Origin of the sequence: Paraburkholderia solisilvae (assembly GCF_902859875.1) — a bacterium.
GTDB classification, from domain to species: Bacteria; Pseudomonadota; Gammaproteobacteria; order Burkholderiales; family Burkholderiaceae; genus Paraburkholderia; species Paraburkholderia solisilvae.
The window spans coordinates 1-42341 of sequence record NZ_CADIKF010000061.1; the positions used below are offsets into that span (position 1 = coordinate 1).

Consider the following 42341-nt stretch of genomic DNA (forward strand, 5'->3'; position numbering starts at 1 on the left):
GCCGCTGCCGCGCGGCGCGAGCACCGTGCGGCTGCCGTCGTCGCGCGATTGGGGCGCCGCGGCCGTATCGAACGACTGGACCGCGTCCGCGCCGCCGCCTCCGTTGCCGGGCATGACAAACACGAACCGCCCCACGGCTGCCGCCGGCGCCGCTGGCAGTTCAGACACGGCCGGCACCACCGGCACTTCGGGCGCCGCCAGCACTTCCAGCACGGCCAGCGCCCCCAGTCCGGCAAGCACTAGCGGCAACAGCGTGGATGCGCAGGAACGCGCGATTCTCGAGTCGGGGTGGAAGCACGCAGCACCGTCGGGAACCGCACATTAAACATTCGGATACCAAACGATGTAGACGTCCGCTGAAAATCGACACCAAAAATGGAGAGAGACCATGCTGAAAGCGATTCTGACGGGGCTCGCGGGACTGATCGCGCTGCTCTTCGTGACACTTGCCGCCGCGGCCAACGCGCACTACAAGATCGTGACCGGCCCGGAACGCGGCACCTACATCCAGATTGGCAACGACCTGTCGAAATGGGTCGCGCAGCCGGCTGGCATCGACCTCGACGTGATTCCGTCGAAAGGCTCGGCGGAGAACGTGCAGCGCATGCGCTTCGAGCCGGGCGTGAAACTCGCGCTGGTGCAGTCCGACGTGTATCAGGCGTATGTCGATATGGCCAATTCCGGCAACGAGGATGCCGGCACGACGATTCGTCCGCTGCGGCTCATCATGCCGCTCTACGACGAGGAGATCTACTTCGTGGTGCGCAACGACTCGCCGATGAAGACGATCAACGAAATCAAGGACAAGGTGATCAGCGTCGGCCTGATCGGCAGCGGCACCGCGCAATCGGCGACCACGCTCTACCGGTTGATGTTCGGTCAGCCGATTCCCGAGCAGAATGCGCAGCATCTGAGCAACGAGGATGCACTCGCCGCGCTGATCGTGAAGAAGATCGATGTCGCGATTATCGTGGCCGGCCAGCCCGCGAAGCTTTTCACCGAAATGAACCCGGATCTGCTGCAACAGATCCGCTTCCTGCGCGTCGATCCCAACGCCCCCGAAACCGCGCGCGCGAAACAGACCTATTTTCCCGCGACGATACGCGTCTCGAGCTACCCGAACTGGCTGAAGGAAGACGTGCCGACCTGGACCGTCAAGGCGTTTCTTGTCACCTATGACTACAACCTGCGCGACACGGTCGGCAACCTGAACCGCTTTGCCGATTCGCTATGCGACAACTTCGACAACCTGCAGGAGCATGGTCACCCGAAGTGGAAACAGGTGAAACTCGAATTGCCCGCGCTCGGCAAGGGCTGGCAATACTATCCGCCAGTGGAGAAGCACTTGAAGGCCTGTCTCGCGCACCGCGCCGCGACCCAGGCAGCCGGTGCAGCCGGCACGGAGCGCGCAGCGGCGGCCACGACGCAAAAAGTAAACCGGCGGCCCTGCTCGGAACAGGAGCGCTTGCTGCTGTTGTGCGGAAAGTAATCGGTTCGTCAGCTGAGCGCCGGAGAACGGTGGGCGCCGTGTATCGGCCGGCGCTCACTCAATCGCACGATTGATGCACTCGATATGCCGCATATAAACGTCACAAATACATCGATTTCCGGTCAGCATTAGTTCTTAACGCGCAATGCATTGTTGCGTTTGCGGATTCTTCGTTCCCTTCCGTCAATCGACTCCGTTCGAGCCGCACAACAGTCGAGAAGTGTTCTGTAAGTAACATTTCGGAACGCTGAAGCCGGATTACCTTACTTCCGGCGTTTTCACGACTTTTCGACCCATTCTGCCTCTGTTTTAGCGACGTTGTTTCGCATAACGCGTCGTGCAATTTTATAAAAGCGTGCAATAGAAAGCCTTTACAGCGTCGATTTTTTCATTAAGCTTTCTTGTCCAGTCCGCATGATGCCTGTTGTGCCGACTGTACGAAACACGCCGTAAACAAAACCTACCGTCATAAGTTCACTCATAGCGACTAGAATCGCCGGATGCATCATTGAGCGTTCGTTATCCGGGAAAGCTCAGCCTTCACTTTCCCGTTCGTCTTATTTCACTTGCCGATCGATTCCTTGACAGGAAGCTGCGTGAAAATTGTGTCGCTGTTCGTCCCGCCATTCACACCGTTCGCATCACCCGAGCCGTCCGCCCACGCGCGGCGCGGTCTACCGCCGTCGCGGCCACGGCGTCTGTTCCAGCATAGCGTCGCGCTTGCGGCCATGCTGTGCCTGACCGCCTGCGCGGTAGGCCCAGACTACCGCACGCCGTCAACCGAGGTTCCGCAGAACTTCAAGGAAGGCGCCAACTGGCAGCGTGCGCAGGCCAACCCGCAGGCATCGCTTGCCAGCGACTGGTGGCAGATGTATCACGACGACAAGCTCACCGAGCTGGTCGAGCAATCGCAGAAGGCAAACCAGTCGATTGCCGCGGCTGAGGCTGCGTACCGCACGGCGCTTGCGATCGTGCAGGCAAACCAGGCGCAGCTCTTCCCGATGATCTCCGCGGATCTGTCCGCGACGCGCAGCCGCACGCCAGCGGGCGGGGCGGCGTCGGGCTCGGCCACCGGCTCGCTCACGCCGGGCATCTCGAACAACTTCATCGCGGGCGTGTCGGCAAGCTGGGAGCTCGACCTGTGGGGTGCGATCCGGCGCCAGGTCGAATCCGCGAAAAGCACCGCACAGGCAACCGACGCGCAATTGGCCGGTCAGCGGCTGTCGATTGCGGCAAGCGTCGCAATCGACTATTTCGAACTGCGCCAGGCCGACATCGACATCCAGTTGCTCGAGCAACAGAAAGACATCAACAGCCGCATTCTCTATATGACGCAGGAGGCCTACCGGCAAGGCCAGGCGTCCAACGACCAGGTGCTCGTCGCGCAGGACAACCTCGAAAACTCGATCGCCGATCTGCAGACCACGCAGATCGCGCGCGAGCAGGACGAGCACGCGATCGCCGTGCTGCTCGGCGTGCCGCCGGCGAATTTCTCGATCGCGCCGGACCTGACCTACTCGTTCGCGATCCCGGAAGTGCCGCTCGGCGTGCCGTCGGAACTGCTCCAGCGCCGCTACGACGTGGTGGCCGCCGAACGCACGGCAGCGTCGGCCAACGCACTGATCGGTGTCGCCGAAGCGGCCTTCTTCCCGACCGTGACGCTGTCGGCAAGCGGCGGCTTCCAGCACAACACGTTCGCCAATCTGTTCTCGCTGCCCAACCGCTTCTGGACGCTCGGCCCCGATCTCGCGCAGACCATTTTCGACGGCGGCGCACGCACCGCCGCGGTGCGCGAAGCCCGCGCGACGTACGACCAGGACGTCGCGACCTATCGCAACACCGTGCTCACCGCGTTCCAGACCGTCGAAGACAGCCTGTCGTCGGTGAATCACCTGCGCCAGCAGACGCAGTCATTCGCGGATATCCTCCAACGCAACCAACAGCTGTTCGCCAGCTCGAACGCGCAGTTCGACGCCGGCGCGGCCAGCCAGCAGGACGTGCTCACGCAACAGCTGACGCTGCTGCTCGCCCAGCAGAACCTGAATGACACGCAAGGGCTGCTCGCGCAGAGCAGCGTCGCGCTGATCAGGAATCTCGGCGGGGGTTGGGACTATAAGGACATGCAGACCGCTTCGGACAACAGCGCGCCTTCCCGCGCGCCGGCCGGCGAGCCGACGTCGAACCAGCCGACGTCGACGCCGACGCCGCCGCCCCGCTGATCCGCGCCGGACCTGCATGGTTGAACCCCCGCTACTCGCCGCTGCGGTACGGCGCGCCTCGTTGAACAGGCGCCGCGCCGCATGCTGCGAAGTGTCGTCATCATTGCCGTCAAGCAAGAATGGAGTCTTCATGAAGTCATTCCCGCTACGCGGGCCTTTGCTGTGCCTTTTTCTCCTGGGCCTCGCCGCTTGCAGCAAGCACAAGCCAGCCGCACCGCCGCCGCCCAAGGTCGCGGTGGTGACGGTGCACAAGCAGGACGTGCCCCTCACGAGGCAACAGGTCGGCAGGCTTTCGCCCTACTACAGCGCCAACGTAACGGCACGCGTGTCCGGCCTGCTGCTCAAGCGCGTCTATAAGGAAGGCACACAGGTCCGCGAAGGACAGTTGCTGTTCCAGATCGACCCGACGTTCTACAAGGCGCAGCTCGACAACGATCTCGCGCTGCTCGCGCAGGATCAGGCGACCTACGTCAACGACCACATCACCGCGGTGCGCAACCGCAAGCTGCTGCCGGTCGGCTCGGTGTCGCAACAGACGGTCGACAACTCGGATGCCGCCGAACGCAGCGCCGCCGCGAAGGTGAAGGCGGACCAGGCGGTGGTCGAAAGCGCGCGCATCAATCTCGACTACACGCGCGTGACGTCGCCGATCTCCGGCATTGCCGGGCAGCAGCTCGTCACCGCGGGCGCGGTGGTCGGCAGCAGCAACAGCGACACCGGCGCGTCGGGCACGCTGCTCACGACGGTCCAGCAGATCGATCCGTCGTATGTGAACTTCACGATCAGCGCGGCCGATCTCGTCACGCTGCGCCAGGCGCAGACCAAGGGCTCGGTCGCGCTGTCTCAGCAGAACAGGATGACTGTCGAAGTCACCCTGCCCGATGGCAGCCAGTACGACCAGCTCGGCACGCTCGACTTCACCGACGTCACCGTCAACGCAACGACGGGCGCCGTGAATCTGCGCGCGCTCGTCGCCAATCCGCATCAGGTGCTGTTGCCCGGCATGTACGTGAATCTGACCATCAATCTCGGCCAGCAGAACGACGTGATCCTCGTGCCGCAGCAGGCGCTGCTGCGCGATACGGTCGGCTCGTACATGTACGTCGCCGGCGCCGACAACAAGGTCGTGCGCAAGGATGTCGAGACCGCGTACCAGTACAAGAACAGCTGGATCATCACCAACGGCCTCGCCGACGGCGACCGCGTGCTGATGACCGGCTTGCTGAGCGTCCATGAAGGGCAACCGGTGGAACCGGTCGCATGGCAGCCGCCAGCGGCCGCTCCGTCGGCCTCGGGCGCCGCGGCAGCAAACGCGCCGGCGGGGGCCTCGGGCGCCCCGGCGCAATCGGGAGCGGCGGCGTCCGCGCCCGCGGCAGTGGCGAGCGCGGCTAGCCGCGCGCAATAGGAGTTTCCGGCATGCCGAGTTTTTTTATCAAACGCCCGATCTTCGCGTGGGTCGTCGCCATTCTGATTTCGCTGTTCGGATATCTGTCGATGCGCTCGATGGGCATCGACTCGTATCCCGACATCGCGCCGCCGCAGGTGACGATCACGTCCACCTATCCGGGCGCGAGCGCGGAGACGATGGAAACGACCGTCACGCAGGTGATCGAGCAGCAGCTCACCGGCATCGATAACCTGCTGTACTTCAGCTCGAAATCGAGCTCGAACGGCCAGTCGGTGATCACCATGACGTTCGCCACCGGCACCAATCCGGATATCGCGCAGGTGCAGGTGCAGAACAAGGTGACGCTCGCGCAGCCGCTCTTGCCCACGCCGGTCGTGCAGCAAGGCGTGGTGGTCGCGAAGTCGAGCCCGGACATTCTGCTGTTCCTCGCGCTGCGCTCGACGAACCCGTCGATCGACGCCGGCCGCCTGTCCGATATTCTCGCGTCGGACATCCAGCCGACCATCGGCCGGATCAACGGCGTCGGCAATACGACGCTGCTCGGCTCCGAATACGCGATGCGCATCTGGATCGACCCGGACAAGCTGCAGTCGTACGGCCTGTCGACCACCCAGGTGGAGAGCGCGATCAGCGCACAGAACGCGCAGTTCGCCGCGGGCTCGCTCGGCGCGGATCCGGCCGTGCACGGCCAGACGTTTACCGCGACCATCTCCGGCGATTCGCTGTTCTCGACGCGCAGGCAGTTCGAGGACATCATCATCGCGTCGAACAGCAACGGCACCACGGTGAAGCTGAGCGACGTCGCGCGCATTTCGTTCGGCGCGCAGACCTACGGCACGTCGCCGGTCTGGGACGGCAAGCCGGCCGCCGGCCTCGCGGTGTATCTGCTGCCGGGTGCGAACGCGCTGCAGGTCGCGAATCTGGTGAAGTCGACCATGGGGTCGCTGTCGAAAGACTTGCCCAACGGCGTCACGTGGGCCATTCCGTACGACACGACGCCGTTCATTACCGCGTCGATCGCGGACGTCGTGCATACGCTCGCCGAGGCGATCATCCTCGTGTTCCTCGTGATGCTGCTGTTCCTGCAGAACTTCCGCGCGACGATCATTCCAACCCTCGTGATTCCGGTCGCGCTGCTCGGCACCTTTATCGGTCTGTCGGCGCTGCACTACACGCTCAATCAGCTGACGCTGTTCGGCATGGTGCTCGCCATCGGCATTGTGGTGGACGATGCGATCGTCGTGATCGAGAACGTCGAGCGCATCATGACGGAGGACAAGACCGACCCGCAGACCGCGACGATCAAGGCGATGAAGCAGATCACCGGCGCCATCGTCGCGATTACGGTGGTGCTGTCGGCGGTGTTCGTGCCGTCCGCGCTGCAGCCTGGCGCGACCGGCATCATCTATGCGCAGTTCGCGCTGACCATCGCGGTCTCGATGATCTTCTCGGCATTCCTTGCGATGTCGTTCACGCCGTCGCTGTGCGCGGCGATCCTCAAGCAGGAAAGCCATGTGACCAAGAACGCGTTCTTCCGCGCGTTCGACCGCGGCTTCATGTGGATGACGCGCCACTACGTGTCGCACGTCGGCCACTCCGCACGCCGCGCGCCGCGCTGGATGATCCTGTTCGTGCTGGTGACGGTGCTGGCCGGCTTCCTGTACACAAAGCTGCCGACCGGCTTCGTGCCGGATGAGGATCAGGGCTTTATCCTCGCGCTGATCAACCTGCCGTCGGGCGCGACGATCGAACGCACCAACCAGGTGATGACCGAGGTGCGCGAAACGCTGCTGAAGAGCCCGGTCAGCAAGGACATCTCGAGCATCTTCCAGCCGGAAGGCTTCAGCTTCGTCGGCACCAGCGAAAACGTCGGTATGGCGTTCATCAAGCTGACCGACTGGGACAAGCGCTCGAAGACCGCGATGCAGCTGATTCCGGAGGTGAACCAGATCCTGCACAGCGTGCCGGACGCGCAGATCTTCGCGACCAATCTGCCGACCATTCGGGGCTTGAGCCAGTTCGGCGGTATCGACATGTACCTGCAGGCCCGTGAAGGCCAGTCGCGGCCGGAACTCGATGCGGCCACCGGAACGTTGCTCGCGAATGCGACGAAGAGCCCGGTGCTGTTCGGCATCCGGCCGAACTCGCTGCCGACCGCACCGCAGCTGAACATCGCAGTGGATCGCGTGCAGGCCGAAGCGATGGGGCTGTCGCTCTCCGACGTCTACTCGACGATCCAGATGCAACTGGCGCCGTTCTTTATCAACCAGTTCACCTACGGCGGGCGCGTCAAGCGCGTGTACATCCAGGCCGATGCGCCATTCCGGATGAGCCTCGATGCATTCCAGCATCTGTACACGCCGACCAAGGTGACGGGCGCCAACAACGGCATCGTGACGGCAACGAGTTCGGGCACGAGCAGTAGTGCCTCCGCCGGCGTCGGCAGCACGACGTCGTCGAGCTCGACCCCGACCGCGACGAACAGCAGCGGCTATCTGACGCAAGTCGACCCGTCCGCGGGAAACAACACGATCGCGCCGTACAACATGGTGCCGCTGTCGAGCGTCGTGAAGGCGAACTGGGGTATCGGTCCGCTCGTGCTGCCGCGCTACAACGGCTATTCCGCGATCGAAATCGTCGGTAACTCGGCTGCCGGTTATTCGACGGGTCAGGCCATCAACACGCTGCAGAACATCGTCGATACCAAGCTGCCGAACGGCTTCGCGGCCGACTGGACCGGTCAGTCGTATCAGGAGCTGCTCGCCGGCAGTTCGGCGACCGTGCTGCTGGGTCTGTCGGTGCTCGTCGTGTTCCTGTGTCTCGCGGCGCTGTACGAAAGCTGGTCGATTCCGGTCGCGGTGCTGCTGGTGGTGCCGCTCGGCATGCTCGGGATGCTCGCGTTCTGCCTGTGGTTTGGCGTGCCGAACGACATCTACTTCAAGATCGGTCTCGTTACCGTGGTCGGTCTCGCCGCGAAGAACGCGATTCTGATCGTCGAATTTGCGGTCGAAGGGCAGGCACGCGGCATGACGCTGTATGACGCGGTGGTCGAGGCGGGCCGCTTGCGTCTGCGCCCCATTCTGATGACGTCGATGGCGTTCATTCTCGGGGTGGCGCCGCTGGTGCTGTCGACCGGCGCGGGCGCGGCCTCGCGTCACGAGATCGGCACGGGCGTGATTGGCGGGATGCTGTTCGCGACCTTCTTCGGGCTGATGCTGATTCCGGTGTTCTACGTGGTCGTGCGGCGGCTGCTCGGCGACAAGCTCGATGAACCGTCGAAGAAAATCCACCATCACGGCGGCAACGATCCGCAGGAAGCCAACGTATAACGGCGATGAGGCGCACCCGCGAAGACGCGCTGAAAACGCGCGATCAGATTCTCGATGCGGCGGAAGTAACGTTCTTCGAGCACGGCTTCTCGCATACGTCGCTTGCGCAGATCGCCGGGCACGCGGGACTCACGCGCGGCGCCATTTACGGACACTTCAAGAACAAGTGTGAAGTGTTCAACGCGATGGCCGAGCGCGTGAAGCTGCCGATGGAGATGCTGGTCACCGCGACCTTCGACCCGCGTGAAGCGGATCCGCTCGGGCGGATCCGCGACCTTTTCATGTTCTGTCTGGCCAAAGCGGCGATTGAGCCGCATAGCCGGCGCGTATTCGAAGTGCTGTTTACGAAGTGCGAGTACACGCAGGACATGGCGCCGGTGCTCGAGCGGCAGCGCATCGCCGCACGCGATGGCCGCTCGCGGATGGAGCTGGGCTTGCGCAATGCCATCGACAAGGGTCAGTTGCCGCGCGAACTGGACACTGCGCGTGCGGCAGGCGTGATGCAGATGTTCCTCGGCGGCGTGCTGCGCCACTGGCTGCTCGACTACGGCTCGGTCGACTTGCCGCGCGACGCGAAGCTGCTTGCCGATGCGTGTATCGGCATGCTGAAAAATTCGCCGGCCCTGAAACGTCAGGAAATGCCGGCGGAATGACGCCGCACCGGCAGCGTACTCGACGCGATAGCAGATAAGTGCCGGGTTGCGATACCGATATATCGGTGCGCCGAGATAGCAAACGAAACAAAATTATTTGTCAGCGTCGCAGCCCGTTCCTTAGGATGCCGTCATGTTCAACTCACATGACCCGCGCATCCCATGAAGCACAAAAAATTCACCGCTGTCGTTCTGGCTTCCCTGCTGCTCGGCTTCAGCGTCGCGACCCTGCAGTTCGCGCAGGCGGCTCAAAAGACACTGCACATCGGCATCATGTCCGGCGAAGACGAGGACGTCTGGCGAGTCGTCGCGGCCAATGCGGCCAAACACGGCCTCGCGATCAAGGTCACGACGTTCTCGGACTATACGCAGCCGAACGAGGCGCTGTCCGTGCACGATCTCGATGCGAACTCGTTCCAGCACAAGCCGTATCTCGATGCGCAGATCAAGGCGCGCGGCTACCGCATCGTGCCGGTCGGCTTCACGTATGTGCAGCCAATCGGTCTTTATTCGCGCAAGGTCAAATCGGTCGCCGCGCTGCGCGACGGCGCGACGATCGGCGTGCCGAACGATCCGAGCAATGAAGGCCGATCGCTGTTGCTATTGCAGGCGCAAGGGCTGATCGCGCTGCGCGCCGACGTCGGCCTGCTGCCGACCGCACGCGATATCGCGAAAAATCCGAAGCATATTCAGATCAAGGAACTGGACGCGGGCATCGTCGGGCGCGCGATCGACGATCTCGATGCGGCGGTCGTCAACACCGACTGGGCGATCAAGGCCGGCATCCGGATTCCCGATGAACGGATCGCCCAAGAAAAGGTGAACGGCAATCCGTATCGGAACTTCATTGCGGTCAACGAGAAGGATGTGAACGCGGGCTGGGTGCGCGACCTCGTGGAAAGCTATCAGCAACCGAATGTCGCGGCGGAGATTCTGAGCGTTTATCACGGGGCGACGCTGCCTGCGTGGAATGGGCCCGCGAATTGATCCGAGCAGCGATCCGCGCATTGATCCGCTGATATCCGCGTGTAAGAGCGCGACGTAAAAGCGTCGACATGAAAACGCGACGCCGAAGCGCCCCGTGGCAGCGCGGCGCCTCGCAGAGGGCGCCGCAACATACGGCCACGCCTGAGGCAGGCTATTTTGGCGCGCTTCAATTTGCGTGACCGATCGGGCATAGTGAGGGCTGCAAGCGCCCTGCCCTCAATGAATGCCGATGAATCAGCCTGCTTCCACTGCCTCTCCTGCTTCACCCGCGCCCACCATCCGCGACGTAACCGATGCGGATTTTCCCGCCATTCAGGCAATCTACGCGCACCATGTGCTGACAGGCGTCTCTTCGTTCGAAGAGACGCCTCCTTCCGTCGACGAACTGCTCAAACGCTACGCGACCGTTATCGCGCTCGGCTTGCCGTATCTGGTTGCGGAAATCGATGGCCATGTCGTCGGCTATTGCTATGCAAACCTGTACCGGCCGCGCGTCGCATACCGCCATACGCTCGAAGATTCGATCTATATCGACGATGCATTTCGCGGGCGCGGCATCGGCCGTGCGCTGCTGAATGCACTGATCGCACGCTGCGAACGCGGACCGTGGCGGCAAATGATCGCGGTGATCGCGGACGGCGGCACAGCCGGTTCACGGTCGCTGCACGAAAAAGCCGGCTTCGAACTTGTCGGGACACTGCGCGGGGTCGGCTTCAAACATGGCCGGTGGCTCGATACGACGCTGATGCAGCGCACGCTGGAAAAGCCGGCGTAGACAGCGCCGGCCGACCGGCCGAAAGCATGTTTCCTCCACGCCGTCGGCACGTCATCCATCGCACCGCACGACCCGCGTCATAACGAAATCTCTATTGCTTCGTTTGCCGCATGTATTCACCATGCGACGATCGTTTCATCTTGGCAATAGAGAGATGTCGAATGACCGCATGCATAGCAAGGCGACTTCTGCGCATGGTTCCCGTCCTTGCCCTTTCCGCTTGCGCCGTCGCCCTCGCCTCGGCGCCAGCGTCTGCGCAAGACAACGGCAAGGTACTACGCATCGGCTACCAGAAGTCCGGCCTGCTTGCGATTATCAAGGCCCAGCACACGCTCGACCAGAAGCTCGAGCCGCTCGGCTACACCGTCAAATGGTTTGAATTTCCCGCCGGCCCACAGCTCCTCGAAGCATTGAACGCGAACAGCATCGACATCGGCTCGACAGGCGCGCCGCCCGCGGTATTCGCGCAGGCAGCCGGCGTACGTTTCGTCTATGTCGGCACGGAGCCCGCGGGCGTCACCAACGAAGCTGTGATCGTCAAAGCCGATGCGCCGCTGCGTACGGTCGCCGATCTCAAAGGCAAGCGCGTCGCGCTGCAAAAAGGATCGAGCTCGAACTATCTGTTGCTCGCGTTGCTGCAAAAGGCGGGGCTGCGCTACACCGATATCCAGCCCGTCTATCTGCCGCCCGCCGACGCACGCGCCGCATTCGAAAACGGCACCGTCGACGCATGGGCGATCTGGGATCCGTACTACGCGGCCGCACAGCACGCGCTCCGCGCGCGTACGCTCGCCGATTACACATCGCTCGAAGCCGGACACAACTTCTACGAAGCGACACGCGACTTCGCGCAGCAACACCCGGACGTGGTCGGCATCGTGCTCGAGCAGCTGCAAAGCACGGGCAGATGGGTGAACACGCACCCTGCCGAGACGGTCGAACTGATCGCGCCACAAGTCGGACTCGATCGCGTGGTGGTCGATACATGGGTGCGCCGCGTGCCGTACGGCACGCAACCCGTCACCGACGATATCGTGCGCTCACAGCAAAGCATCGCCGATGCATTCTATGGCGCCCATCTGATTCCGCAGCGAATCACGGTAAAGAACAACGTTTGGCAAAACCCCGAGGCGGCCGCAAAGCTTGCGGCCGCCTCGAGCAAGTAAGCGCGCTACCCTCGCGTTCACACCACGGGCGGCAAACGCGAGAACAGCGTCGGATAGTCGATCACCAGGCCATCCTCATCGATCTTCATGCTCGCGGCGAAGTTGCGAAAGATGCCCTCGTAGCGGTATTCGACATCCGGCTCGATGCATGTGTACGCCTGGTCGACGCGCTTGACCTGCAAATCCGGTGTCGAGATATACGCGACCGCAATCGGCCGCCGCTCGCCGCGCGCGAGCTGCAGACGCCGGATCGGCAGCGTATTGGTGAACGGCGTCGCCGCGATGTCGATATCGATGCAGCCTTCGATTGCGGACAGACTCGACCCATGGCCGTCGTGCCAGCGGCCTTCGCCGTCGCCGCGCAATACGAGCTCACCGCCGCCCATCACTTTCAGGAACGCATGGGTCGTGCGCCATTGCGGATCGCACCGAACGCTGTAATAGAGCCCGTAATGCTTGCCGTAGCGCTGGCCGACCACAGCGCTTTCGACATGGAAGCCATCGGCGCGCGCATCGAACGCAAGATGCTCGATGCCGTCGCCCTCTTCTGAAGCCCATCGTATTTCACGCATGAATCATGTCTCCTGTGCGGCGCGTCGATGCGCGTTGGCGCGTTGACGCGTTAGCGCTTACCGGAGGTCCGCGGCGTGCGATCGCGGTTGCGACGCCGCCGCGCCGGCCTTCACGTGAACGCGATGCTAGCGCGAATCCTGCAATCCGCAATATCCGGCCGCGACCTGCGTCGCCGCCGGATTACCCGCTATCATCGTCGTGCTTATCCGCCCTGCATTTGCGCCTTCAAGGAGACCTTCATGTCGTTTGCCTATCGCCCTGTGAGCCGTATTGCCGGGTCCGGCCCGATATCCGATGCCGAACAGCGCACGCGTGTCGATCTGGCCGCCGCCTACCGGCTCGCCGCGCTCAACGGTTGGGATGACCTCGTCTACACCCATATCTCCGCGAGCGTCCCCGACGAGCCCGGCCATTTTCTGATCAATCCGTTCGGCTTCGGCTTCGACGAAGTCAGCGCGTCGAACCTCGTGAAAATCGATATTACCGGCAATATCGTCGGCACGAGCGAGCATCCGGTCAACATAACCGGGTTCGCGCTGCACGCGGCGGTGCATGCGGCGCGCGCGGACGCATTCTGCGTGATGCATCTGCACAATACCGCCGGCATTGCCGTGTCGATTCAACCCGCCGGTTTGCTGCCCGCTTCGCAACACGCGCTGCGTTTTCATGGCCATCTCGCGTATCACGACTATGAAGGCGTGACGTTCTCGCCGGCGGACGGCGAACGCCTCGTCGCCGATCTCGGCGACAAGCCCTCGATGCTGCTGCGCAATCACGGCACGCTGACGGCCGGCCGGACAGTCGCCGAAGCCTATGTGCTGATGGCCACGCTGATCAAGGCGTGCGAAATCCAGTTGCAGGCGCAAGCAGGCGGCACACGCCTCGTGCTGCCGCCGGAAGCAGTCGCCGAGCGCGCCGCCGAGCAGTTGTACGACGGCGGCGCAGTCGAAGGCGGCATCGAGTGGCCTGCGCTGCTGCGCAAGCTCGACCGTATCGCCCCTTCGTATCGCGACTGAACCCGGACTGACCGCTTCATGCGGCGCGCTCTAAGGCCTTTTCGACGGGCGCGCCGCATGTCCTTCCTCTTCCATTGTTTTCTCAACCAGGAGCCGTTGTCATGCCAACCTTCCGCATCGAGTTATTCGAAGGACGCACCGTCGAGCAGAAACGCGAATTTGTCGAAGCCATCACGAAAGCCACCTGCGAAACGCTGAACGTCGAGCCTTCGTCCGTGGACATCATCCTCGTCGACGTGGCGCGCGAGAACTGGGCGACCGGCGGTCGCCTGTGGTCCGACCCGCCGGCCTGAAACGGGCGCCGCACACCGCATTCCTTTGCCGATGCTGCGGCGCGGTGGATTGACGCATCGCGCATCGCCCGCCCGCGCCATCGAAGCATCCGGGCAAAACGCATTTTTTGATACCAATCAACTATTTACCTCGCTTGATGCGCGTGCGGCAATGCGTCCCGCCGCGTAATTTCGACGCACGTCGCAGCGCAGCACGATTCGCTACGTTCCCCTACGCTTGCGTTCATCTGCGAAGCGCAGTGGCACGTCGACATGAGTCGCCGTGCGTGGTTCGAATCCCCGGTATCGAAAAATGCACACCGCCCTTTCCGCGTTCGATCTGGCGCGACTTCAGTTCGCGTTCACCATTTCTTTCCATATCGTGTTTCCGGCGCTCTCCATCGGGCTCGCGAGTTTTATCGCGGTGCTCGAATGGCGCTGGTTGCAAACCGGCAAGGCGTACTACAAAGACCTGTGCCTGTTCTGGTCGAAAATCTTCGCGGTCGCGTTCGGCATGGGTGTCGTGTCCGGCGTCGTGATGAGCTACGAGTTCGGCACCAACTGGTCGGGCTTCTCCGCATTCGCAGGCCCCGTCACCGGCCCGCTGCTGATGTACGAGGTCATGACCGCGTTCTTTCTCGAAGCGGGCTTTCTCGGCATCATGCTGTTCGGCTGGCAGCGCGTAAGCGCACGCGCGCACTTCGGCGCGACGCTGATGGTCGCCGTCGGCACGCTGATCTCCACCTTCTGGATTCTCGCGTCGAATAGCTGGATGCAAACGCCGCAAGGCGTCGAGGTCGTCGATGGACACGTCGTGCCGGTCGACTGGTTCAAGATCATTTTCAATCCTTCGTTTCCGTACCGCCTCGTGCATATGGCGCTCGCCGCGTTTATCGTGACCGCGCTGGTCGTCTCGGCGGTCGGCGCATGGCATCTGCTGAAGGGCCGGCGTGACGCCGCCGTGAAAAAAATGTTCTCGATGGCGCTCTGGATGCTGCTGATCCTCGCGCCGATCCAGGCCTTCGTCGGCGACCAGCACGGTCTGAATACGCGCAAATATCAACCTGCGAAGATCGCGGCCATCGAAGGGTTGTGGAACACCGAAAAAGACGGCACCGCGCTGAACCTGTTCGGCATCCCGGACATGCAGGCCGAAACCACGCGCTACGCGGTATCGATTCCGCATCTGGGCAGCTTGATCCTCACGCATAGCTGGGACGGCCAGATTCGCGGCCTGAAAGACTTCCCGCCGCAGGATCGCCCGGATTCGACAGTCGTGTTCTGGAGCTTCCGCGTGATGGCGGGTCTCGGCACGCTGATGATCGTCTTCGCGCTGACGTCGTGGATCTTGCGCCGCGGCGGCCGGCTATATGACGCGAAGTGGTTCCAGCGCTGCGCGCTCGCGATGGGACCGACCGGCTTTATCTCGCTGCTCGCCGGCTGGATCACGACTGAAGTGGGCCGCCAGCCGTGGGTCGTCTACGGCATGAAGCGCACGGTCGACGCGGTGTCGCCGCTGACCGCGCAGCAGGTCGGCATCTCGCTGATGGCGTTTATCGTCATCTACTTCCTCGTGTTCGGCACCGGCGTCTACTACCTGTTCAAGCTGATGCACGGCGGCCCCGCGCTCCCGGGCGGCACGCCCGACGGTGTGCCGGGCGAGGTGCACGGCCGCCCCGCGAACCATGCGCTGCCTGCTGCGTGAGGGCTGCGTGAGTGGCGCATGAATGGCTGCATATGAGTAGCTGCATATGAGTGGCCGCATGAGCCGGCCCCAAGGCTCGGCCGCCTGAACGCGTTCGGCCCTGAATCTGATCGATATTTGCGAGGAACAAGATGGACGTCACTGTAGTGTGGGCTGCGATCATTGCGCTCGGCCTCTTCCTGTATGTCGTGCTCGACGGCTTCGATCTCGGCATCGGCATCGTGTTTCCATTCTTTCCCGACGAGCGTGAGCGCGACCTGATGATCAATACCGTCGCACCCGTGTGGGACGGCAACGAAACCTGGCTCGTGCTCGGCGGCGCGGGCCTGTTCGCGGCGTTTCCGGTTGTCTATGCAACGGTGCTGTCCGCACTGTATCTGCCGCTTGTCTTTATGCTCGGCTGCCTGATTTTCCGCGGCGTGTCGTTCGAGATCCGCGCGAAGGCGAACCGCACCAGGCACTTGTGGGATCTCGCCTTCATCGGCGGCTCGGCGGGCGCCACGTTCTTTCAGGGCATCGCGCTCGGCGCGTTCCTGCAAGGCATTCCGGTCAGGAACGACGCGTTTGCCGGCAGCGCGTTTGGCTGGCTTACGCCGTTCACGCTGCTGACCGGACTCGGGCTCGTCGCAACCTACGCGCTGCTCGGCTGCTGCTGGCTCGTCGCGAAGACCGACGGCGATCTGCAGCGCCGCCTGCATCGTGTGGTTTGGCCGCTCACCGTTGTGCTGCTCGTGTTTATCGCGCTCGTCAGCCTGTGGACGCCGCTGCAGGATCCGAACATCGCGCAGCGCTGGTTCGATTCCGGGCTGTTCGAGCGGCTGCTGCCGGTGCCGTTCCTCGTCGCGCTGTGCGCGTTCTTCATGTACCGCGCGGTGCGCGAGCGGCATCACAACACGCCGTTCGTGCTCGCGCTCGGGCTCGTGCTGCTCGGCTATATCGGGCTGCTGGTCAGTTTGTGGCCGTATGCGATTCCGTCGAGCATGACAATCTGGCAAGCGGCCGCGCCGCGCTCGAGCCAGATGTTTACGCTGGCCGGCGCCGCGGTGATTCTCCCCATCATCATCGCGTACACGACGTTGGGTTACTGGGTGTTTCGCGGCAAGGTGCGTCATGGCGAAGTCCACTACCATTGACGCGCGCCCGCGCCGCCTGTCCGGCTGGCTGTGGTTCGTCGCGCTGTGGTGCGCCGGTGTCGGCAGCGCAATGGCAGTAGGCTTTGCGTTCAAGCTGCTGATGAACGCGACGCTGTTTGCGGTCAGCCGCTAGGGGCTGTTCGTCATGTGCAGTGCAGCGTGGCGTGGCGTGGCGAACGCGTTCGCGAGTGTGCAGATGTGTGCCTATGCGGCTTTGCGGCTTTGCGGCTTTGCGGCTTTGCGGCTTTGCGGCTTTGCGGCTTTGCGGCTTTGCGGCTTTGCGGCTTTGCGGCTTTGCGGCTTTGCGGCTTTGCGCGGGCGCGGGCGCGGGCGCGCTAGCGCGCAACCAAACGCAAAACACGCCGTAGCGCGGCGTTGTCCTCTTTTCTCCCGCACACGCCGATCCGGATGATCGGCGTTCGCGCATCAACGGCCCGTCGGCGCCGCATGCGCCGCGCAAACCGCCTGCGGATAAGCCTTTCGTCTATCACTTCGCGAAGCGCCCCCGCCTTCAAAAACGTTTCAGCGCGCTCGTCTACGTAGCAGGCCGCGGTGCGCAGACATCGCGCCACACAATGCCGCAGCGCCCGCCGCTGCCGCGACGGTCCGGCAGCGGGCCGTGCGGCCGGCGAACGATGCGGTAGCGCGAGGGACCGCGTCCGGCACCGGCACGATTGCATTCGCCGCGGAGGACGCCAACAATAAGCAACCAGCGGGCAACTGTCGGGCAACCAGCCCGGCAACCAGAGCGCGCCACCGGAAGCGGACCCAGAGCCGCGCTGGCAGGCCGCCGGACGGCAGCCGCACCAGGGCCGGAAGTTGGGCCGTGGCGCGGGCGGCAACACAAGGTATGACAGGCGATATAACAAGCGGCAAGCAGTACGCATCGTGCAACACGCAGTCGCTGCTACGATCCGTCGATGGCGGATCGCGGGGAATGCAGCGAACCGCGGCGCGCCAGCCTTGCGACGGGCGCGCGCGCCGCGGCTCGGCGAACGGATGGCGCGGCACCGCGTGCGGCGGTGGGCGCCATTCGCTTCGGCCCCGGCAGATCACCGCGCCGCGGCAAGCGGCTTGACCGCGGCGCAGCGGCGGCATGAAGAACCGGCAGGGCCAACTCGCGGAGACATCATGAAGTTTCTTGTGGCCGACGACCATGAACTGATCCGCCAAGGCGTCAAAGGACTGTTGCGCGGACTCGATGCAGCAGCGCAGTTCGATGAAGCCGACAGCTGGGAAACCCTCGTCGCCCTTGCGCGGCCCGACGCGAATCACGATCTCGCGATCGTCGATCTGCACATGCCCGGCATGACCGGTGCGGCGTCGCTCGAAGGCCTGCTGAAGGCAAATCCGGCGTTGCCGGTGGTGGTGCTGTCCGCGGAAGAATCGCCCGACGAGATGCGCGCGGTGCTCGCCGCGGGCGCGCTCGGCTTCGTGCCGAAACGGCAGCCGGCCAGCGTGATGCTCAAGGCGATCGAGCTCGTGCTGTCGGGCGGCGCCTATGTGCCGATGGAGGCGCTCAGCCTGCTCGGCGCGCGCGAAGCGGTCGCGGCCGGCGCTGCCGTTGCAGCGCCCGTCACCTCGGGCTCGAGCCCGGAGCCCGAACCGGTCGCGCGCGTCGCAGCCTTGCAGCCGCATCAGCGGCATCTGCTCGAAAACCTGTCGCCGCGCCAGCAGGAAATCATGCGGCTCGTGCATCGCGGCTGGACCAACAAGATGATCGCGCGCGATCTCGGTGTCGCCGAAGGCACGGTCAAGGTGCATCTGTCGGTGATTTTTCGCGCGCTCGGCGTGCATAACCGCGCGACGGCGATCGCCGTGATCAACGGCTGGCTGGAGACCGGGAAAGTGCTCTAGCGGCGTGGGAGCGAGCGCGAGCGAGAACCGGTGCGCCTGCGCAGCGTCGTTGCAGCAGCAGCGGCGCGCGCTGACGCGTGCCGTCGTTGCATGAGCGCAAGCACGCGCCGCCGGACCCGGCAGCGCCGACACCTTCACACATCGTCGCGTGATACCGCGCGGCCCGTCGCCCGGTCGAACTCTCGACCTCGACCTCGACGTCGACAATGTTCGCGGCCTGCCGACGCGCGATGCGTTACCCCTGCGGTCCCAGCATCGCGTGCGGCGCCCCGCCTGGCGCTTCCTGTTCGGCCTGCGCGGACGCCGCCAGCACCAGCGGCAAGTCCGGCTGCTGCCACAACATCTCCAGCGTGCGGCGCAGGCGTGCCGCGGTCACCGGCTTGTGCAACACCGGAATGCCTGCCGACGCGAGCGCCTGCAGTTCGGCCGACGCCATATCGCCGGTAATCAGCAGCGTCACGACGTGGCTGCGGCCGCGCCGGCGCAGCGCGTCGCGGACCACGGCGAGCGCCTGCGCGCCGGTCCGGTGGTTGGCCAGCTGGTAGTCGCATAGCACCGCGTCGGGCATGAAGCCGTCGTCGAGTGCGAGCAGCGCCTCGTTCTCGTCGCGCACACCGCGCACGATGCAACCCCAACGCCCAAGCAGGCTGGAAAGTCCTTCGAGAATCGCGGGTTCGTCGTCGATGCATAGCACGCGGCGCCCGACCACGGCCGGCGCGCCGCTCGCAGCCGTGTCCAGCCCTGCGACGATGCGCGCGGGATCGCCGGCATCGACGGTAAAGCGGAACACCGAGCCGCGTCCCGGCACCGAGCGCAGGTGCAGCTCTGCGCCGAGCAGCTCGACGAGACGCTTGACGGTCGGCAGGCCGAGGCCGTGCCCCTGGCGCGCATCGCGCTGCGGGTTCGCGACCTGATAGAACTCTTCGAAAATCCGTTTGTGTTCGTCGGGTGGAATGCCGATACCGGAATCACGCACCTCGATATAGCCGCCCGCACGGCGGCCCGAGCGCCTGAAACCCATCCAGATCGCACCGCTTTCCGTATAGCGCACCGCATTCGATAGCAGGTTGCTCAGAATCCGTTCGAGCAGCACCGGATCGCCGTGCACGACGGCGGCCGTCGGCGCGATGCGCAGCGCGAGACCCTTTGCCGCGGCCTGCGGCCAGTACTGGTTGCCGACGCGATCGAACAGTTCGGACAGCAGAAAATGCAGCCTGATCACCTGGGTGACGCCGCTTTCGAGCCGCGCGAGATCCAGCACCTGATTGAACAGCTGGTTCAGCGCCTCGACGTTGTTGACGATGTGGTCGGCGGTCTTCGCGTGCTGCGTGGGCGCCGCGGCCGGATCGTTCAGCGACGCGGCCAACAGGCCGATGGCGTGCAGCGGCTGGCGCAGATCGTGGCTCGCCGCGGCGAAAAAGCGCGTTTTCGCGAGGCTCGCCTCCTCGGCGACGAGCTTCTGCGCGGCCAGCGACTCGGCAAGCGTCTGCTGATCGATGCGTGCCTGCACGACGCGCTGGAACAGCTTGCGGTAGCTCAGCGCATACACGTTGATGGCGCCGAAGAAGAACGCGAGAACGATCGCGAGAATGGTGCGGTCGAACGTGTGCACGCCGAAATGCAGCACGATCGCGGGCAGCAGCAGGAACGCGATCGACGTCGAGAAATTGACGACGTCAAAACCGTTCGACATGAATACGCCGGCAGCGAGCGTGACGATCAGCACCGTATGCAGCAGCGGCAGGTTCGTGTGGGCGCTCTGGAACGCGAACCAGATCGCGAGACCCGGCGCCGCATAGAGCAGCGCGTTGCGCAACGCGTGCAGGTAGATCCAGACGCGCGGCTGCAGCGCGCCGGGCCAGCGGCGATGGCACATCCACAGCACGAGGCCCGCGCAGTTCGCGAGCGAGTAGAAGATGAAGCACGCGGCGAAGCGCTGCGGGTACGGCATGTCGACCCAGTACAGCGCGACCAGCAGCGCGATCGAGAACCAGTGCGTGAAAAAGGCGATCGGGTCTTGCGCGTAAAGTACGCGCACGAGGTCTTCGTCGATGGCACGCTGGATCGGGTCAGCCCGCATCGTGCGGTCTCCTTGTCGAGTCGTCCTGGGTCGGCTTGCGCGGCGGTGCTCGCAGGGAAGGGGCTGCCAGGCTCGTTGTTTTCACTTGCGCAGAGTCTACCGCCGCAATATTCCACTTGCGCGTTACCTTGCGATTCTCATGATGCGTCGCACAAGCGCAAGCGTCTGTCCTCAAGCCCGCTAATCGATAAGCATAACGTCCGCGCCCCGTCCTGGTTTACCCATCGGTTTACCCTCCAGCTATCACTTAATCCATATAGGCGACGCCTCGCTAAAAAATCATACTGCATACCAATTCCAGCGCGGCATGCGGTCTTCCGAAGCACGCGAAGACCTTGATTCAACGCCTTGTCACAAGGCCCCGGCGGACCAACCGCCCTCACCGCGCTCCTTGCCCTTCACCCCGACGGAGGCTTCCATGGGCGCGGTATCGAGTCATGAATTCGCACGACCCCTCGACGAGGCGATCCTCCCCGATCTGTGGCGCCGCCGCACCCAGCTTTCGGATGACGAAATGGTGTCGATGTACGACCTCGTGAAGCGCGCGCTGCGCGGCTACCATCCGCTCGAATTGCACGCGCTCGGCGAAGACAAGGAAGAGCTCGTGCACCAGTTCATCTATGCGAAAGTGCTGCGCCTCGCGCCCGGCCATATGGAGTCGCATGCGTGCCCCGAAAGCGCGCCGTCCAACAGCTTTGCGATCTGCGCGTACTTCCGCCGCTATCTGATCGACTGCCTGCGCAGCGCCAGTCATCAGCGCAACGTATCGATGGAAAACGAAGGCGTCACGCAGGAAATCGATCTGCGCGCGCACGCGCTCGACGACCCCATCCAGAGCGTGCTGCTGCAATACGGACTCGACGAACAGCGCGTGCGCGCCGCCGCCCGTGAATTTATCGCGAGCCTCGACGAACCCGAGCGCGTCGTGCTCGCCGGCAGCCTCGGCTGGTGCTCCGAATGCAAGGGCGGCCTGTCGGCGGTGGCCGCGCAGCACCGCGTACCGTCGTATCACTATCGCGCCGTGAAGCTCGGCGTCACCATGAAGAAAACGGCCGACGCCGCGGATTTTTCCAACACGAAAATCGGCCGCTGGCTCACCGACGTGCTCGGCATCGAGATCGACCTCGGCAATCGCGCGGCGATGCTGGTCGCGCTGAACCTGCTCGCCGTCGAGTCGAGCCGCGAGGACGAAGTATTTGAAGCGGCCGCGTAACAGGTCCGCATAACAAGGTCTGAGCAACAGGTCCACATGAAAGGCCGTGTGTCGGGTCACGGAAGTTCACGCAGAGGGTCATAAAACGCGACCTGAAAGGCCGGCCAGAAAGCCGCCGTTCGCGGCCTGAGGCCAGCTGCGATCCATACCCGTGCGCGCTGCCCGTCGCCAACGCTTCACGTCACACGATTTTCATTGCTTTTTCCAGAACGCAGTCCAGGATGATTAGGCTGCGAACAGGCTGCGCGCGCCAGCCGTTTTCATCGTCAGGGTTCCCCCGCCCTGCATATTCGAATAAAGAGGTGGTCCATGAACCGCTTGTCCAGCGCCCTTGAGGCGATGAAACCGCATTACGAGGTCGTGGTGGTCGGCTCGGGTTACGGTGGTGCGATCGCGGCAAGCCGCATGGCGCGCGCGAAACGCGACGTCTGCCTGCTCGAGCGCGGCCGCGAATTTATGGCCGGCGAGTATCCGTCGACACCGCTCGAAGGCCTCACGCAGATGCAGTACAACACCGACACCGACATCGGCCAGCAAGGCTCGCCGCTCGCGCTGCTCGAGATGCACATGAACCCGGATGTGAACGTGGTGGTCGGCTGCGGTCTTGGCGGCACGTCGCTGATCAATGCGAACGTCGCGCTCCAGCCGGACGACCGGCTCTGGGACGATCCGCGCTGGCCCGCCGCGATTCGCGCCGACAAGGCCGGCCGCGACGCGGGCTACGCGCTCGCGAACGCGATGCTGCAGCCGTCGAAGCTGCCGGAAGACTTCAACCCGAATCCCAAAACGGAGCCCAAGCCGTTGCCGAAACTCGCCGCGCTCGAGTTGTCCGCGCAAAAGCTCGGCATGGCGGACCGTTTCTACCGGCCGCCGATCACCGTCACGTTCAAGGACGGCAAGAACGCCGCGGGCGTCGATCAGCAGGCGTGCGTCGGCTGCGGCGACTGCAATTCAGGCTGCAACTACGACGCGAAAAATTCGACGCATATGAACTATCTGCCCGATGCGGTTGCGCACGGCGCGCAGATTTTCACCGGCGTCGCCGTGCATTCGGTGATACGCGACGAAGCGCAGCAGAAATGGCTCGTACGCTATCAGCCGGTCGAACTCGACCGCGATCTGTACGGCGCGCCCGACATGTCGATTACCGCGGACATCGTGATTCTGTCGGCCGGCACGCTCGGCTCGACCGCGATCCTGTTGCGCTCGAACGAGGCGGGCCTGCCGGTGTCGGCGCAACTGGGCCATCACTTCACCAGCAACGGCGACGTGCTCGCCTTCGCGTTCAACACGGATCACGACATCAACGGCGTCGGCTGGGGCGCGCAGTGGCGCCGCGAACTGCCGCCGGTCGGCCCGACCATCACCGGCATCATCGATCATCGCAATACGCCCGATGTGCGGGACGGCTTCGTGATCGAGGAAGGCTCGATCGCGTCGCCGATCGGCGGCTTGATGGCCACGGTGCTTGGCGCCGCCGCGCCGGCCGAAGGCGTCGCGATGCCCGACCCCAAGCGCGAACCGCCGCTGGCGGACGAGGCACGCGTGATCGAAAGCATGCTGCGCGGCCCGCATTACGGCGCGATGCGCAATACGCAAACCTACCTCGTGATGTCGCACGACGACGAAAGCGGCCGCATCACGGTCGACCGCGCCGGCCGCCCGCGTGTCGCCTGGCCGAATGCAGGCAAACAGCCCATTTACGACGTCGTCGAGCACACGCTCGAAACGGCGACCCGTGCGATCGGCGGCGAGTATGTGCGCAACCCGATCTCCTCCGATATGTTTCGCAACCACACCGTCACCGTGCATCCGCTGGGCGGCTGCGCGATGGCCGAGGACGCGGACCATGGTGTGGTCGACGAGGCCGGGCGCGTGTTTTCCGGCGTGACCGGCAACGCCGTGCATGCGGGCCTCTACGTGATGGACGGCGCGGTGATGCCGATCTCGCTCGGCGTGAATCCGCTGCTGACCATTTCCGCGCTCGCCGAGCGCAATTGCGCGCGGCTCGCGCAGGCGCACGGCTGGCAGATCGACTACACGGAGGCCGGCACCACGGCCCCGCCGCCGCAGCCGAAAATCGGCTTGCGCTTCACCGAAACGATGAAAGGCACGTATGGGCCGGACGGCGCCGGCGCGGATCAACGCGTGCCGATGAGCTTCACGCTGACCGTCGAGTCGAACGATCTGGCGGACATGCTCGAGAACCCGCGGCACACGGCCAGCATGATCGGCACGTTGACCTGCGCGGCGTTGTCGCCGGAACCGTTGCAGATTTCGAACGGCCGCTTCAACCTGTTTATCGTCGATCCGGAGCATGTCGAGCGCCGCAATATGAACTATCGGATGACGCTCAATGCGACTGACGGAAAGACGTATTTCCTGTTCGGCCAGAAGATCATCACGCGCTCATCGCTGCTCGATCTGTGGGAGCAAACCAATACGCTCTACGCCGATGTGCGCGTCTCGGAAGCGCCCGATGCGGCGTTGCTCGGCAAGGCGACGCTCGTCATCACGCCGGAAAATTTTCTCAGGCAGCAGCGCACGATCGAAGTGACCAATGCGCCCGATCTGGAAACGCGGCTCAAATGGACGAAGAAATTCGGCGAGTTTTTCGCCGGCGTGCTGTTCACCGAATACGGCGGCGTGGCCGCACCGCTGCAGTTCGCCGGCGAGGACGTGACGCCGCGCGTGCGCCGCGCGTTGCGCGCGCCCGCACCGCAGGTCACGTACTTCAATACGCCCGAGCCGGACAACCGCACATTGCGTCTGACGCGCTATCACGGCGGCGCCAAGGGTCCGGTGCTGCTCGTGCACGGCTCCGGCGTATCGAGCCGCATTTTCTCGACCGATCTGATCGACACGAACCTCGTCGAATTCCTGTGCGCCGCGGGCTACGACGTGTGGCTGGTCGACCTGCGCGTGAGCATCGAGTTGCCGGGCGCCACCGACCCGACCACCGCCGATGCGATTGCGCGCTACGACATCCCCGCGGCGGTGGCGAAGGTGCGTGCGCTGACCGGCGCGCAAGACATCCAGCTGGTCGCGCACTGCCTGGGCGCAGTCGCGACGACGATGGCGCTGCTATCGGGCCTTACCGGCGTACGTTCGGTCCTGCTGTCGCAGGTCTCCGCGCATCTGGTGCCGGGCCTGTTGCAGCGGGTCAAGGCGGGCTTGCATACGCCACAGATTCTGCGCTTCCTCGGCGTCGACGATCTGACCGCCTACACGCGGCACGAAAAATGGCCGCATAACCTGCTCGACGACGCGCTGCGCTTTTTCCCGATCGAGCACGACGAGGAATGCAACAGCGCGATCTGCCACCGCGCGACGTTTTTGTATGGGCTCATCTACGAGCACGCGCAACTGAACGAACCATTGCACGCGAATTTGCAGGAGCTGTTCGGCGTACACGATGTCGAGCTGTTTATTCAACTTGCCGCGATCGTGCGTGAAGGGCACATCATCGATGCGCAAGGCAATGACGTGTATCTGCGCAATCTCAACGGGATGAACCTGCCGATCACGTTTATTCACGGCGCCGAAAACCGCTGCTATCTGCCGGTCAGCACCGAAATGACGTACGACATGCTGGTCGAACGGTTCGGCGCCGACAACTATGAGCGGCATCTGATTCCGGGTTACGGGCATATCGACTGCATCTTCGGCAGGAACGCGGCGCTCGACGTGTATCCGACGATCGCGCGGCATCTGAATGCGCATTGAACGCGCGGGTTCAATGACGTGAAACGCGTGCCGGCCATGCGGGCGGCACGCGTTGCGATCAAAGCACGCCGGCGAGATGAAAACGCGACGCCGGATGCCACAGCTGCACGGACGTCGCGATCGCGCTGCCGACCCACGTGCGGCGCCATAGCATCAGACACGGTTCGCCCATTTCCATGCGCAGATGACGGCGCACGTACGCATCGGGCTTTTGCGCGTGAATCTGGAACTCGGCGCGCTGGATCGGCGCGACGCGCACCATATAGCGGTTCGGCGTCTCGACGGTGAAGTCCTGTTCCAGATACTCGGGAAACACGCAGGGATTCACGAAGCGGTCTTCATACTGGATAGGCTCGCCCTCTTCGCAATGCACGACCCGCGAATGGAACACGGGACCGGCGGACAATCCCAGCGCGTCCAGCGCACCCGGTGCGTGGCTCTCCTCCAGCGTGAGCACTTGAGCCGAATGCCGATGGCCGCGCGCCGCAATCTCATCCGCGATATTGCGAACCTCCAGCACCGTCGATTCGTAACGCTGCGGCGCCACATACGTGCCCGCGCCTTGCACGCGGGTCAGCACGCCCTCGTTGGTCAGCTCGCGCAGCGCACGCGACACCGTCATGCGCGCGACACCGAATTCCTTCGCCAACCCGGTTTCCGAAGGAATCATCGCGCCGTGTTTCCAGACGCCTTCGGTAATCTGCGCGACCACGTAGCGCTTGATCTGCTCGTATGCGGGATGCGTCTTCGCCAGCAGCGGGTTGGCGTGCGCGGTGTGCGCGCCGATCGCTTCGGCCTGACTGTTCATGTTCATTGTCTCGTCGACCTCGTGGGTGATATGCGCCTCTCTCGTCTATCCGGCGGGTAAACCGGATGGCCGACAGTGCGGCCGCGACGTTCGACCGGATACCGCAGCCGGTCGGCCGCGGCATCCTGATCGCGCATGTGCGGCAGCATTATCCACGATTTCAGCGGGTGTCAATTTTCATGACGTACGATGCCGGCGGGTTCGCAATACGTGTACCGCCGCGGGCTACCAGACGTGCGGCACCAGCCGGTAGCGCACGCGTGCCGCATAGGCGGCATAGCCTTCGAGGCCCGCGTTCAGCGTGCGCTCCTCGAGCACCGCGCGGTAGCCGAGACCGGCGACCATCAACGGCACGCATACGAGTCCCCACCATGAGCCGAGCATGAGCGGCGTACCGACGAGGTACAGCATCGCGGCCGAATACATCGGATGACGCACGTACGCATAAGGCCCGCTATCGATGACCGTATGGCCGCGTTCAGCCTGGATCTTGACGACGGGCGCCGCATAGGAGTTCGCGCGGAAGACCGCACGTGTCGCGACGATGCTGATGAAAATGGCAAGCGCGCCGCAGACGTTCAGCCACCCGGGCATCGCGTGACTGTGCAGACGCCGTGCGTCGACGCCGATCAGCACAAACCAGCCGAGCCAGCTGATTGCGGCGCCCAGCATAAAGCGCTTGTCCCAACGGCTTTGCGCCGGCTGCACAAACATGCTCATGCGCTCGGCAAGCAAAGCCGGATCGTAGCGGGCGAGCCACAGGCCGACCCACAGTCCGAGCACGCCCACTTCGAGCAGATACAGCCAGACGGCCGGCCACGCAAGCGTGCCGGCCGCGCCGAACAGCACCGCGCCCATCGCGATGAGCCAGATGATGGTCTGGATGAATAGCCGCGCGATCATGGTGTGAGGCCGCTCGACACGCGTCCTTTGATGCGCTCGAACACCGCCGCGATGTCGATCTCGCCTGCATCGATGCCGAATGCATAGGCGCCGCGATGACGCGCGACGGACGTGTCCGCGAGTGCCGGCATCGCAAGCGACACGGGGCGGCCGATGACTGGATTCAGGTTTTCGAACGGAATCTGCGTCGTACCTCAAAACCCCTTGAGTGCGGAAGTTGCAATCGACGGCACGCTGATCCCATGGCTCGACGCGAACTGTACGGCCTGCGTGAGCGTCGACACCAGCGACTGCAGTTGCCCCGGCGCGGACTGCGCGATATACGACGCGGCCTGCGCGTTCTGCGGATTGACACCGGACTGCAGCAGCGAAGCCGGATTCATCTGGCCGACGCTGCCGAGGCTCGATTGCAGGCTCGAATACTGGCTCACGCCTTTGCCGAGCGATTCGAGTCCGCTGGAGAACGCCGCTTTGTCGAGCGGCCCCGACGATGCCGAGCCGCTGCGGCTCGCGAATGCCTGCGTCAGCGTCTGCGACAGCGACTGCTGCGTGCTGCCGACCTGGGTCAGCTGACTGACCGACGGCGTGCCGCCGCTCAGCAGGCCGGCGGCCTGCTGAGCCTGGCCGGCCGCGCCCGGGAGACCCATCGCCGATGCGAGGCCCGATTGGCCGGCCAGCACCTGCTGGTTCGCACCGACATAGTTCTGCAACAGTTGCGAAACGCCGCCCGCCGACGCCGCGCCGGTCGCCGCGTTACCGGACGAGTTATCCCCGCCGCCGAGACCGAGTTGCTTCAGGTTGAGCTGCGCGTACGATGCGTTGCTCGCAAGGACGGTTGCGCTTGCGAGCAGCGCAGCGGAAAGAATGCGTCGATTCATGCTGCACCTCCTGATCGGGTTGCTGCGCACTGGGACGTTATCGTGCGCTTCGACAGCGAGCCGGCATGCCCGTTCGGCCAGCGGCCGCTCGCGATCGCGACAGGCGGACGATCGGACGATCACCGGTCCGATGATCGATTGGATCGATCGGCGTCGCCTATCCGGATCGCATCGCATGGCATCACTCGTTGTGAACGGTTCATTCTGCGCGTAGAAACGGCGCTCAGGAAATCTTATTGGCCGTGCGCTTGCTGGCCGCGCTCATAGGCGGCGCGCTGAGCTCTCGATATGCGACGGACAGACGCGCCGAACGGCGCTTGGCCCCAGGGAAAGCAGATTCAAAACGCACACGAGGGCGGATGGTTCGTCACCATCCGCCCTCGCAGCAAGATATCGGCCTGCACAGTGCATCGCGCGCTCGCATCGAATCGCAACGCAGCGCGCCGCTTGAAGCAGCGCGAACCTCGACGCGAGTGTTACTGCGGCAGTGTTTTCCCTTTTGTCTCCGGCGCGAACGGAATGATGAACAGACCGAGCACGAACACCACGGCCGTCAACGCGACTGGAATGCCGAGCGTATGCATGTTGAGCACCGCCGCGCCGAGCAGAAAGTTCACGCCGGCGCCGACGAAGCGCCCAAACGACGTGCAGAACGCGAACGCCGTGGCCCGCACGCGCGTTTCAAACTGCTCGGGCAGCCACAAGCTGAAGAGCGCGAAGTTGCCGCCGAAAAAGCCGAGCACAAACAGAATCGCGATAAACGGCACAAGCCCGTTCGGCAGATAGAACGCCCAGCCGAAACTCAGCGCGATCGTCACCGCCATGCCTGCGAAGTACACCGCGAGCGTCATCTTGCGGCCGATGCGTTCAGCCATCGGCGGCAGCGCGAGGCAGCCGAGAATCGTGCCGATCGACAACAGACCGGTCGCCAGCGACGCGATCTTCGTCGCGTCCGCCTTGCCGAAGCCGGCGCGCGTCGCCAGCTGGATCACCGCCGACGGTTCATACACCGCGCCGGCCCACAAGCCGATGATCGCAATCGTCAGCAGCGCGCAAGCCACCCACGTGCGGCGCTGATACTTCGCCCCGAAAATCTCGCGCATCGGCCTCGCGCGCACCGCGTTCGTCTCGGCCTTTTGCCACTTCTCCGACTCCTTCACGCGCGTGAGGATCAGGATCGCGATCACGACCGGCACCGCACCCGTCAGGAACATCGCGCGCCAGCCGAAGTGCACGCCAATCGTGAAATTGAGTGCGGCCGCGAGGAAGAAGCCCGCGTAGTAGCCGGTCTGCAGATAGCCGGCGCCCATCTTGCGGCGGTCCTCCGGCCAGGCTTCGGCCACGTACGTGCCCGCCAGCGCCCATTCGCCGCCGATGCCGACGCCCGCGATAAACCGGTAGATCGCGAGCTCCCACACGTTGTGCGCGGTCGCCGACAGTCCGGTGAAAATCGCGAACGTGAAGATCGTGCAGGCCAGCACCTTGGTTCGGCCGAAGCGGTCCGCGAGCGGTCCCCAGATAAACGACAGCCCCCAACCGACCAGGAACAGCGCGAACAGGATCGAGCCGGCAAGGCCGACATTCGCGGGTGTCGCTTCGTAGCCCGAACGCGGCAGCAGCTCGGTCAGCGCCGGCGTCAGCACCAGCGCGTAAATGAACGAGTCCATGCCGTCGAGCGTCCAGCCGGCCCACGCGCCCCAGAAGCCCGCGATCTGCGAGCGATTGAGCGGCGTCTTCGCGGGACGCGCAGCGCGTGCCCGGCCGGTGTCGGTAACTGAATCCATCTTTGCTGCTCCTCCTGTACTACGGTTGTCATGCGCAAGCTGAAATTTCAATACAGCACGCGCGCCAGGCTCCCCGAGGTTTTCTCCGCCGGCCATTTTTTTCAAAATGCACGCCCGCCCTTTTGTCGGCGGGTGTTTGCGGGTTTTTCCGGCTGGAAAACTCGACATTTTTATATATAATATATTCCATCATGAATAGCGCAACAGATGGTTTTCCCCTGGAAGGCGCGCCCCGCGTGCCGTTCCTGCCCACCGCCGGCGCGCCTCGCTCGAGCGCATCGCGGATGATCGCGGACGCGCTGCGCAGCGCGATCGTCGATGGCACGCTCGCGCCCGGCGCCCCGCTGCGGCAGGACGCGATCGCGCGTCATTTTTCGGTGAGCGCGATCCCGGTGCGCGAGGCGCTGCGACAGCTCGAAAGCGAGGGCTGGGCGAAGGTCGAGGTGCACAAGGGGGCGACGGTCGCACCGCTGTCGGCTGACGAAGCGCGTGAAATATATGAAATCCGTTCGGCGCTCGAAAGCCTCGCGCTCGGCCTTGCCATTCCGAAGCACAGCGCGGCATCGCTGCGCGAAGTGACGAAGCTCTGCAAAGCCGCGGAACGCGAACCGGACCCGTCGCTCTATGTCGCGCGCAACGAGGCGTTTCATACGAGTCTGTACGCGCCTGCCGGACGGCCGCAGTTGTGCGAGATGATCACGAACCTGCATCGTCGCGGCGAACGCTACCTGCGGCTCAAGTTTGGCTTTCCCGAATACAAGGGCGAATCGGATCACGAACACGTGGCATTGCTCGACGCGGTGCGGCGTCGCGACATCGCCGCTGCACAAGCGCTTGTCGCGGCTCATCTGATAGGAACCGGGGAATTGATTTATCGTTTTCTGACTGAACGCGCGACAACCGAGGCCGAATCGGCGTCGGCGCGCAAGCCGCGCGCGAAACGCGGGCGCCTTTCAACCCGTATCCCCGGGAGTACCCCTGCTGATGAACCCGCGACTCGAACCCAACCGTCCGACATCGACGGCTAGCGTGAACGCCGCTGCCCCGCGCTCGTGGACCACGCGGCGCGACGAAAAAGCGCGTCGGCTTGCGCAGATCGCGCCATGGTTCAAGGACGGTGTGCTGCCCGCGGCGCGCATCGTCGATGCGTTGCAGACGCTGATCCGTCCGGGCGATCGCGTCGCGCTGGAAGGCGACAACCAGAAGCAGGCCGACTTCCTGTCGCGCTCGCTCGCGCAGGTCGATCCGGCCGAAGTGCACGACGTGCACCTGCTGATCTCCAGCATCAGCCGCCCCGAGCATCTGACGCTCTTCGAAAAGGGCATCGCGCACAGGGTCGATTTCGCGTTTGCCGGTCCGCAAAGCTTGCGCGTCGCGCAGTTGCTCGAAGACGGGCAACTCGAAATCGGCTCGATCCACACGTATGTCGAACTGTATGCGCGGATGTTCGTCGATCTGACGCCGCAGGTTGCGCTGCTGTGCGCCGAAAAGGCGGATCGGCACGGCAATCTGTACACCGGTCCGAACACCGAGGACACACCGACCATCGCGGAAGCGGCCGCCTTCCGGCACGGCATTGTGATCGTGCAGGTCAACGAGATCGTCGATACGCTGCCGCGCGTCGATATTCCCGCGTCGTGGGTCGACGTGGTCGTCGAAGCGGACCGGCCGTTCGCGGTCGAACCGCTCTTTACGCGCGACCCGCGCCATATCGGCGATCTGCAAGTGCTCACCGCGATGATGGTGATTCGCGGCATCTACGAAGCGTACGGCGTGACGTCGCTGAACCATGGGATCGGCTTCGATACCGCCGCGATCGAACTGCTGCTGCCGACTTACGGCGAATCGCTCGGCCTGCGCGGCAAGATCTGCCGCAACTGGACGCTCAACCCGCACCCGACGCTGATTCCGGCCATCGAGTCGGGCTGGGTCGACAGCGTGCACTGCTTCGGCAGCGAAGTCGGCATGGAAGCGTATATCGAAGCGCGGCCCGATGTGTTTTTCCTCGGCAGCGATGGCACGCTGCGCTCGAACCGTGTGTTGTGCCAGCTGGCGGGTCAGTATGGCGTCGATCTGTTTATCGGCTCGACGCTGCAGATCGACGCGGATGCGAATTCGTCGACAGTCACGCGTGGGCGGCTCGCCGGCTTTGGCGGCGCACCGAACATGGGACACGATCCGCGCGGCCGGCGTCATGCGAGCGAAGCCTGGCTGAAGCTGCTCAAGGGCGACGGGCCGGTCGCGCGCGGCCAGAAGCTCGTCGTGCAGATGGCTGAGACGTACAAGAAAGGCGGCGAGCCGACCTTCGTCGACGAACTCGACGCGGTCGCAGTCGGCCAGAAAAGCGGCATGCCGATCGCGCCGGTGATGATCTACGGCGACGACGTGAGCCACGTGGTCACCGAAGAAGGCATCGCGTATCTGCACAAGGCCGAAGGCGTCGACGAACGGCGCGCGGCGCTCGCCGCGGTCGCCGGCGTCACGCCGATCGGCTTGCGCGCGAAGCCCGAGAAAACCGCGGAGTTGCGGCGGCGCGGGATCGTCTCCTATCCGGAGGATCTCGGCATCCGGCGCGGCGATGCGAAGCGCTCGCTGCTCGCCGCGCGCAGCATCGACGATCTGGTGACGTGGTCCGGCGGGCTGTATGCGCCGCCGGCTCGCTTCAGAAGCTGGTGATGTGATGGCGGCGGCAGTGGCTTCCGGTCGGAGTGCGACACGCGGCGAAGCGGCGGTTGATGACGCTGCGGTGGAATGTGTCGGTGATGCGCGAGTGATGGCGGGCTGTGGGCGGTCTGCGACGAGGGTGGTGGGGTCTGCTGTGCTTGCTGTGCCTGCATCTGCAATGGCGGCTGAGGTTACGGCGACCGTCGTTCGGCGAGGTGCTGGCGTCGTCGGCGCAGCCGGCACGCGCTGCGTGGAACACGCGGCGCGGCATGCGCTGTCCGATGCGCAACTCGCGCGGCTCGCCGTCGAATCGCTAATCGAAGAAGCGGAGTTGACGCCGAAGCCCGCGCTCGTCGATGGGCGCGGCAGCGGCGCACACCGCGATCTCGATCTGCCGACCATGAGACGCTCCGCCCGCGCGCTGGAATCGACATTCGAAGCGCTCGCGCGCGCCTCGCGGCAGCGCACGCCATCGGCGACATTACGCTCGGAACTCGCGCTGATCGGTCGCGCCGGCGAGCAGGCGATGATGCGTGCAACCGACGGTAGCAACGCGCATCGCGGCGCGATCTGGATCACGGGATTGCTGGTTGCCGGAGCCGCGATGAACGGCGTCGCGCGACGTGGTGCCGGTCATCAGGCATTCGCCGACGCCGCCCTCGCCTGTTCGCTCGGCGCGCAAATCGCCTGCTTTCCCGATCGCTTCGCCCCGCCCGCGGACAGCAATGGCGAACGCGTGCGCCAGCGCTATCAGGTCGGCGGCGCACGGCGCGAAGCGCAGGACGGCTTTCCACATGCGCTCAACGTCGGCTTGCCGGCCCTCGCGCAGGCCCGCGAGCGCGGTATCGGCGAAAGTGCCGCGCGCGTCGACGCGCTGCTCGCGATCATGGCGTCGCTCGACGATACCTGTCTGTTGCACCGCGCAGGCCTTGCCGGCCTTCATGCGGGCCAGCAAGGCGCGTGTCGCGTGCTCGCGGCCGGCGGCAGTTCGACCGCCGCGGGCCGCGCGGCATTTGCCGCACTCGATCGCGCGCTCGTCGCGCTCAACGCTTCTCCGGGTGGCGCGGCCGATCTGCTCGCCGCGACACTCTTCCTCGACAAACTGTCACGTCACGACTTCACCGGGAGTACAGCCTCATGGAACATCTGACGTTCGAGTATCCGGCGCAACGCGCCGTCACGGCGCGCACGCATGTCGGCGTGGTCGGCTCCGGCGACCTCGAGGTGCTGCTGTCGCCCGCCGCCTCGATGACGGCGACCGTCGACGTGCGCACCAGCGTCGACGGCTACGGCCATATCTGGAAAAGCGTGCTCGACCGCTTCTTCCAGCGCTATAACGGCGCGGCGCGTATCGAGATCAACGATTTCGGCGCGACGCCGGGCGTGGTCGCGCTACGGCTCGCGGAAGCTGTCGAAGCGATCGATCCGCCCGATGACCGCGGTGCATCCGGCGCGCCGGGAGGAACAGCATGAGCACCGTCGCGATTCAGGCTGCGCCAGTCCTGGCCGACAGCTTCATCGAATTGTCTGCGCGCGAACGCGCGCGTGCGCTGCTCGATCCCGGCACGTTCCGCGAACTGCTCGGCCCGTTCGACCACATCGAATCGCCGTGGCTGCCGCTGCAAGGCATCGTCTGCCAGGCCGACGACGGCGCGGTCATCGCACGTGGCACGATCGACGGAGAACCGGCGGTGGTTGCCGCGCTCGAATCCGCGTTTCAGGGCGGCAGCATCGGCGAGGTGTCGGGCAGCAAGCTCGCCGCGGCACTCGAACTCGCGCTGCGCGACTGCGAACGCGGACGGCCAATACGTCCGGTCGTGCTGTTCGAAACCGGCGGCGTGCGGCTGCAGGAAGCCAACCTCGGGCTCGCGGTCATCGCCGAAATGCAGGCGGCGATCGTCGCGCTGCGCCGCCACGTGCCGGTGGTCGGCGTAATCGCGGGCATGGTCGGCTGCTTCGGCGGAATGTCGCTCGCCGCCGCGCTGTGCTCGCATCTGGTCGTCACGAAACAGGGGCGGCTCGGCATGAACGGCCCGGAAGTGATCGAGCAGGAAGCCGGTATCGACGAGCTCGACGCAAGCGACCGGCGTCGCATCTGGCAACTGATCGGCGGCGAGCAACGCGCGGCGACCGGACTCGCCGACAGCCTCGTCACGGACGATGTCGCCGAGGTGCGCGCCGCGGTCGCGCAGGCGTTCGCGCGCGGGCTGCCGGCCGCGCATCGCAGCGAGCAGGTCGATACGTACCTCGCGCGGCTCGCGGCGATCGATCCGCCCACCGTAACCCCCGAAACCATGCGCGCGGTCTTTCCCGCCGGCGCGCCGGCCGATGCGTCCACTTCGGCGCGCAAGGAGTGACCGTGACTGATACCTTCATCACGCGTGGCGCGCGCTGGTTTCGCGCCCTCGCCGGCGAGCCGGCTACCAAAGCGCCGGTGTGGAGCGGCGACGCGGCGCTCGGCGACGAGCGCGCGCGCTTCGTCGCGGTTGTGCCGGACCCGGACAACCGGTTTCCGCGCGCGACCGACAACGTGGTCGGCCTCGAGCAGGGATGGCTGCTGGCACGCACCGTGCGCGACGCGATCGCCGCCGATGCGCACGCCGCAAAGAAGCGCCCGATTGTCGCGGTCGTCGATGTGAAAAGCCAGGCGTATGGTTACCGCGAGGAGATGCTGGGCCTTCACCTCGCGTGCGCATCGGCCGTCGACGCCTATGCGTCGGCGCGCGACGCCGGACATCCGGTGGTCGCGCTGATCGTCGGGCCGGCGATGTCGGGCGCGTTTCTCGCGCACGGCTATCAGGCGAATCGCATTCTCGCGCTCGATGCGCCCGGCACGCTGGTCCATGCGATGGGCAAGGAAGCCGCCGCGCGCGTGACGCGCCGCACCGTCGCCGAGCTCGACAAGCTCGGTGAAACGATCGTGCCGATGTCGTACTCGATGGCGTCGTTCGCGAAGCTCGGCCTGCTCGATACGTTGATTGACGGCGTCGATGCCGATGCGCCGAGCGACGCGCAGATCGAACGCGTACGTACCCTGCTCGCGGACGCCGCGCGCGATGCCCGCACGGACCGCACGCGTGGACTGTCGCACCGGCTCGAGTCCGAGGCGGCGCAGAAGACGCGCGCCGCCTCGATCGAAGTGCGGCGGCGGCTCGCGCAGCAGTGGGACGCCGCGTAATGCAAATGTGCGCGCTGCCGCCGGTCGATCCGCTTGCGGCGTCTGCCGCAGCGGATGCGCGCGGTCGCCGCGATGACGGTACAGACCGTGACGGCGGCCATGCATGCTGGCGCGCGCACGACGTGCTGCGGCTACGCCGTCTGCCGGCGCGCGACGGCGAACCCGAATGGGTGCGGGACGCGTTCCTGCTCGCGCCGTTCGCGGTCGTGCGGCGCGCGCCGGCCGCGCCCGATTTTGTCGCCGTGGGGATACGCGGCGCAAGCCGAGCGCAACGCTACGGCACGTGGGCCGCGGACGCCGATGTCGAATTCGCCGTGGCGCCCGAAGCGCTCGCTGCAAGCGACCCTTCGCCGGGCCGCGAGCGATTGCCCGCGTTTGCCGCGCTCGCGACACTGCAGCGCTCACCGGGCGCCCTCGCGTCATGCGTGTGGGGGCCGGCGGGCAGCGTCGGCTTCGAACTGGCGACGCGAACGCCTGCCGTTACCGCATCCAGCGATCTCGACTTGCTGATTCGCGCGCCCGACAGACTGCGACCCGCGGTGGCAAGGCGGTTGTTTGCGGAACTGCGCGCGCTCGCGGAACGCGCCGGCATCCGCGTGGACGTGCAGGTCGACACGCCGGCTGGCGGCGTCGCGCTCGCCGAGCTTGCAGCCGGCAAGCCGCGCGTGATGGCGCGCGCGATTGATGGGCCGCTGCTGGTCGCCGATCCTTGGGCTGCGGTCACCACGGGCTCCGGCGCTGCTGACGCTGCCGCGGATGCTGACGCCGACGCCGACGCGGCGACAACCAGAGTGCCGCACCTCGATGCGGCCAGGACAGGAGCGGCACGATGACGCTCGCTTTTCTTTTTCCCGGACAAGGCGCGCAGACCGAGGGTTTCCTGCACCGCCTGCCTGAGCATCCTGCGACGGCGGCCACGTTGAGCGAAGCGTCCGATGTGCTCGGCTTCGATGTGCTGACGCTCGACACGCAGGCCGCGCAGCAATCGACCGTCGCCGTGCAGATCGGCATCGTCGTCGCCGGCGTGGCAATTACGCGTGCGCTCGCCGCGGAACAACTGGCGCCGGATGTCAGCGCGGGACTCTCGGTCGGCGCCTACCCTGCGGCCGTCAGCTGCGGCGCGCTCGGATTCGCCGACGCGGTGCGGCTGGTGCGCAAGCGCGCCGAACTGATGGAAGCCGCCTACCCGTCCGGCTACGGACTGGCTGCGATTGCGGGCCTCACTGAACATCAGGTCGAAACGCTCTGCGCACAGAACGGACATGGCGGCCGTCCACGCGTTTTCGTCGGCAATGTCAATGCGCCACGACAAATCGTCGTGGCCGGTGCAACGGACGCGCTCGATGCATTCATCGAAACCGCGCTTGCCGCCGGCGCGCGCAAAGCGACCCGGCTGGCCGTCAGTGTGCCTTCGCATTGCGAACTGCTGGCGCCGGCCGCCGACGAACTCGCGGCGTACGCCCGGAACGTGCCGTTCGATGCGCCGCAGAGCGCGTATGTCGGCAATCGCGGGGGCCGGCCGCTGCGTACCGCCGACGCCATTCGCGACGACCTCGTGACCAATATGCGTCATACCGTCCGGTGGTTCGATGCGCTGACGGTGATGGTCGAAATGGGCGCGCGCGTTCTGCTGGAAGCGCCGCCGGGCCAGGTGTTGACGGACATCGCGCATGAGCACTTTCCTGACGTCGTCGCACTTCCCGCCAGTGCATTGGCATTCGACCGGCTGGTCGCAACTGTCAGACGGCGTATTGATGCAGGTGGTTGACGTCAGGTGACGGGCGCGCAGATGCAGCGGAACGGGCGGTGCGCAAGTGACGTTGCCGCAACGCTTGCGCACACCGTTGCCCCCCGGGAGGTTGATCGGCGAAAACACGCATGCGCGCCGGAATTTACGCCCCGAACAACTCGCGACGAGACGCAACGCCGTCTGCACACTTATTGCACAGGCAACATCAGGGCATGCAGAGACGCTGTTGCAGCGGCGCCGTCACCCTAATCGATGAAAATTTCCCGCAGCCTGTCAAGCGCCGACATCAGCGCCTGATCCGAGATCGCGCCTGTTCTTTTGATCAAGCGCTCTTTATCGACGGTGCGTATCTGATCAAGCAGAATCAGCCCGCGCTTGCGCGCGAACGTGAGGCCCACGCGAAACGGCGCGGGTCGGCTGCCCGTGGTCATCGGCGCCACGATCACCGTGTTCAGGTATTCGTTCATCTCCGGAGGTGATACGACCACGCACGGTCGCGTTTTCTGAATCTCGCTGCCGACGGTCGGATCCAGCGCAACTAGCCAGACCTCGCCGCGCTCTACCATGTGAATCCCTCGTCATCCGCATTCGGAAACTCGCCCATCACCAGACGATCGCCCCCGGCCGCCGCGATGGACCGGCTCGCTTCGGCCCACCCTTCGCGCGCACGCTTCTGCGGCCGGCGCAGGACCAGAGCGTTCCCTTCGATTTGCATATCCACTTCGTCCTCCAGTCCCAGTTGGGCCAAAATCGGTTTCGGAATGAGCACGCCATGTGAGTTACCCATCTTGCGGATCGTGGTTTTCATGGCGAGACCTCAGTTCGAAAAATGCTAAGAGGATTGGAAGGAAAAGTAAACACAAAGTTATTACATGATAGCATGGCCAAATGGCATAGGGTGAATCTGATGTTGTCGTAACAGCGGACGCGAATGCTGACCGGCGTTTATGCGCATAAATTTTTTTATCTTTATATATTTTATAGATCAAGACTTTTCAGGAGGGGCGACGTGCGGCGAGAGGTCACGTATCGAAACGTCAGATTGATTCGCTCCCCCTGCACACGAGGCTCTTTCGGTACGCGATGACGCCACTCCGCCTGCGTCCTGCCGCGCATCACAAGCAGACTGCCGCTCTTGAGCAGAAATGATTGCGTCGCGCCCGTCCTGTTGTGCCGCATGTCGAACGTGCGCGTAACGCCAAGGCTCAGCGACGCGATCACCGGTTCATCGCCCAGTTCAGGTTCCCGGTCCGCATGCCAGCCCATGCTGTCCGCACCGCTTCGATAGCGATTCAGCAATACGCTATTGAAACGCGTACCGCAGGCCGCCTCGGCCGCAGCCTTGAGTTCGCCTACCGCCGGCGTCCATGCGTCCGGCACATTACGGATACCCGAATAGACATACACGGCATCGCGCTCCCCTTGCCACGCGGTGAGACGCGGTAGCGGCACGCGGCCTGCCGGCGTGCCCATCGTGTCCTGCCGCCACGCGACCTCTTCGATGATGCGCGCCATCATCGAGACGGCGGTCGATGGCGAAAGCCAATCGGGAAACCACGCGACATCGGGCGTGGGTGTGTCATCAAACAGATCGGGCATGGCGGGAATGCCGCAGATGCGGCGCTGATAGTCTCGAGCAACGGTAACCAGTATGAACCTTTGCCTCTGCACCCCGCCGCCTGCATCCCGGTGCGCGGGCGCGCGCCGCGCGGGATGATCGACATACATTGCGTATCAGCGTGTTCGCCGTTGATAGCCGTGATCGACGATACGACGGCGCACACGCTGTGGCATGCTGCGAGCCGGATGACAAAACGCCGCGGTACAAAACCGTCTGCGCGAAATTCTGTTAGACCTGAAAAACCCTCACCATACGGAAACGCGGCAGCGAATTTTACAAACCGCACACCTCAAGCAGCCAGCATCGCCAGGTAGAAGACGATCGCGCCGAGCAACGCGCCGATAAAGCAGAAGCCCTCTTGCCCGTCGTCGCCATTCGAGCGCAGCCAGGCTGCGACAACCCCACACAATCCGGCGGCCCCGAGCGCCACGAAAACCATCACCACATAAAATAGCGCGGTTCTGCCCAGTTCAGAAAATTCGAGATTCCGCGCGCCGCAATAGACGCCTACGGCTATCAGCGACAGCACCACCAGCGGCAGCATCACATGACTACCCTCGTGCCCGATATGGTGTTCGCGGTGCGTCAGTTTGATCGCTTTCATGAAGGCCTCCCACCGCCGTCCCAGTCGACGATAGACACCCCGTTTCAGTTCGCGTGACTCACCGGCATAACCACACATGGTGAAATGAAGGTCCGTTTTCAGAATAGTTCGTATATTCCCGTCATTCAATGCTCGTTTAATGGGAATGTTCCCGAGGCGAGAGCAAGCCTGTGTGACGCGTCCCCGATGACATTTTGCAAGAAGACCGGCACGCTACGCCTGCCTTCTACCCGTTGTCGAAACTGCCGGTAGAATGAATGACCTGCATGCCTAAGCGATCGCTCGCAAGAGTGTCCGCCAGGCCCGACTCCGTCGCGTCCCGTTACCTCACCTATGCGCCTATCATCGTTTTTCGTGCGCCTGATTTCCATCGGCGTTCTGTTTCACCTGTATGTCGGCTTTCGCATCATTCCCGACCTGCCGATCGACTCCACGGGACGATGGCTGTGTGTGCTCTGGCTCGTACTGTCCTGTTTGCTGATTCCGGCCGGTATGCTTGCGCGGCGTTTCAAACATCAATCGGTCGGCGACCGGTTCGCATGGATTGGCCTGCTGACAATGGGCTTTTTTTCATCGCTGCTGGTGCTGACGTTTGTGCGCGACATCGTGCTTGCGTCGTTGCTGACGATCGATACACTCTGGCCGCATGCCGTGTCGGTCGCACAATGGCGGCCGAATAGCGCGGCGGCGGTGCCCATTCTTGCGTTGCTTTCGACAGCCATCGGTTTCGTGAACGCCCGGCGTCGCGCGCGAGTGGTCACGATCGAAGTGCCGATCGACGACTTGCCGCGCGCGCTCGAAGGCTTCACGATCGTGCAGATCAGCGATATCCACGTGGGACCGACCATCAAGCGCAACTACGTCGATGCGATCGTCGACGCGGTGAACCGGCTCAAGCCGGATCTGATCGCGGTCACCGGCGACGTGGTCGACGGCTCGGTCGCGCAGTTGTCCGCGCACACGCAACCGCTGGCGCGACTCAGCGCGCGACACGGCGCGTATCTGGTTACGGGCAACCACGAGTACTATTCAGGCGCTCACGCGTGGATCGCGGAATTCGAGCGACTCGGGCTGCATGTGTTGCTCAATGAGCACGTGGTAGTGAATCACGACGGCGCGCAAGCGGTCATTGCTGGCGTGACCGACTATTCAGCCGGGCACTATGATCCGGCGCACAACAGCGATCCTGAGGCCGCACTGAAAGGCGCGCCCGGCGATGTGCTGATCCGCGTGCTGCTTGCGCACCAGCCACGGACTGCGGAAGCGGCGGCAGACGCGGGATTCACGCTGCAATTGTCCGGCCATACGCACGGCGGACAGTTCTTCCCATGGAATTTCTTTGTCCGGCTGCAGCAGCCGTTCACCGCCGGGCTCGCCCGGTTGAACGGCCTTTGGGTGTACACCAGCCGCGGCACCGGATATTGGGGGCCACCGAAACGGCTCGGCGCCCCTTCGGAGATTACGCGACTGAGATTGGTGAACGCCGGCGTTTGAATGGAGAGTTGACCGGCTTTAACCGCGTTTTGGCCAAGGTTTTAAATGAGGTTCAAACCAGACCTGAACGATACGCCGATCGTGCGGCGATCGCGTTTGACGTGACCGATCGCCGCGTTTGAACTACTGCGCAGCCGATACAGACACGGCCGCAGTGGGCGCATAGGCAACTTCAACATGCATGCCGGCCGACAGATGAGCCAGTTGCGCGGTGTTGGCTGCCTGAATATGGAAGATGGCGCCCTGCGGGCCGCGCAATGCGAGTATCCCCGTCTTCTGATCAACCGTGACGAGCTCCGCCTGAATGTTATTTTGAGTCATCGGGTCTGCGTTTGCCGCGGCATGGTTTGCGGCGTTCGTTGATCCGTGAGGCGTCACGGTGATAACCGCGTCTCGCGCCATCCGCACGCGCACCTTGTCCCCTGCTTTGATCTCCGACAGTTTCGTCGAATCCGGACTGACGTTGAAGGTTGCCTGGCCACTCGCCGCATCTTTGACGGTGACGGTGTGCGCAACGCGGTCCACCGACTGCACGATGCCTTCAGCCTGAAGCACACTGACTCCCGCGATGGTTGCGCTCGACGCAACCGATGCGGCAGGCTGTGCCGCCTGTGGGCTTAACGGCGCTAAAGCAATGAATGCTCCGGTGACTACGGCGATGGCTAGCTTTTGGTTCATGCGATCCTCAGTTGTTGATCAACGGCGACTCGCACAGCAGTTTGTTTTTCGAGATGGGTTCTGTCAACGTTTGGAATCCGAATCAGTTTGGATACCAATGCAAACGGAACGGACTGGCGGGATATTTTGATGTTTGACGCCTGGCTGAGAGCGCTCAGGCGTGGAGTCCGGGGGCGGTGACGGGAGGCTGCGGACGGGTGAGTTCGCCGGTTTTCCGGGAACGGGAGGGCCTGGGGGAATGTGAGGCGCTGGGGGCCGTAAACGCCGCGACCCCGCCTTTGGTGGGCGGGGTCGCGGGATGAGGCAGGAGGAGCCTGACGATTACCTACTTTCACACGGGCAATCCGCACTATCATCGGCGTGGAGTCGTTTCACGGT

38 protein-coding genes are annotated in these 42341 nt (G+C 64.3%); 25 read left to right on the forward strand and 13 right to left on the reverse strand.

Annotated elements, in window-relative coordinates; all coding sequences use genetic code 11:
* Positions 1-249 (reverse strand): hypothetical protein (locus HV675_RS27390; protein WP_175114593.1); only part of this gene is annotated, 249 nt, incomplete at its 3' end.
* Positions 250-388: 139 nt separating this feature from the next.
* Here HV675_RS27390 and HV675_RS27395 point away from each other — a divergent pair.
* From HV675_RS27395 to HV675_RS27430, 8 genes are all read left to right on the forward strand, one after another.
* Positions 389-1489 carry a TAXI family TRAP transporter solute-binding subunit gene (locus HV675_RS27395; RefSeq protein ID WP_175114594.1) on the forward strand — a complete coding sequence of 367 codons (1101 nt, stop codon included), beginning with the start codon at positions 389-391 and terminating at the stop codon, positions 1487-1489.
* A 596-nt stretch (positions 1490-2085) separates the two neighbouring features.
* Entirely contained in the window at positions 2086-3708 is a 1623-nt protein-coding gene (locus HV675_RS27400; protein ID WP_246270578.1) for an efflux transporter outer membrane subunit, read from the forward strand.
* A gap of 130 nt (positions 3709-3838) precedes the next feature.
* Positions 3839-5113, forward strand: coding sequence for an efflux RND transporter periplasmic adaptor subunit (locus tag HV675_RS27405; RefSeq protein ID WP_175114595.1), 1275 nt, complete (start codon positions 3839-3841; stop codon positions 5111-5113).
* A gap of 11 nt (positions 5114-5124) precedes the next feature.
* Positions 5125-8445, forward strand: coding sequence for an efflux RND transporter permease subunit (locus HV675_RS27410; RefSeq protein WP_175114596.1), 3321 nt, complete (start codon positions 5125-5127; stop codon positions 8443-8445).
* A gap of 5 nt (positions 8446-8450) precedes the next feature.
* Complete coding sequence (locus HV675_RS27415) at positions 8451-9098, forward strand: TetR family transcriptional regulator (protein WP_175114597.1); 648 nt, start codon at positions 8451-8453, stop codon at positions 9096-9098.
* A 162-nt stretch (positions 9099-9260) separates the two neighbouring features.
* Positions 9261-10085: a MetQ/NlpA family lipoprotein gene (locus HV675_RS27420; RefSeq protein WP_175114598.1), complete on the forward strand. Its 825-nt coding sequence runs from the start codon at positions 9261-9263 to the stop codon at positions 10083-10085.
* 223 nt (positions 10086-10308) lie between these two features.
* Entirely contained in the window at positions 10309-10860 is a 552-nt protein-coding gene (locus HV675_RS27425; protein ID WP_175114599.1) for a GNAT family N-acetyltransferase, read from the forward strand.
* A gap of 194 nt (positions 10861-11054) precedes the next feature.
* Positions 11055-12026 (forward strand): sulfonate ABC transporter substrate-binding protein, encoded by a 972-nt coding sequence (locus HV675_RS27430; RefSeq protein WP_175114600.1) that lies wholly within the window; start codon positions 11055-11057, stop codon positions 12024-12026.
* 17 nt (positions 12027-12043) lie between these two features.
* Here HV675_RS27430 and HV675_RS27435 read toward each other — a convergent pair whose 3' ends face one another.
* On the reverse strand, positions 12044-12598 hold the full coding sequence (locus tag HV675_RS27435; protein ID WP_175114601.1) for a putative glycolipid-binding domain-containing protein: 555 nt from the start codon (positions 12596-12598) through the stop codon (positions 12044-12046).
* Positions 12599-12838: 240 nt separating this feature from the next.
* On the opposite strand from HV675_RS27435, the gene HV675_RS27440 reads away from it, so the two are divergent.
* The 6 genes from HV675_RS27440 to HV675_RS27465 all read left to right on the forward strand — a co-directional run bounded on the left by HV675_RS27440 (position 12839) and on the right by HV675_RS27465 (position 18582).
* The gene (locus HV675_RS27440; RefSeq protein WP_175114602.1) at positions 12839-13615 is read left to right on the forward strand and encodes a class II aldolase/adducin family protein; all 777 of its coding nucleotides are present in this window, start codon (positions 12839-12841) and stop codon (positions 13613-13615) included.
* A gap of 101 nt (positions 13616-13716) precedes the next feature.
* Positions 13717-13908 (forward strand): 4-oxalocrotonate tautomerase, encoded by a 192-nt coding sequence (locus HV675_RS27445; RefSeq protein ID WP_175114603.1) that lies wholly within the window; start codon positions 13717-13719, stop codon positions 13906-13908.
* Positions 13909-14200: 292 nt separating this feature from the next.
* Positions 14201-15592: a cytochrome ubiquinol oxidase subunit I gene (locus tag HV675_RS27450; RefSeq protein ID WP_175114604.1), complete on the forward strand. Its 1392-nt coding sequence runs from the start codon at positions 14201-14203 to the stop codon at positions 15590-15592.
* Between the two features lie 131 nt (positions 15593-15723).
* Positions 15724-16725 carry a cytochrome d ubiquinol oxidase subunit II gene (cydB, locus tag HV675_RS27455; RefSeq protein ID WP_175114605.1) on the forward strand — a complete coding sequence of 334 codons (1002 nt, stop codon included), beginning with the start codon at positions 15724-15726 and terminating at the stop codon, positions 16723-16725.
* Positions 16703-16858 (forward strand): hypothetical protein, encoded by a 156-nt coding sequence (locus HV675_RS27460; RefSeq protein WP_175114606.1) that lies wholly within the window; start codon positions 16703-16705, stop codon positions 16856-16858. Before cydB ends, HV675_RS27460 begins: the two co-directional genes overlap by 23 nt.
* Before the next feature lie 998 nt (positions 16859-17856).
* Positions 17857-18582: a response regulator transcription factor gene (locus HV675_RS27465; RefSeq protein ID WP_175114607.1), complete on the forward strand. Its 726-nt coding sequence runs from the start codon at positions 17857-17859 to the stop codon at positions 18580-18582.
* Positions 18583-18817: 235 nt separating this feature from the next.
* Here HV675_RS27465 and HV675_RS27470 read toward each other — a convergent pair whose 3' ends face one another.
* Positions 18818-20662, reverse strand: a complete 1845-nt coding sequence (locus tag HV675_RS27470) for an ATP-binding response regulator (protein ID WP_175114608.1) — start codon at positions 20660-20662, stop codon at positions 18818-18820.
* A gap of 418 nt (positions 20663-21080) precedes the next feature.
* Between HV675_RS27470 and HV675_RS27475 the strand changes: the two genes are divergently transcribed.
* Together HV675_RS27475 and HV675_RS27480 are read left to right on the forward strand one after the other, a co-directional pair.
* A complete protein-coding gene (locus tag HV675_RS27475; protein WP_175114609.1) occupies positions 21081-21875 on the forward strand; it encodes a hypothetical protein in 795 nt (264 codons plus the stop codon).
* A 309-nt stretch (positions 21876-22184) separates the two neighbouring features.
* Positions 22185-25601 (forward strand): alpha/beta fold hydrolase, encoded by a 3417-nt coding sequence (locus tag HV675_RS27480; RefSeq protein ID WP_175114610.1) that lies wholly within the window; start codon positions 22185-22187, stop codon positions 25599-25601.
* Between the two features lie 58 nt (positions 25602-25659).
* Here HV675_RS27480 and hutC read toward each other — a convergent pair whose 3' ends face one another.
* From hutC to HV675_RS27505, 5 genes are all read right to left on the reverse strand, one after another.
* Positions 25660-26409: a histidine utilization transcriptional repressor HutC gene (gene hutC, locus HV675_RS27485; RefSeq protein ID WP_246270579.1), complete on the reverse strand. Its 750-nt coding sequence runs from the start codon at positions 26407-26409 to the stop codon at positions 25660-25662.
* Positions 26410-26634: 225 nt separating this feature from the next.
* The gene (locus HV675_RS27490; RefSeq protein ID WP_175114612.1) at positions 26635-27312 is read right to left on the reverse strand and encodes a methyltransferase family protein; all 678 of its coding nucleotides are present in this window, start codon (positions 27310-27312) and stop codon (positions 26635-26637) included.
* Positions 27309-27494 (reverse strand): arylamine N-acetyltransferase, encoded by a 186-nt coding sequence (locus HV675_RS27495; RefSeq protein ID WP_175114630.1) that lies wholly within the window; start codon positions 27492-27494, stop codon positions 27309-27311. Before HV675_RS27495 ends, HV675_RS27490 begins: the two co-directional genes overlap by 4 nt.
* Before the next feature lie 12 nt (positions 27495-27506).
* On the reverse strand, positions 27507-28190 hold the full coding sequence (locus HV675_RS27500; RefSeq protein WP_175114613.1) for a hypothetical protein: 684 nt from the start codon (positions 28188-28190) through the stop codon (positions 27507-27509).
* 476 nt (positions 28191-28666) lie between these two features.
* A complete protein-coding gene (locus tag HV675_RS27505; RefSeq protein WP_175114614.1) occupies positions 28667-29974 on the reverse strand; it encodes an MFS transporter in 1308 nt (435 codons plus the stop codon).
* A gap of 191 nt (positions 29975-30165) precedes the next feature.
* Here HV675_RS27505 and HV675_RS27510 point away from each other — a divergent pair, with 191 nt between their 5' ends.
* The 8 genes from HV675_RS27510 to mdcH all read left to right on the forward strand — a co-directional run bounded on the left by HV675_RS27510 (position 30166) and on the right by mdcH (position 37584).
* On the forward strand, positions 30166-31002 hold the full coding sequence (locus HV675_RS27510; RefSeq protein ID WP_175114615.1) for a GntR family transcriptional regulator: 837 nt from the start codon (positions 30166-30168) through the stop codon (positions 31000-31002).
* Positions 30959-32650, forward strand: coding sequence for a malonate decarboxylase subunit alpha (gene mdcA / locus HV675_RS27515; protein WP_175114616.1), 1692 nt, complete (start codon positions 30959-30961; stop codon positions 32648-32650). The genes HV675_RS27510 and mdcA overlap by 44 nt, the downstream gene beginning before the upstream one ends.
* Before the next feature lie 238 nt (positions 32651-32888).
* Positions 32889-33788 carry a triphosphoribosyl-dephospho-CoA synthase gene (locus tag HV675_RS27520; protein WP_246270582.1) on the forward strand — a complete coding sequence of 300 codons (900 nt, stop codon included), beginning with the start codon at positions 32889-32891 and terminating at the stop codon, positions 33786-33788.
* The gene (locus HV675_RS27525) at positions 33776-34111 is read left to right on the forward strand and encodes a malonate decarboxylase subunit delta (RefSeq protein ID WP_175114618.1); all 336 of its coding nucleotides are present in this window, start codon (positions 33776-33778) and stop codon (positions 34109-34111) included. The genes HV675_RS27520 and HV675_RS27525 overlap by 13 nt, the downstream gene beginning before the upstream one ends.
* A complete protein-coding gene (locus HV675_RS27530) occupies positions 34108-34995 on the forward strand; it encodes a biotin-independent malonate decarboxylase subunit beta (RefSeq protein ID WP_175114619.1) in 888 nt (295 codons plus the stop codon). The genes HV675_RS27525 and HV675_RS27530 overlap by 4 nt, the downstream gene beginning before the upstream one ends.
* Positions 34996-34997: 2 nt before the next feature.
* The gene (gene mdcE / locus HV675_RS27535) at positions 34998-35816 is read left to right on the forward strand and encodes a biotin-independent malonate decarboxylase subunit gamma (RefSeq protein ID WP_175114620.1); all 819 of its coding nucleotides are present in this window, start codon (positions 34998-35000) and stop codon (positions 35814-35816) included.
* Positions 35816-36649, forward strand: coding sequence for a malonate decarboxylase holo-ACP synthase (locus HV675_RS27540; RefSeq protein WP_175114621.1), 834 nt, complete (start codon positions 35816-35818; stop codon positions 36647-36649). Before mdcE ends, HV675_RS27540 begins: the two co-directional genes overlap by 1 nt.
* On the forward strand, positions 36646-37584 hold the full coding sequence (gene mdcH / locus HV675_RS27545) for a malonate decarboxylase subunit epsilon (protein WP_175114622.1): 939 nt from the start codon (positions 36646-36648) through the stop codon (positions 37582-37584). Before HV675_RS27540 ends, mdcH begins: the two co-directional genes overlap by 4 nt.
* Before the next feature lie 227 nt (positions 37585-37811).
* Here mdcH and HV675_RS27550 read toward each other — a convergent pair whose 3' ends face one another.
* From HV675_RS27550 to HV675_RS27565, 4 genes are all read right to left on the reverse strand, one after another.
* Complete coding sequence (locus HV675_RS27550; RefSeq protein ID WP_175114623.1) at positions 37812-38132, reverse strand: type II toxin-antitoxin system PemK/MazF family toxin; 321 nt, start codon at positions 38130-38132, stop codon at positions 37812-37814.
* The gene (locus tag HV675_RS27555) at positions 38126-38374 is read right to left on the reverse strand and encodes an AbrB/MazE/SpoVT family DNA-binding domain-containing protein (protein ID WP_175114624.1); all 249 of its coding nucleotides are present in this window, start codon (positions 38372-38374) and stop codon (positions 38126-38128) included. Before HV675_RS27555 ends, HV675_RS27550 begins: the two co-directional genes overlap by 7 nt.
* A 170-nt stretch (positions 38375-38544) precedes the next feature.
* Positions 38545-39165 (reverse strand): alpha-ketoglutarate-dependent dioxygenase AlkB family protein, encoded by a 621-nt coding sequence (locus HV675_RS27560; protein WP_175114625.1) that lies wholly within the window; start codon positions 39163-39165, stop codon positions 38545-38547.
* Between the two features lie 311 nt (positions 39166-39476).
* Positions 39477-39791 (reverse strand): hypothetical protein, encoded by a 315-nt coding sequence (locus HV675_RS27565; protein WP_175114626.1) that lies wholly within the window; start codon positions 39789-39791, stop codon positions 39477-39479.
* Positions 39792-40124: 333 nt separating this feature from the next.
* Here HV675_RS27565 and HV675_RS27570 point away from each other — a divergent pair, with 333 nt between their 5' ends.
* Positions 40125-41285, forward strand: coding sequence for a metallophosphoesterase (locus HV675_RS27570; RefSeq protein WP_175114627.1), 1161 nt, complete (start codon positions 40125-40127; stop codon positions 41283-41285).
* A gap of 123 nt (positions 41286-41408) precedes the next feature.
* On the opposite strand, the gene HV675_RS27575 is transcribed toward HV675_RS27570, so the two are convergent.
* Positions 41409-41963 (reverse strand): hypothetical protein, encoded by a 555-nt coding sequence (locus HV675_RS27575; RefSeq protein WP_175114628.1) that lies wholly within the window; start codon positions 41961-41963, stop codon positions 41409-41411.
* Between the last annotated feature and the right edge of the window lie 378 nt (positions 41964-42341).

Bases quoted from the DNA above. Each gene is read 5' to 3' on its own strand.
- HV675_RS27395 (WP_175114594.1), top strand. From the start codon at position 389: ATGCTGAAAGCGATTCTGACGGGGCTCGCGGGACTGATCGCGCTGCTC.
- HV675_RS27405 (WP_175114595.1), top strand. From the start codon at position 3,839: ATGAAGTCATTCCCGCTACGCGGGCCTTTGCTGTGCCTTTTTCTCCTG.
- HV675_RS27410 (WP_175114596.1), top strand. From the start codon at position 5,125: ATGCCGAGTTTTTTTATCAAACGCCCGATCTTCGCGTGGGTCGTCGCC.
- HV675_RS27415 (WP_175114597.1), top strand. From the start codon at position 8,451: ATGAGGCGCACCCGCGAAGACGCGCTGAAAACGCGCGATCAGATTCTC.
- HV675_RS27420 (WP_175114598.1), top strand. From the start codon at position 9,261: ATGAAGCACAAAAAATTCACCGCTGTCGTTCTGGCTTCCCTGCTGCTC.
- HV675_RS27425 (WP_175114599.1), top strand. From the start codon at position 10,309: ATGCCGATGAATCAGCCTGCTTCCACTGCCTCTCCTGCTTCACCCGCG.
- HV675_RS27430 (WP_175114600.1), top strand. From the start codon at position 11,055: ATGGTTCCCGTCCTTGCCCTTTCCGCTTGCGCCGTCGCCCTCGCCTCG.
- HV675_RS27435 (WP_175114601.1), bottom strand. From the start codon at position 12,598: ATGCGTGAAATACGATGGGCTTCAGAAGAGGGCGACGGCATCGAGCAT.
- HV675_RS27440 (WP_175114602.1), top strand. From the start codon at position 12,839: ATGTCGTTTGCCTATCGCCCTGTGAGCCGTATTGCCGGGTCCGGCCCG.
- HV675_RS27445 (WP_175114603.1), top strand. From the start codon at position 13,717: ATGCCAACCTTCCGCATCGAGTTATTCGAAGGACGCACCGTCGAGCAG.
- HV675_RS27450 (WP_175114604.1), top strand. From the start codon at position 14,201: ATGCACACCGCCCTTTCCGCGTTCGATCTGGCGCGACTTCAGTTCGCG.
- cydB (WP_175114605.1), top strand. From the start codon at position 15,724: ATGGACGTCACTGTAGTGTGGGCTGCGATCATTGCGCTCGGCCTCTTC.
- HV675_RS27460 (WP_175114606.1), top strand. From the start codon at position 16,703: ATGGCGAAGTCCACTACCATTGACGCGCGCCCGCGCCGCCTGTCCGGC.
- HV675_RS27465 (WP_175114607.1), top strand. From the start codon at position 17,857: ATGAAGTTTCTTGTGGCCGACGACCATGAACTGATCCGCCAAGGCGTC.
- HV675_RS27470 (WP_175114608.1), bottom strand. From the start codon at position 20,662: ATGCGGGCTGACCCGATCCAGCGTGCCATCGACGAAGACCTCGTGCGC.
- HV675_RS27475 (WP_175114609.1), top strand. From the start codon at position 21,081: ATGGGCGCGGTATCGAGTCATGAATTCGCACGACCCCTCGACGAGGCG.
- HV675_RS27480 (WP_175114610.1), top strand. From the start codon at position 22,185: ATGAACCGCTTGTCCAGCGCCCTTGAGGCGATGAAACCGCATTACGAG.
- hutC (WP_246270579.1), bottom strand. From the start codon at position 26,409: ATGAACAGTCAGGCCGAAGCGATCGGCGCGCACACCGCGCACGCCAAC.
- HV675_RS27490 (WP_175114612.1), bottom strand. From the start codon at position 27,312: ATGATCGCGCGGCTATTCATCCAGACCATCATCTGGCTCATCGCGATG.
- HV675_RS27500 (WP_175114613.1), bottom strand. From the start codon at position 28,190: ATGAATCGACGCATTCTTTCCGCTGCGCTGCTCGCAAGCGCAACCGTC.
- HV675_RS27505 (WP_175114614.1), bottom strand. From the start codon at position 29,974: ATGGATTCAGTTACCGACACCGGCCGGGCACGCGCTGCGCGTCCCGCG.
- HV675_RS27510 (WP_175114615.1), top strand. From the start codon at position 30,166: ATGAATAGCGCAACAGATGGTTTTCCCCTGGAAGGCGCGCCCCGCGTG.
- mdcA (WP_175114616.1), top strand. From the start codon at position 30,959: ATGAACCCGCGACTCGAACCCAACCGTCCGACATCGACGGCTAGCGTG.
- HV675_RS27525 (WP_175114618.1), top strand. From the start codon at position 33,776: ATGGAACATCTGACGTTCGAGTATCCGGCGCAACGCGCCGTCACGGCG.
- HV675_RS27530 (WP_175114619.1), top strand. From the start codon at position 34,108: ATGAGCACCGTCGCGATTCAGGCTGCGCCAGTCCTGGCCGACAGCTTC.
- HV675_RS27540 (WP_175114621.1), top strand. From the start codon at position 35,816: ATGCAAATGTGCGCGCTGCCGCCGGTCGATCCGCTTGCGGCGTCTGCC.
- mdcH (WP_175114622.1), top strand. From the start codon at position 36,646: ATGACGCTCGCTTTTCTTTTTCCCGGACAAGGCGCGCAGACCGAGGGT.
- HV675_RS27550 (WP_175114623.1), bottom strand. From the start codon at position 38,132: ATGGTAGAGCGCGGCGAGGTCTGGCTAGTTGCGCTGGATCCGACCGTC.
- HV675_RS27555 (WP_175114624.1), bottom strand. From the start codon at position 38,374: ATGAAAACCACGATCCGCAAGATGGGTAACTCACATGGCGTGCTCATT.
- HV675_RS27560 (WP_175114625.1), bottom strand. From the start codon at position 39,165: ATGCCCGATCTGTTTGATGACACACCCACGCCCGATGTCGCGTGGTTT.
- HV675_RS27565 (WP_175114626.1), bottom strand. From the start codon at position 39,791: ATGAAAGCGATCAAACTGACGCACCGCGAACACCATATCGGGCACGAG.
- HV675_RS27570 (WP_175114627.1), top strand. From the start codon at position 40,125: ATGCGCCTATCATCGTTTTTCGTGCGCCTGATTTCCATCGGCGTTCTG.
- HV675_RS27575 (WP_175114628.1), bottom strand. From the start codon at position 41,963: ATGAACCAAAAGCTAGCCATCGCCGTAGTCACCGGAGCATTCATTGCT.